General features: G+C 60.9%; 53 protein-coding genes, 2 pseudogenes and 1 riboswitch (1 of these 56 running past the window's edge). Of the genes and pseudogenes, 23 read left to right on the top strand and 32 right to left on the bottom strand.

Annotated features, from left to right (window positions below):
* Nucleotides 1-342 precede the first annotated feature (342 nt).
* From OC445_RS22955 to cobO, 6 genes are read right to left on the bottom strand one after another with little or no spacing between them, the layout of a single operon-like run.
* Nucleotides 343-1,794: a cobyric acid synthase gene (locus OC445_RS22955; RefSeq protein WP_198790852.1), complete on the bottom strand. Its 1,452-nt coding sequence runs from the start codon at nt 1,792-1,794 to the stop codon at nt 343-345.
* The gene (gene cobD, locus OC445_RS22960; RefSeq protein WP_054899033.1) at nt 1,791-2,780 is read right to left on the bottom strand and encodes a threonine-phosphate decarboxylase CobD; all 990 of its coding nucleotides are present in this window, start codon (nt 2,778-2,780) and stop codon (nt 1,791-1,793) included. Before cobD ends, OC445_RS22955 begins: the two co-directional genes overlap by 4 nt.
* Nucleotides 2,773-3,681: an adenosylcobinamide-phosphate synthase CbiB gene (gene cbiB, locus OC445_RS22965; RefSeq protein ID WP_034128329.1), complete on the bottom strand. Its 909-nt coding sequence runs from the start codon at nt 3,679-3,681 to the stop codon at nt 2,773-2,775. The genes cobD and cbiB overlap by 8 nt, the downstream gene beginning before the upstream one ends.
* Nucleotides 3,678-4,328 (bottom strand): 5,6-dimethylbenzimidazole synthase, encoded by a 651-nt coding sequence (gene bluB, locus OC445_RS22970; protein WP_034128328.1) that lies wholly within the window; start codon nt 4,326-4,328, stop codon nt 3,678-3,680. The genes cbiB and bluB overlap by 4 nt, the downstream gene beginning before the upstream one ends.
* On the bottom strand, nt 4,325-5,707 hold the full coding sequence (locus tag OC445_RS22975) for a cobyrinate a,c-diamide synthase (RefSeq protein ID WP_054920197.1): 1,383 nt from the start codon (nt 5,705-5,707) through the stop codon (nt 4,325-4,327). Before OC445_RS22975 ends, bluB begins: the two co-directional genes overlap by 4 nt.
* Complete coding sequence (gene cobO / locus OC445_RS22980; RefSeq protein ID WP_034128326.1) at nt 5,704-6,315, bottom strand: cob(I)yrinic acid a,c-diamide adenosyltransferase; 612 nt, start codon at nt 6,313-6,315, stop codon at nt 5,704-5,706. The genes OC445_RS22975 and cobO overlap by 4 nt, the downstream gene beginning before the upstream one ends.
* 78 nt (nt 6,316-6,393) lie before the next feature.
* Nucleotides 6,394-6,641: riboswitch (cobalamin riboswitch) on the bottom strand.
* Nucleotides 6,642-6,740: 99 nt separating this feature from the next.
* On the opposite strand from cobO, the gene OC445_RS22985 reads away from it, so the two are divergent.
* Complete coding sequence (locus OC445_RS22985) at nt 6,741-8,054, top strand: PQQ-dependent sugar dehydrogenase (RefSeq protein ID WP_054920198.1); 1,314 nt, start codon at nt 6,741-6,743, stop codon at nt 8,052-8,054.
* A gap of 123 nt (nt 8,055-8,177) precedes the next feature.
* On the opposite strand, the gene OC445_RS22990 is transcribed toward OC445_RS22985, so the two are convergent.
* From OC445_RS22990 to OC445_RS23010, 5 genes are all read right to left on the bottom strand, one after another.
* A complete protein-coding gene (locus OC445_RS22990) occupies nt 8,178-8,717 on the bottom strand; it encodes a C40 family peptidase (protein ID WP_003193049.1) in 540 nt (179 codons plus the stop codon).
* 144 nt (nt 8,718-8,861) lie between these two features.
* The gene (locus OC445_RS22995; protein ID WP_003193051.1) at nt 8,862-9,491 is read right to left on the bottom strand and encodes a C40 family peptidase; all 630 of its coding nucleotides are present in this window, start codon (nt 9,489-9,491) and stop codon (nt 8,862-8,864) included.
* A gap of 209 nt (nt 9,492-9,700) precedes the next feature.
* A complete protein-coding gene (hda, locus tag OC445_RS23000) occupies nt 9,701-10,405 on the bottom strand; it encodes a DnaA regulatory inactivator Hda (protein WP_014719395.1) in 705 nt (234 codons plus the stop codon).
* Between the two features lie 205 nt (nt 10,406-10,610).
* Nucleotides 10,611-11,684 (bottom strand): AI-2E family transporter, encoded by a 1,074-nt coding sequence (locus OC445_RS23005; protein WP_014719396.1) that lies wholly within the window; start codon nt 11,682-11,684, stop codon nt 10,611-10,613.
* 55 nt (nt 11,685-11,739) lie between these two features.
* On the bottom strand, nt 11,740-12,780 hold the full coding sequence (locus OC445_RS23010) for a DUF2066 domain-containing protein (protein ID WP_127881094.1): 1,041 nt from the start codon (nt 12,778-12,780) through the stop codon (nt 11,740-11,742).
* A gap of 341 nt (nt 12,781-13,121) precedes the next feature.
* On the opposite strand from OC445_RS23010, the gene purM reads away from it, so the two are divergent.
* The 7 genes from purM (at nt 13,122) to OC445_RS23045 (ending at nt 21,558) form a co-directional block, all read left to right on the top strand.
* Entirely contained in the window at nt 13,122-14,180 is a 1,059-nt protein-coding gene (purM, locus tag OC445_RS23015; protein ID WP_014719398.1) for a phosphoribosylformylglycinamidine cyclo-ligase, read from the top strand.
* The gene (gene purN / locus OC445_RS23020; RefSeq protein WP_003193061.1) at nt 14,180-14,830 is read left to right on the top strand and encodes a phosphoribosylglycinamide formyltransferase; all 651 of its coding nucleotides are present in this window, start codon (nt 14,180-14,182) and stop codon (nt 14,828-14,830) included. The genes purM and purN overlap by 1 nt, the downstream gene beginning before the upstream one ends.
* Before the next feature lie 8 nt (nt 14,831-14,838).
* Nucleotides 14,839-15,552, top strand: coding sequence for a DUF3108 domain-containing protein (locus tag OC445_RS23025; RefSeq protein ID WP_014719399.1), 714 nt, complete (start codon nt 14,839-14,841; stop codon nt 15,550-15,552).
* A 372-nt stretch (nt 15,553-15,924) separates the two neighbouring features.
* Nucleotides 15,925-16,113 carry a hypothetical protein gene (locus OC445_RS23030; protein WP_003193064.1) on the top strand — a complete coding sequence of 63 codons (189 nt, stop codon included), beginning with the start codon at nt 15,925-15,927 and terminating at the stop codon, nt 16,111-16,113.
* Nucleotides 16,114-16,299: 186 nt separating this feature from the next.
* Nucleotides 16,300-18,225, top strand: coding sequence for an IucA/IucC family protein (locus tag OC445_RS23035; RefSeq protein ID WP_054920200.1), 1,926 nt, complete (start codon nt 16,300-16,302; stop codon nt 18,223-18,225).
* Complete coding sequence (locus OC445_RS23040) at nt 18,215-19,435, top strand: MFS transporter (protein ID WP_198791458.1); 1,221 nt, start codon at nt 18,215-18,217, stop codon at nt 19,433-19,435. The genes OC445_RS23035 and OC445_RS23040 overlap by 11 nt, the downstream gene beginning before the upstream one ends.
* A gap of 2 nt (nt 19,436-19,437) precedes the next feature.
* Entirely contained in the window at nt 19,438-21,558 is a 2,121-nt protein-coding gene (locus OC445_RS23045) for a TonB-dependent receptor (protein ID WP_054897824.1), read from the top strand.
* A 66-nt stretch (nt 21,559-21,624) separates the two neighbouring features.
* Here the strand turns inward: OC445_RS23045 and OC445_RS23050 are convergent, their stop codons facing one another.
* From OC445_RS23050 to OC445_RS23085, 8 genes and pseudogenes are all read right to left on the bottom strand, one after another.
* Complete coding sequence (locus OC445_RS23050) at nt 21,625-22,170, bottom strand: DUF2058 domain-containing protein (RefSeq protein ID WP_014719402.1); 546 nt, start codon at nt 22,168-22,170, stop codon at nt 21,625-21,627.
* 25 nt (nt 22,171-22,195) lie between these two features.
* The gene (mazG, locus tag OC445_RS23055; RefSeq protein WP_034128320.1) at nt 22,196-23,029 is read right to left on the bottom strand and encodes a nucleoside triphosphate pyrophosphohydrolase; all 834 of its coding nucleotides are present in this window, start codon (nt 23,027-23,029) and stop codon (nt 22,196-22,198) included.
* A 153-nt stretch (nt 23,030-23,182) separates the two neighbouring features.
* Entirely contained in the window at nt 23,183-25,426 is a 2,244-nt protein-coding gene (gene relA / locus OC445_RS23060) for a GTP diphosphokinase (RefSeq protein ID WP_003193076.1), read from the bottom strand.
* Between the two features lie 120 nt (nt 25,427-25,546).
* Entirely contained in the window at nt 25,547-26,899 is a 1,353-nt protein-coding gene (gene rlmD, locus OC445_RS23065; protein ID WP_198791457.1) for a 23S rRNA (uracil(1939)-C(5))-methyltransferase RlmD, read from the bottom strand.
* Complete coding sequence (cysM, locus tag OC445_RS23070) at nt 26,899-27,801, bottom strand: cysteine synthase CysM (protein WP_198791456.1); 903 nt, start codon at nt 27,799-27,801, stop codon at nt 26,899-26,901. Before cysM ends, rlmD begins: the two co-directional genes overlap by 1 nt.
* Nucleotides 27,802-27,906: 105 nt before the next feature.
* On the bottom strand, nt 27,907-28,506 hold the full coding sequence (locus tag OC445_RS23075; protein WP_220382808.1) for a tRNA-uridine aminocarboxypropyltransferase: 600 nt from the start codon (nt 28,504-28,506) through the stop codon (nt 27,907-27,909).
* A 7-nt stretch (nt 28,507-28,513) separates the two neighbouring features.
* A complete protein-coding gene (locus tag OC445_RS23080; protein WP_034128316.1) occupies nt 28,514-29,407 on the bottom strand; it encodes a LysR family transcriptional regulator in 894 nt (297 codons plus the stop codon).
* Between the two features lie 68 nt (nt 29,408-29,475).
* Nucleotides 29,476-29,586, bottom strand: a pseudogene (locus OC445_RS23085) (outer membrane lipoprotein carrier protein LolA); the annotation flags it as partial.
* A gap of 124 nt (nt 29,587-29,710) precedes the next feature.
* Between OC445_RS23085 and speB the strand changes: the two are divergent.
* Nucleotides 29,711-30,661 carry an agmatinase gene (gene speB, locus OC445_RS23090; RefSeq protein ID WP_034128315.1) on the top strand — a complete coding sequence of 317 codons (951 nt, stop codon included), beginning with the start codon at nt 29,711-29,713 and terminating at the stop codon, nt 30,659-30,661.
* Nucleotides 30,662-30,823: 162 nt separating this feature from the next.
* A complete protein-coding gene (locus tag OC445_RS23095) occupies nt 30,824-32,206 on the top strand; it encodes a sodium:solute symporter (protein ID WP_057976190.1) in 1,383 nt (460 codons plus the stop codon).
* Between the two features lie 190 nt (nt 32,207-32,396).
* Here the strand turns inward: OC445_RS23095 and OC445_RS23100 are convergent, their stop codons facing one another.
* Nucleotides 32,397-32,519: a PA1414 family protein gene (locus tag OC445_RS23100; RefSeq protein WP_003193089.1), complete on the bottom strand. Its 123-nt coding sequence runs from the start codon at nt 32,517-32,519 to the stop codon at nt 32,397-32,399.
* A gap of 141 nt (nt 32,520-32,660) precedes the next feature.
* Nucleotides 32,661-33,554: a putrescine utilization regulator PtrR gene (gene ptrR / locus OC445_RS23105; protein WP_069557109.1), complete on the bottom strand. Its 894-nt coding sequence runs from the start codon at nt 33,552-33,554 to the stop codon at nt 32,661-32,663.
* A gap of 104 nt (nt 33,555-33,658) precedes the next feature.
* Between ptrR and OC445_RS23110 the strand changes: the two are divergent.
* Nucleotides 33,659-34,838 (top strand): annotated as a pseudogene (locus OC445_RS23110) (MFS transporter).
* Here OC445_RS23110 and OC445_RS23115 read toward each other — a convergent pair.
* Together OC445_RS23115 and OC445_RS23120 are read right to left on the bottom strand one after the other, a co-directional pair.
* Nucleotides 34,782-35,180 carry a DUF2177 family protein gene (locus OC445_RS23115; RefSeq protein WP_072447469.1) on the bottom strand — a complete coding sequence of 133 codons (399 nt, stop codon included), beginning with the start codon at nt 35,178-35,180 and terminating at the stop codon, nt 34,782-34,784. The pseudogene OC445_RS23110 and the gene OC445_RS23115 overlap by 57 nt on opposite strands.
* Before the next feature lie 159 nt (nt 35,181-35,339).
* Nucleotides 35,340-36,176 (bottom strand): S1 RNA-binding domain-containing protein, encoded by an 837-nt coding sequence (locus tag OC445_RS23120; RefSeq protein ID WP_054897831.1) that lies wholly within the window; start codon nt 36,174-36,176, stop codon nt 35,340-35,342.
* A 324-nt stretch (nt 36,177-36,500) separates the two neighbouring features.
* Between OC445_RS23120 and OC445_RS23125 the strand changes: the two genes are divergently transcribed.
* From OC445_RS23125 to OC445_RS23135, 3 genes are all read left to right on the top strand, one after another.
* Entirely contained in the window at nt 36,501-36,680 is a 180-nt protein-coding gene (locus OC445_RS23125; RefSeq protein ID WP_003193095.1) for a hypothetical protein, read from the top strand.
* 212 nt (nt 36,681-36,892) lie between these two features.
* Nucleotides 36,893-37,615, top strand: coding sequence for a TorF family putative porin (locus tag OC445_RS23130; protein WP_057976196.1), 723 nt, complete (start codon nt 36,893-36,895; stop codon nt 37,613-37,615).
* Nucleotides 37,616-37,681: 66 nt separating this feature from the next.
* Nucleotides 37,682-38,548, top strand: coding sequence for a DUF6279 family lipoprotein (locus tag OC445_RS23135; RefSeq protein ID WP_198791454.1), 867 nt, complete (start codon nt 37,682-37,684; stop codon nt 38,546-38,548).
* A gap of 13 nt (nt 38,549-38,561) precedes the next feature.
* Here OC445_RS23135 and OC445_RS23140 read toward each other — a convergent pair whose 3' ends face one another.
* From OC445_RS23140 to OC445_RS23150, 3 genes are all read right to left on the bottom strand, one after another.
* On the bottom strand, nt 38,562-39,389 hold the full coding sequence (locus OC445_RS23140) for a copper resistance protein B (protein ID WP_054920222.1): 828 nt from the start codon (nt 39,387-39,389) through the stop codon (nt 38,562-38,564).
* A gap of 10 nt (nt 39,390-39,399) precedes the next feature.
* Entirely contained in the window at nt 39,400-41,115 is a 1,716-nt protein-coding gene (locus OC445_RS23145; protein ID WP_198791453.1) for a copper resistance system multicopper oxidase, read from the bottom strand.
* A gap of 126 nt (nt 41,116-41,241) precedes the next feature.
* Nucleotides 41,242-41,631 (bottom strand): hypothetical protein, encoded by a 390-nt coding sequence (locus tag OC445_RS23150; protein WP_034128303.1) that lies wholly within the window; start codon nt 41,629-41,631, stop codon nt 41,242-41,244.
* A 153-nt stretch (nt 41,632-41,784) separates the two neighbouring features.
* Between OC445_RS23150 and OC445_RS23155 the strand changes: the two genes are divergently transcribed.
* Nucleotides 41,785-42,054: a hypothetical protein gene (locus OC445_RS23155; RefSeq protein WP_072447464.1), complete on the top strand. Its 270-nt coding sequence runs from the start codon at nt 41,785-41,787 to the stop codon at nt 42,052-42,054.
* Between the two features lie 106 nt (nt 42,055-42,160).
* Here the strand turns inward: OC445_RS23155 and OC445_RS23160 are convergent, their stop codons facing one another.
* The gene (locus tag OC445_RS23160; protein WP_003193110.1) at nt 42,161-43,507 is read right to left on the bottom strand and encodes a DEAD/DEAH box helicase; all 1,347 of its coding nucleotides are present in this window, start codon (nt 43,505-43,507) and stop codon (nt 42,161-42,163) included.
* 192 nt (nt 43,508-43,699) lie between these two features.
* On the opposite strand from OC445_RS23160, the gene OC445_RS23165 reads away from it, so the two are divergent.
* Nucleotides 43,700-44,992 (top strand): mechanosensitive ion channel family protein, encoded by a 1,293-nt coding sequence (locus OC445_RS23165; protein WP_034128301.1) that lies wholly within the window; start codon nt 43,700-43,702, stop codon nt 44,990-44,992.
* Between the two features lie 16 nt (nt 44,993-45,008).
* Here OC445_RS23165 and OC445_RS23170 read toward each other — a convergent pair whose 3' ends face one another.
* Nucleotides 45,009-45,575: a TetR/AcrR family transcriptional regulator gene (locus tag OC445_RS23170; protein ID WP_034128300.1), complete on the bottom strand. Its 567-nt coding sequence runs from the start codon at nt 45,573-45,575 to the stop codon at nt 45,009-45,011.
* Nucleotides 45,576-45,700: 125 nt separating this feature from the next.
* Between OC445_RS23170 and OC445_RS23175 the strand changes: the two genes are divergently transcribed.
* Complete coding sequence (locus tag OC445_RS23175) at nt 45,701-46,489, top strand: SDR family NAD(P)-dependent oxidoreductase (protein WP_034128299.1); 789 nt, start codon at nt 45,701-45,703, stop codon at nt 46,487-46,489.
* A 61-nt stretch (nt 46,490-46,550) separates the two neighbouring features.
* Nucleotides 46,551-47,579 carry an NADP-dependent oxidoreductase gene (locus tag OC445_RS23180; protein ID WP_262020375.1) on the top strand — a complete coding sequence of 343 codons (1,029 nt, stop codon included), beginning with the start codon at nt 46,551-46,553 and terminating at the stop codon, nt 47,577-47,579.
* Here OC445_RS23180 and OC445_RS23185 read toward each other — a convergent pair.
* The 3 genes from OC445_RS23185 to OC445_RS23195 form a co-directional block, all read right to left on the bottom strand.
* Nucleotides 47,536-48,405, bottom strand: coding sequence for a carboxylate/amino acid/amine transporter (locus tag OC445_RS23185; protein WP_034128297.1), 870 nt, complete (start codon nt 48,403-48,405; stop codon nt 47,536-47,538). The genes OC445_RS23180 and OC445_RS23185 overlap by 44 nt on opposite strands.
* Nucleotides 48,406-48,608: 203 nt before the next feature.
* Nucleotides 48,609-49,208: an FMN-dependent NADH-azoreductase gene (locus tag OC445_RS23190; RefSeq protein ID WP_044275035.1), complete on the bottom strand. Its 600-nt coding sequence runs from the start codon at nt 49,206-49,208 to the stop codon at nt 48,609-48,611.
* Nucleotides 49,209-49,359: 151 nt separating this feature from the next.
* The gene (locus tag OC445_RS23195) at nt 49,360-49,674 is read right to left on the bottom strand and encodes a 3-phosphoglycerate kinase (protein WP_034128295.1); all 315 of its coding nucleotides are present in this window, start codon (nt 49,672-49,674) and stop codon (nt 49,360-49,362) included.
* Nucleotides 49,675-49,723: 49 nt separating this feature from the next.
* Between OC445_RS23195 and OC445_RS23200 the strand changes: the two genes are divergently transcribed.
* From OC445_RS23200 to aqpZ, 5 genes are all read left to right on the top strand, one after another.
* Nucleotides 49,724-50,647, top strand: coding sequence for a LysR family transcriptional regulator (locus OC445_RS23200; RefSeq protein ID WP_003193120.1), 924 nt, complete (start codon nt 49,724-49,726; stop codon nt 50,645-50,647).
* Between the two features lie 14 nt (nt 50,648-50,661).
* The gene (locus OC445_RS23205) at nt 50,662-51,465 is read left to right on the top strand and encodes an alpha/beta fold hydrolase (protein WP_054920239.1); all 804 of its coding nucleotides are present in this window, start codon (nt 50,662-50,664) and stop codon (nt 51,463-51,465) included.
* Nucleotides 51,466-51,468: 3 nt separating this feature from the next.
* Complete coding sequence (locus tag OC445_RS23210) at nt 51,469-52,032, top strand: peptidylprolyl isomerase (protein ID WP_034128293.1); 564 nt, start codon at nt 51,469-51,471, stop codon at nt 52,030-52,032.
* 82 nt (nt 52,033-52,114) lie between these two features.
* Nucleotides 52,115-53,947 carry an ABC transporter ATP-binding protein gene (locus tag OC445_RS23215; RefSeq protein WP_054897840.1) on the top strand — a complete coding sequence of 611 codons (1,833 nt, stop codon included), beginning with the start codon at nt 52,115-52,117 and terminating at the stop codon, nt 53,945-53,947.
* A gap of 175 nt (nt 53,948-54,122) precedes the next feature.
* The gene (gene aqpZ / locus OC445_RS23220; protein ID WP_054897841.1) at nt 54,123-54,824 is read left to right on the top strand and encodes an aquaporin Z; all 702 of its coding nucleotides are present in this window, start codon (nt 54,123-54,125) and stop codon (nt 54,822-54,824) included.
* Nucleotides 54,825-54,944: 120 nt separating this feature from the next.
* On the opposite strand, the gene OC445_RS23225 is transcribed toward aqpZ, so the two are convergent.
* Nucleotides 54,945-55,874, bottom strand: the 3' portion of a protein-coding gene (locus OC445_RS23225) for a GNAT family N-acetyltransferase (RefSeq protein ID WP_060772935.1). Its footprint extends 204 nt past the window's final position; 930 of the gene's 1,134 nt are visible here — the last part of the coding sequence; its start codon lies beyond the right edge, outside the window; its stop codon occupies nt 54,945-54,947.

Below are 55,874 nucleotides of genomic sequence, written 5' to 3' on the forward strand. Positions count from 1 at the left end.
TTGAAAAGCGCAAAAGTAAGCAAAACGCTCTTGCCCCACCACTCGGCACCTCGCCCAGGCTCGGTGTGCCCGTAATCCGCCAGTGATTTGGGGGGCCGCCGCCACGCGCCATCCATGGCGCGGGGCGGCTAAACCGGCATCCCTGCCGGTTTACCCCCCAAATCACTGTGGAATTCCGGCCAGCGTGGTTTAACGGGGCGCCTAAGATCAAGATCAAAAGCAGATCAAGATCAAGGGCGGCTCGCTTCGCATCGTGGTTACCGTTGAGCACTACAGCGTTGTGTAGATACACATGGCTATCGCAGGCAAGCCAGCTCCCACAGTTAGATGGTGTGAACACCGTCAGATCCCACATAGCTTGCGCAACAAATCGGTGTCCAAGTGGTGCTCCACCAAGTCCGCCAACCGCTCGATATCGCGCTCGCGCAAGCCGTGATAATCCACCTCTTGCACATCCTGCAACCCGGCCCAACGCAGCAACGCGCTGCACGCAGCCGGGGTCTCGAACAGGCCGTGCAGGTAGGTGCCTAGAATTTGCCCATCAGGGCTCTGCGCGCCATCGCTGCGGCCATCGTCCAGCAGTACCGCAGCGCTTGCCAAGGCAGCGCCGCAAGTCACCCCCGCATGGATTTCATAACCGCTGACGTCGGCATCTTCCAATACCAGACGCCCACGCACATTGCGCAGTTGTTTCTCTTGTTCCAGGGTTGTGCTGAACGCCAGCAACCCAAGGCCGGCACTGGAGCCCGCAAGCCCCTCCAGGCCCAATGGGTCATGGACTTGCTCGCCGAGCATCTGCAAGCCGCCGCAGATCCCCAGTACCTTGCCGCCATAACGCAGATGCCGCGCCACGGCAGTATCCCAGCCGTTGGCACGCAGATAGGCCAGGTCACTGCGCACGCTTTTCGAGCCCGGCAGGATGATCAGGTCAGCAGCAGGTATCGCCTGGCCCGGCCCGACGAACTGCAAGTCCACCTGGGGGTGCAAGCGCAGCGGGTCGAAGTCGGTATGGTTGCTGATGCGCGGCAGCACCGGCACCACCACCTTGAGCACCTGGGCGGCCTTGTCGATCTGGCGCTGGTCGATGCCGTCTTCCGCCTCTAGGTGCAGGTCCATCACGTAGGGCAGCACGCCGACGACCGGTTTGCCGGTGCGCGCTTCGAGCCAGTCCAGGCCTGGTTGCAGCAACGCGATATCGCCGCGAAAACGGTTGATGATGAAGCCCTTGACCCGCGCCTGCTCACTGGGCGACAGCAGCTCCAGGGTGCCGACCAGATGGGCGAACACGCCGCCGCGGTTGATGTCCGAGATCAACAGCACCGGGCAGTCCACCGCTTCGGCGAAGCCCATGTTGGCAATGTCATTGGCACGCAGGTTGATCTCGGCCGGTGAGCCCGCGCCTTCGACGATCACCACCGGGTAGGCCTGGCTCAAACGCGTGTGGGAGGCCAGCACCGCTTGCATCGCAATGGCTTTGTAGTCGTGATAGGCCACAGCATTCATGCTGGTGACAGCACGGCCATGGATGATCACTTGGGAGCCAGTGTCGCTGTTGGGCTTGAGCAACACCGGGTTCATGTCGGTGTGGGGTGCCAGGTTGGCAGCCTGGGCCTGCACCGCCTGGGCACGGCCGATCTCGCCGCCTTCGGCGGTCACCGCGCTGTTGAGCGCCATGTTCTGCGGCTTGAACGGCGCCACCGAGACGCCCTGGCGTACCAGCCAGCGACACAGCGCAGTCACCAGGGTGCTTTTACCGGCGTCGGAGGTGGTGCCCTGCACCATCAACGTGGTCATGTGGCGTCCTTGTAGGCGGCCAGGGCTTCGTCAAGGCGCAGCCAGTCGGCGTCGGTGCCGGGCAGGCCCAAGCGCACGCTGCTGTTGTGCACAAACAAGCGCAGCAGGATGCCGCGTTGGGCCATGAACTCGTACAGCCGTTCAGCGTGGGGGGTAATCAACCACTGGAACAATGCGCAGCCACCGTGAGGTTGAAGGCCGCGGCGCTCAAGCAACTCGAACAGACGCTGGCCGGCTGCGATGCAACGACTGCGCTGGCGCGCATGCCCGTCGGTGTCGCGCAGGCACACTTGGCCCAGCACCCGCGTCGGACCACTGACAGCCCAGGGCCCGACCTGTTCGGCCAACAGCTTGAGCAACTTGCGCTCGGCCAGCACAAAGCCCAGGCGCACGCCGGCCAGGCCGAAGAACTTGCCGAATGAGCGCAGCACGATCAAGCCGACCTGATCGGCATGGCTGGCCAGGCTCAAGTCCGGGGTCACGTCAATGAATGCCTCGTCCACCACCAGCCAGCCACCGCGCTGGGCCAGCCGCGCATGCCAGTCCAGCAGGCGTTGCGGGCTCAGGCTCAAGCCGGTGGGGTTGTTGGGGTTGACCACGACCAGCACGTCGAGGCTGTCGAGAAAGAAGTCGACTTCCTGCTCCTGCACTTCACGCACCACATAACCGGCACGGCGCCAGGCTTCGGCGTGCTCGGCGTAACAGGGCGAAAGCACGCCGACCTTACCGGAACGACGCAGTCGCGGCAGCAGTTGGATCGCTGCCTGGGAACCCGGCACCGGCAGCAACGGGCCGGCACCGTAATACTCGCTGGCAGCCTTCTCCAAGCCGTCATCGGTTTCCGGCAAGCGCGCCCAGGCACGCAAGGGAATCTCGGGAATCGGCCACGGCCAGGGCGCCAGGCCGCTGGACAGGTCGAGCCAATCCGCTTCGGCAATGCCGTACTCAATCGCGGCCTTACGCAGCCGACCACCATGTTCAAGCATAGATTTGCGCCCCCACGCACAGGACCAGCAGCCACAGCCATACGCCGCGCTGCACCAGTTGCCAGCCGCGATCAATGGAATCGGCGTCGGCCGGCGGGCCTTCGCCCAATGGCGGGCGCTGATGCACCTCGCCGTGATAAATCGCCGCGCCGCCGAGCTCCACACCCAAGGCACCGGCCCCTGCCGCCATCACCGGGCCGGCGTTGGGGCTGTCCCAGGTCGGCCCCTGGGTGCGCCAGCATTTGAGCGCCAGGCGGGTTTTACCCAATAGCGCGTAGGTTAAAGCCACCAAGCGCGCAGGAATATAGTTGAGCACATCATCGATCCTGGCGGCTGCCCAACCGAAGCGCTCAAAGCGCTCATTGCGATAGCCCCACATGGCGTCCAGGGTGTTGCTCAGACGATAGAGCACCACGCCCGGCACACCGGCCACCACGAACCAGAACAACGCGGCGAATACCGCATCGCTGCCGTTCTCCAGCACCGATTCGGTGGCTGCGCGCGCGACTTCAGTGCGGTCCAGTTCGCTGGTCTGGCGGCTGACCAGGTAACTCACACGCGTGCGCGCTTCGTCCAGGTCATCACGGCGCAGGGCCTGGGCCACCGGCGTCACATGCTCGCCCAGGCTGCGCATGCCCAAGGCGCAGTACAGCGCCAGGATCTCCAGCAGCCAGCCAATATAAGGCGCCCACGACAACGCCGTGGCCAACAGGGTCAGCGGCACCACCGCGATAAACCACGCGGTCACACCATGGCTGCGCCAGCCACGCCCGCCAGTATTGAAACGTTGCTCGATGCGCCCGGCGAAATTGCCGAACGCCACCAGCGGATGCCAGCGCCTGGGCTCACCCAGCAGCGCATCCAGCGCCACCGCAGCCACACACAGCAAGGCCACACTCATTGACTCACTCCCCACTTGTTTTCATACAGCATGTCACTTAGCGGTCGCGGCTCGGCCCAGCCCTCGAGCTGCAACATCGGTGCCGGGTAAAACTCTGCCACCGGGCCCAGGCACAACACTGCCAGGGGCTTTGCACCGGGTGGCAAACCCAGCAACTCGGCCAGGGCCTGGGGGTCGAACAGCGAAACCCAGCCCATGCCCAACCCTTCCACGCGCGCCGCCAGCCACAGGTTCTGGATGGCGCAGGAGAGCGAGGCCATGTCCATTTCCGGCAAGGTGCGGCGCCCGAAAATGTGGCGCTCACGATCGTCCATCAAGGCGGCGACCAGTACCTCGGCGCAGTCGCTGATGCCTTCGACCTTGAGCTTCATGAACGCATCGGAGCGCTCGCCCAAAGCTTCGGCGGTGCGCACGCGCTCTTCTTCCACCAACTGTTGAATCTGGCTGCGCAACGAACGGTCGCTGATGCGGATAAAACGCCACGGCTGCATCAGGCCGACACTGGGCGCCTGGTGCGCGGCGTGGAGCAGGCGTTGCAGCAGTTCAGGCGCGACGCTGCCACCGCGGAAGTGGCGCATGTCGCGGCGTTCGGCGATGGCGCGATAGACGGCCTCGCGATCGGCTTGGGGGAAAGCGTTGTCAGTCATGGCCTCATCGGGGGCAAGCCCCCTCCCACATTTGGAATGCATTCCCCTGTGGGAGCTGGCTTGCCTGCGATAGCTGTCTCAAGGTCTGGCGCGAACAACGCGGCCACCGCGCCAGGATTCGACGGAAAATAAAAGTGCACATAGGACGCCGTCATCCGCCCCTGTCGATAGACCGCCTCGGCACCGCGCCCGCCGTTAGGGCTAAGCCCACGGGCAATCGGCGCCCATTCGGTACTGGTCAGAGAATGATGATAGGTATGCCCACGCAAGGTCCCCTCCGGCAGCTCGACACTTTGCAGCGCCAGGGCCGCGAGTTTCTTCTGCATCACCGCATCGCCTTGCAACAAGCCAACCAGTTCGGCGCGTGTACCGTCCACATCGGTCAAGGAGTCGAGCAGATAGAGCATGCCGCCACATTCAGCGAGCAGTGGCTTGCCAGCGGCGTGATGAGCACGAACTGCGCCCAGCATCGAGGTATTGGCCGACAATGCCTGGTGGTGCAGTTCCGGATAGCCGCCGGGCAGATAGAGGCTGTCAGCTTGAGGCAATTGGCGATCATGGATCGGTGAAAAGAACTTCAACTCGGCGCCCATCGCCCGCAGCAAATCCAGGCTGGCGCCGTAGGTAAAGGCAAAGGCTTCGTCACGGGCCACGGCAATCCGCACACCGGCCAGCAAGGGCTCGGCCTCGACCACTTGCGGCGCGGCAAAGGTCACCGGCGGCGGCAGGGCCACTTCGCAACTGCTTCCCAACGCCTGGGCGGCAGCATCCAAGCGTATGTCAAGGTCATTCAGTTCGCTGGCTTGCACCAGGCCCAGGTGGCGGCTGGGCAGTTCGATGCCGGTCTCACGGGATAACGCGCCGTACCAACGCAAGCCCTCGGTGAGGCTGCCTTCAAGCAATTGCGCATGGCGCAGGGTGCCGACGCGATTGGCCAGCACGCCGGCGAACGGCAGGTCGGGCTGATAGCGCGCCAGCCCCAGGGCCAAAGCGCCGAACGTCTGGGCCATGGCGGTGCCATCGATCACGCCCAGCACCGGTACACCGAAGTGCCGCGCCAAGTCAGCGCTGGAAGGCGTGCCGTCGAACAGGCCCATCACGCCTTCGATGAGGATCAGGTCAGCCTCCCCCGCTGCCTCCCAGAGCAGGCGGCGGCTTTCCTGCTCGCCCACCATCCACATGTCCAACTGGTACACCGGCGCGCCACTGGCACGCTCGTGGATCATCGGGTCGAGAAAGTCCGGCCCGCATTTGAACACGCGCACCTTGCGTCCCAGGTTGCGGTGCAAACGGGCGAGCGCGGCGGTGACCGTGGTTTTGCCCTGGCCGGACGCCGGAGCGGCGATCAATACGGCCGGGCAATGACGGGGCTGATTCAAAGTTCGACGCCTTTCTGTGCCTTGATACCGGCCTGGAACGCGTGCTTGAGCATGCCCATTTCGGTGACGGTGTCGCCCATTTCGATCAGCTCAGGCTTGGCGCCACGGCCGGTGACCACCACATGCTGCATGGGCGGGCGGGCTTGCAGGTCGCTGAGTACCTGGTCCAGGTCAAGGTAACCGTGCTTGAGGGCGATGTTCAGTTCATCCAGCACCACCAAGCCGATAGAGGGGTCATTCAACATGGCCCGGGACACCGCCCAAGCCGCTTCGGCAGCGGCGATATCGCGCTGGCGATCCTGGGTTTCCCAGGTGAAGCCTTCGCCCATCACATGAAAGTGCACCTGCTCGGGGAAGCGGCGGAAAAACAATTCTTCGCCGGTGCTGTTACGCCCCTTGATGAACTGCACCACACCGCATTGCATGCCATGCCCCATGGCCCGGGCCAACATGCCGAACGCCGAACTGCTCTTGCCTTTGCCATTGCCGGTCAGCACCAGCAGCAGGCCGCACTCATTGGGGGAATTGGCGATGCGCTCGTCAATCACGGCTTTTTTGCGCAGCATGCGCGCCAAGTGGCGTTCGTCGCGGTCGGGGGAATCAGTCATGGCAGCTCTCCGTTGGGGCTGGACAAAAACGGCGGGCAGGAAAAAGAAAAAACAGACAGCCAAGCATCGCCCACCGTGATGCTGTTGGATGATCCAGGCCGGTCTCCGGGCTCATGAGTGGCGCTTTTGATAGCAAGCAGCCGAGGGTGCGCCTTCCCATATCGCACGCGATACAGTGGCAAACAGCACCGTCTTGACTCATTTACCGTTGCGGGGGCAGCGCCGGAATCGCGGCGGCACTGTGTACAAGTGCGCTCACTCACCGGCTTCCCTGTTTCACTCTGTCGACGCGCGCGCCACAGAGCACCTGGAACAAGCCGCGAAGGTTAGTGGGTTGGGGGTGGAGCGTCAATTAAAGCTGGCCTTGTACTTGAACCATCTGCCGTTCGTGCTTCTCTACCCCTACAGGTATCAAGGAGAAAACCATGCCTAAAACCCGACTCGCCCTACTGATCATGCTTGCAGGCAGCCTCGCCGCGTGCGGCGAAAGCTCGACCCTGCAGGTCGCCGATGGCACCGGTCCCTCGCCCAAGTTGCCGGAGCCGAACAAGACGCTGATCCCCACCGTCAATATCGCCCCGGCCATCGGCTGGCCCGAAGGCGCCAAGCCCATCGCCGCCGCCGGTACCCAAGTGGCCGCGTTCGCCGAAGGCCTGGATCATCCGCGCTGGCTCTACGTGCTGCCCAACGGCGACGTGCTGGTGGCCGAGACCAATGCACCGCCCAAGCCGGACGATGCCAAAGGCGTACGTGGCTGGGTGATGGAAAAGGTCATGGATCGCGCTGGCGCCGGGGTGCCGAGCCCGAACCGTATTACCTTGCTGCGCGATGCCGACCATGACGGTGTGGCAGAAACTCGCACGGTGTTCCTGGAGAACCTCAATTCTCCGTTTGGCATGACCTTGGTAGGCAACGACCTGTATGTGGCCGATTCGGATAAGTTGCTGCGCTTCCCCTATCAGCCGGGTGAAACCGCAATCACAGCCCCAGGCGCCAAGGTAGTGGACTTACCGGGCGGCCCCTTGAACCACCACTGGACCAAAAATGTGGTGGCCAGCCAGGACGGCAGCAAGCTGTACGTGAGCGTCGGCTCCAACAGCAACGTCGGCGAAAACGGCCTGGAAGCCGAACAGGGCCGCGCCGCCATTTGGGAAGTCGACCGCGCCAGCGGCCAACACCGCATTTTTGCCTCCGGCCTGCGCAACCCCAACGGCATGGCGTGGGAGCCACAGAGCGGCAAGCTGTGGACGGCGGTCAACGAACGCGATGAGATCGGCAGTGACCTGGTGCCGGATTACATCACCTCGGTCAAGGATGGCGGCTTCTACGGCTGGCCCTTCAGTTATTACGGCCAGCATGTGGATGTGCGTGTCACCCCGCAGAACCTGGACATGGTCGCCAAGGCCATCGCTCCCGACTATGCGGTAGGCCCTCATACTGCGTCGCTGGGGCTGACCTTCGCCGAGGGCAGCAAACTGCCCGCTCCCTTCAGTAATGGCGCATTTATCGGCCAGCATGGTTCCTGGAACCGCAAGCCGCACAGTGGCTACAAGGTGATTTTCGTGCCCTTCGAAGGGGGCCAGCCGAAAGGGCAACCGGTGGATGTGCTGACGGGGTTTCTTGATAGCGATGAGAAAGCCATGGGCCGGCCGGTCGGCGTGGTGATAGATCAGCAGGGGGATTTGCTGGTGGCCGATGATGTGGGCAATAAGGTTTGGCGAGTGTCGGCTGTTAAGTAAATCGCCACACACCAATGTGGGAGCGGGCTTGCCCGCGATTACGGTGGCCCAGCCAACCAATCCGTTGACTGACACACTGCATTCGCGGGCAAGCCCGCTCCCACATTTTGGAGTTTTATTGATTCAGGGGTTACGCGCCAGATTTCCTGGCAACACGCGCTTGGCGCTCAGGTAGGCATTCTGCCAATACGCTTTGGATAGCGTATCCAGCTTCACCGTACCGCCGGTTTGAGGCGCGTGTACGAAGCGGCCCTCCCCCACATAGATGCCCGCATGGCTGACCCGCGAACCACCACCGGTGGCGAAGAACAGCAGGTCGCCGGTTTGCAGGTTTTGTTCGCTGACGTCCTGGGCACGCATCACGATCAATTCACGGGTGGTGCGCGGCAATGAGATGCCGGCAGCGTCGCGGAATACAAAGCCGATCAGGCCACTGCAATCAAACCCCGAGTCCGGTGTGTTGCCGCCCCAGCGGTAAGGTGTGCCGACCAGGCCCAGCGCACGAAAGAGCACGTCTTCGGCAGCAGGCGAGAAATTCTGGGTGGCATAGTTGAACACCGGCTTAGGCTTGACCGCGACGGGCGCGGGCGGCGGTGTACGGCTGGCGCAGGCGCTGAGCAGCGCGGCGCAAACAATAAGCATCAGGCGGGCCGAGGTCGACATGTGCAGAACAATCCTGGTCTGGATGCGGCTTTCGCTGCCGAACGTTGAAAACCAGAACGCGCAAGCAAAGCTCGCGCGAACGGATGACAACAATGTCCAGGGATTCTAGCGCTTACACGTCAAACTTCAAGTATCACTTTAACTTTACTTACTAGCGGTAACCGTAGTCGGAGCCATGGCGAGTGCACGCTTGGCTTCGATGAAGGTTTTGCTCCAGTAGCTGTCACCCAGGTTATCGACCCGAACACCACCACTGCGGCGGCTGCTGGAGTGGATAAATTGGTTATCGCCCAGGTAGATACCGGCGTGACTGACACGACCGCGGCCACTGGTACTAAAGAAAAGCAGATCACCGGGCTTGAGGTTGTTGCGCGCGACCAACGGTGCATTCACGTTGATCATCTCGCGTGTAGAGCGCGGCAGATTCATGCCGGCTTCTTCACGAAACAGGTAGCCAATGAACCCACTGCAATCAAAACCGGCTTCAGAGGTCCCGCCGAAACGGTAACGGGTACCGATCAAGGACATGCCGCGCTCAAGGATACTATCGGCCAGAAGAGGCAGTTGGTAAGGCTTGCTGTCAGAGAACTCGGCGAGTTCTTTTTCGGTTGCCACCTCTTCTTCATAAACAGAAGCAGACTGTGCAGCAACGAACTTTGCCTGATTTTGAACCTGTGGTTTTTGCTGTTCTGCCACCTGCTGAGGGTGGGAGGCGCAACCAAACAACAGGGTAACGAGTGCGAGAGGCACGAGGGGTGCGAAGCGATTTAGCATGGGCACGGCCGTGGCTGATGTGTAAAGAAGCCGAGACTATGCCCTCTATCACATCGATTTGCAAATTCAATCGCGATCTATGTGACTTATCGTTTCGACTATGCCATCTAAGCCGTGATTCCATTTTTCGGTTCAGTTGCGTAGCCCCTCGGGCTCAAACGCAGGTTTTCTGACGCCTTGAAAATGCCGACACACGGGAAATCAAGACCTTACCAGCCCAAAGTTTCTTTCAGGAAAGGGATCGTCAATTTTCTTTGTGCCTGCAAGGAAGCCTGGTCGAGTTGCTCAAGCAAATCGAACAGCGCGCTCATGCTGCGGGTGCCACGGGTGAGGATAAAGTGCCCGACTTCGTCAGTCAGGTGCAGGCCACGACGGGAAGCGCGCAGTTGCAACGCACGCAGCTTGTCCTCATCGGATAACGGGCGCATCTGGAAGATCAACGCCAGGGTCAGGCGCGACTTGAGGTCAGCCAGCTTCACCGGCAGTTCACGCGGCGAGGTGGACGCAGCGATCAGCAAGCGCCGGCCGCTATCGCGCAAGCGGTTGAACAGATGAAACAGCGCCTCTTCCCACTCCGGCTTGCCGGCCACTGCCTGCAGGTCGTCGAGACACACCAGTTCATATTGCTCAAGGTTATCGAAGATGCCGATCCCGCGGTCCATCAACTCGGCCAAGGGCAGGTAGACCGCCGGCTCGCCCGTCTGCTCGAAACGCAGGCATGCGGCCTGCAGCAGGTGGGTACGCCCTACGCCATGCTTGCCCCACAGATAGATCAGGCTTTCAGTCCACCCGGCGTCGGCTTCGCAAAGCCGCTCCACATAGCCGAGTGCAGCGGCATTGGCGCCTGGGTAGTAGTTGATAAAGGTAGCGTCATCACGCAGACGCACACCTAGGGGCAGCTGAATCGGTTTCATGCTGACTGAACGGCTCCCATCGAACCGTTAGTGGCCTCTATGTAAAGTTTGCAAAGTTTATACCCGTGACGCCGGGCGCACAATGCAGCAGACCACAAGCAAAATCAAAGGTTTGCGTTAACCCGGCGGTTTTACGCAGTTTGTTTGACGCACCCCGGGGCCAGAAACAACAAACCCGGCCAGGGCCGGGTTTGTGACACCGCGATTACAACTCGGGCTCATCCACCCCGGTATACACGTCCGAATCCTTGTACAGGTCGTGCACATGGCGCACCAGCACCATGATCACCGCCGCCACCGGCAGCGCCAACAGGATGCCGGTGAAGCCGAACAGCTCGCCACCCGCCAAAATCGCAAAGATCACTGCCACAGGGTGCAGGCCGATCCGATCGCCCACCAGCAGCGGCGTCAGCACCATGCCTTCCAAGGCCTGGCCCACCATGAACACTGCGACAATCCCCAGCATCGGGTACAGGTCGCCGCCGAACTGGAACAGCCCGGCCACCAGCGCCGCGCCGATACCGATCACAAAGCCCATGTAGGGCACGATGGCCGCCAGGCCCGCGATCAAGCCGATCAACAGCCCCAGCTCCAAGCCGATCGCCATCAGGCCGGCAGCGTAAATCACCCCCAGGGCCAGCATCACCAGCAACTGGCCACGCACGAACGCACCCAATACCTCATGACACTCCGCTGCCAGGGAAACAACACGCTCTTCCCGGTCGCGGGGGAGCAGGCTGCGGATCTTGGCCATCATGATGTCCCAGTCTCGCAGCAGGTAGAACGCCACCACCGGGATCAGCACCAGGTTGGTCAACCAGCCGATCAGCGCCAGGCTCGACGCAGTCGCCTGGCTGAGCACCACCGTGACGATATCGGTGGTCTTGTCCATGTGCTCGCTGATAGCTGCCTTGACCTTGTCGAACTTCCAGAAGCCATCCGCCAGCCCGAACTTGGACTGGGCCCACGGCATCGCCGTGTGCTGCAACCAGTCGAGCATCTGCGGCGCCAGTTCATAGAGGCGGAACAGCTGCTTGGCCAACATCGGCACCAATATCAACACCAGCGCCGTGATGATCAACGTGAACAGCGCAAACACCGTGATCACGCCCCAGGTGCGCGACATGCCGACTTTTTCCAGGCGATCCACCACGGGATCGAACAGATAGGCGAGCAGTAGCGCCACCAGGAACGGCGTCAGGATCGAATGCAGCAAGAACACAAAACCGCACAGCAGGACAATCCCGCCAAGCCACACCCAACGACGCGTATCCGCCATAAACCACTCCATCTGTTTTTTACGCCCTTCTTCTATATAGAAGGAGGACCACTAGTTACCAACGAAAACGCAGTTGCGCCTGGGGCTCAGGTGCAACAGCCGGTTGCGTGCCACCGATCACGGCTGGCTGGGCCGGGGCTTCGCCAGCAGGAATTTCCTGCAGCTTGGCCAGGCTCAATTGGGTGCGCAATTGTTCGGCGCTGCCATTGACGCGATACACAATCCGGTTGCCATCCACCCACTGCGGCTGGCCGCCAAAGGGCTCCAGCAAACGACCCAGGGCGGCGTAGCGCTCAAGGTTCATGCCTTGTACCTCAAGCAGTTGCTCAGTGCTCACGCCCGGCTTGACCGCAAAGCGTGGCGCCAGCTTTTGGCTGACCGCCAGCAATACCGCATCGGCGAGCGCAGCCGTGTCAGCGCCTTGGGCGGTGCCCTCCTCAGCCTTGTCGCCCAGCCACAGGCGCCATTTGGCCTGCCATTGACTGCCTTCCTGGCGCGCATGCACCGCCAGCAAAGCATCGGCACCGTAACGCTCGGAGGCTGCGCGCAAAGGCGTGGCGTCGGGGCTTTCAAGATTCGGCGCGGTGGCGACTACCTGTTCATCCAGGTCTCCCAACGGCAAGCGCAGCGGCAGCCCCCTGTGTTGCGCGGCTCGGCGCAGGGCCTGGGCAACGGCCTGGCCATCGCCGACCAGGCTGCTGCCTTCAGTTGAATCGTTCAGCCACCAACCCAGGATCGACGGCCGGTTGCTGCCCCAGATCGACAGGCCGGCATCACGCAATGCGCGGTCGGTGCTGACCGGGTCGAAGTCTACTTGCAGGCTTTCCGGCGGGCCGGCGTCGTAGCCGTACTGGCTGATGATTTGTTGCGGGTCTTTGCGGATCGCTGCCAGGCCCGGGCCATCGGCGGCCTTGGCGTCGCCGGTCAGGCGGATCACCAGGGTCTGCACGGCACGCTGGGTGGCCTGGTCGCGCTCTTGGGGCGACTGGCTGCTGACCGGTTCAAGTACTTGATAGAGGCCATTGAGGGTTTCGGCATGACTCGCCAGGCTGACCAACGACAAACAGCCCACAAAGAAGAATTTACACAGACGCATGGAAGATTCCCGAACGACAAATTTAGCGGTTGGAACAGACCGCGTGATCTCGGTTTGGCAAGGCTGTGACACAGCGACCGGTAAAACATTCACAGGGTCCCGGTAAGTTTTCATACTGTCATAACGCTAGCGAGCTCAAGGCTATACCTTAATACGCACGATTACCGGCCCGATTTGCATTTTTTTGAGCTCATATGCCCTGCCCGTCGGCCCGAGGATGGCCGCTGCCCCTCAAGCCTGATAAAATCGCGCGCCTTCGCAGGCCGTCAACGGCAGGGCCCTTTCCAAAAGCCCCCGCCCGCCCGGTCGTTACCCAGAAATCCCCCCTAAAGGCCTGGATCATGAGCAAGCAACCCTCCCTGAGCTACAAGGACGCCGGTGTAGACATCGACGCCGGTGAAGCATTGGTCGAACGCATCAAGAGCGTCGCCAAGCGCACTGCGCGCCCTGAAGTCATGGGTGGCCTGGGCGGTTTTGGCGCCCTCTGCGAAATCCCGGCCGGCTACAAGCAGCCTGTACTGGTGTCCGGCACCGACGGCGTAGGCACCAAGCTGCGCCTGGCCCTGAACCTGAACAAGCACGACAGCATTGGCATCGACCTGGTCGCCATGTGCGTCAACGACCTGGTGGTGTGCGGCGCCGAGCCGCTGTTCTTCCTCGACTACTACGCCACCGGCAAGCTCAATGTCGAGACCGCGACCCAGGTCGTGACCGGCATCGGCGCCGGCTGCGAATTGTCGGGTTGCTCCCTGGTCGGCGGTGAAACCGCTGAAATGCCAGGCATGTACGAAGGCGAAGACTACGACCTGGCCGGCTTCTGTGTCGGTGTGGTGGAAAAAGCCGAGATCATCGACGGCTCCAAAGTAGCTGCTGGTGACGCCCTGCTCGCCCTGCCATCGTCCGGCCCGCACTCCAACGGCTACTCGCTGATCCGCAAGATCATCGAAGTGTCCGGCGCCGACATCGAGAACATCCAGCTCGACGGCAAGCCACTGACCGACCTGCTGATGGCGCCGACCCGCATCTACGTCAAGCCACTGCTCAAGCTGATCAAGGACACCGGCGCCGTCAAGGCCATGGCCCACATTACCGGTGGCGGCCTGCTGGACAACATCCCGCGCGTACTGCCAAAAGGCGCCCAGGCGATTGTCGACGTGGCCAGCTGGCAGCGCCCGGCTGTCTTCGATTGGCTGCAGGAAAAAGGCAACGTCAACGAAACCGAAATGCACCGCGTGCTGAACTGCGGCGTAGGCATGGTGATATGCGTTGCGCAGGAACACGTTGAAACCGCACTGAACGTGCTGCGTGAAGCCGGCGAGCAACCTTGGGTCATTGGCCAGATCGCCACTGCTGCCGAAGGCGCAGCCCAGGTTGAACTGAAGAACCTCAAGGCTCACTGATGCCCCAGACCTGTGATGTCGTGGTGCTGCTTTCCGGCACCGGCAGTAACTTGCAGGCCCTGATCGACAGCACGCGCACCGGCGACAGCCCGGTGCGCATCGCTGCGGTGATTTCCAACCGCAGCGACGCCTACGGTCTGCAACGCGCCCGTGACGCGGGTATCGATACTCGCTCCCTGGATCATAAGGCGTTCGACGGTCGCGAGGCCTTCGACAGCGCCTTGATCGAACTGATCGACGCCTTCAACCCCAAACTCGTGGTCCTTGCGGGTTTCATGCGCATCCTCAGCGCAGATTTCGTCCGGCACTACGAAGGGCGCCTGCTCAATATCCACCCTTCCCTGCTGCCCAAGTACAAAGGCATGCACACCCACCAGCGCGCCCTCGACGCCGGCGACAGTGAGCATGGCTGCAGCGTGCACTTTGTGACCGAGGAACTCGATGGCGGGCCTCTGGTCGTACAGGCAGTGGTTCCGGTAGAGTCAGGCGACTCGGCGCAGACGCTTGCGCAACGGGTTCATACCCAGGAACACAGGATTTACCCGCTGGCTGTTCGCTGGTTTGCCGAAGGACGGTTGATTCTTGGCGACCAGGGTGCATTATTGGACGGCCAGTTACTCGCGGCCAGCGGCCACTTGATTCGAACCTAGGAGATTTTATGCGTCGCGCCCTGCTTTTCGCTTTTGCGCTGTTCGCTTTGCCTGCCGTACAAGCGGCAGACCTTCACCCCTTCTCCGTCAGCTACACCGCCGACTGGAAACAACTGCCCATGAGCGGTTCGGCTGAACGCAGCCTGAGCAAGAATGGCGACGGTACCTGGACCTTGAATTTCAAGGCCTCGATGATGATTGCCAGCCTGACCGAAACCAGTGTGATCCTGTTCGACAAGGACACCCTGCAACCCAAGAGCTACAGCTTCGAACGCGGCGGCCTGGGCAAGGCGAAGAAGATCAACCTGGACTTCGACCAGAGCGCCAAGAAAGTCACCGGCTTTGAAAACAAAGACCCGGTCAATGTCACGCTCGAAAGCGGCATGCTCGACAAGTCCACCTACCAACTTGCTCTGCAACGCGATGTTGCCGCGGGCAAGAAGAGCATGAGCTACCGCGTGGTTGAGGGTACTGATACCGATACCTACGACTTCCGCGTGATCGGCTCGGAAAAGGTCCAGACCAAGGTCGGTTCGATCGACGCGATCAAGGTCGAGCGCGTGCGCGACCCGTCGCAGAGCAAGCGCATCACGCAGATGTGGTTTGCCAAGGACCAGGGCGGCATTCTGGTTGCCCTGCGTCAGGTCGAGACTGACGGCAAGGAATACAACATCATGCTGCAGGATGGCACCGTTGACGGTAAGGCCGTCAAAGGCAGCTGATTGCGCTGACGTGCTGGAAAAGAGCCTCGCTGAATGCGGGGCTTTTTTTTGCCTGGGATTTCAGGGGGAGCCACTACCACTCGCAGGTAGGCCAGCTCCCACATTGGAATGCATTTCCCGGTGGGAGCTGGCTTGCCTGCGATAGCGGCGGCAGGGTCAACCCCGATAAACAGGCCGATCCCAACATGAAACTTTTGTCATAAATCCCTTGCAGCTGCGGCGCAATGTCACAGTTTACAAGGCCTGCAGCATTGTTGCGTTCCCCGCAATGAATTATTGCGCGCAAAATCAGTTTACTTAGCAAGCTAACAAATCATATAACAGAGGCCTGCGACGACTTGCCGCAGATCAACCAGAGATTGGAGCAAGCAGATGACTGTAAAAGTAACTGAACGCGACGATGAACATATGTCCCATGAAGCAGTAGGCCACGGGATTCACATCTGGGATGTCCATCAGCAAGACGTATTGGTCGGCATGTTTCACAACGAGAGCGACGCCCACAACTATAAAAACGAGCTCGAAACTCTCGAACTGCAACGCCAGGCAAAAAGCTCCTGAAGCTCTGAAATCATGTGGACGCCCGGCCCACGCAGCCGGGCCGTTTACGAGAAACCGCGCCTTTGGGGCGCGGTTTTTTTGTCAATAATCGCCATAAATTAATGTAACAAAAACACACACAAATAATGATTCTCGATATCATTCGTTCGCTTTTCATTCAGGCTCACGAATCAGGGAATCAATTAGATGCATGGAAATAGCAGCAAGCCAGAAAACGCGTTACTGGAACGCTGGAGCGAAGCACTTGCCACTGCGCAATTTAAGGCCAGCCACGTCAGCCTCGAAGCCCTGATCAATACGCTGGCACCTGCCGCCGAACGTAGCTTCCAACGCCTGATCCAAGCATTGTTTCGTGAAAGCCTGCTGGACCCCAGCACTCTCCTTTATGACGAACATGGCCATTGCTCGCTGACACTGGCTTGCCAGGCCCGATTGCGTTTCGAACATTTGCACCCTGGCCGCATGGCAAGCTGGGACCTGCGTGGCGAAGTCATCCTGTTGCGCGAAGGCCAGCCCGAACAGAAAATCCAGTTCCCCTCACAGTTGTTGACGTTGCTTAACGCCAGCCTCGAGTCGCCTGCCGACCGGGAAGTGCTCAACCGCCTCAACGTAGAGATCGACGACAGCTTCATCAACGACACCTTGTGCCTCGCCTTCCATGAGCAATGGACGCTCAAGCTGCATGCGTCAATGGACCCGGTGCATCAAGACAACCTGCTGAGTCATCTCAAGAACAGCCCGAGCGTTATCAACCCGACTTCCGTGCTTGAACAGTGGGGAACATTGGGTCACCCATGGCACCCCAACTACAAGACCAAGCTGGGCCTGAATACCGCACAAGTCATCAACTATTCGCCGGAGTTCGAAGCACGCTTCCCGGTGCTGCTGTGCGCGCTGCATCGCCAGTTTGCCCATGTCGAAAAGTTGGCCGGTACCGCCGACTACTGGCAGTGGTGGAGCGAGCACTTCCCGCAGGCAGCACGGCAATTGACCGCAGCCCTGCAAGCGCAGGGCCTTCAGGCAGACGATTATCTGCCGTTGCCTGCCCACCCTTGGCAGGCACGCCAGGAGTTGCCTCAACTGTTCGCCAACGAAATCGGCGACAAACTGCTGGTGCTGACCGATATCGTCGCGTTTACTGCCCACCCCACCATGTCATTCAGAACCGTGTTGCCTGAAGGCCGTCGCGATGCACCGATGGTCAAACTGCCCGTGTCACTGCGCCTGACCAGCGTACAGCGCACCGTATCGCCGCGTTCAGCGCGCATGGGCCCACGGATCAGCCATCTGCTGCTGAGCATCCTGGAACGCGAGCCTGCGATTCAAAAATGCCTGAACATCGTTCCCGAGCGGATCGGTGTGCATTTCCAGCCACAACCGGCCAATGACGAGCACTCCCGCCACTTGGCGGTGCTCTATCGCGACAATCCCCAGAGCCAGCTCCAGCCGGACGAAATGGCCGTGCCGGTGGGCAGCCTGTTTGCCATTGATCAACACGGCCAGCCGCTGCTGCGCCAATGGGTGCGCCTGAGCCAAGGCAAGGATGACGCGGCGGCCATGCTCGCCTTCTTCCATGATTACGCGGCGATCAGTGTGCCGGCGCTGCTGGGCATGTATTTACGCTACGGCATCGCTTTTGAGGCCCATCAACAGAACTCCTTCATGGTGATGGCCGCAGACGGACAATTGAGCCGTCTTCTGTTGCGCGACTTCGGCGATATCCGAATCGACCGCAAAACCTTGCACGCCCACGGCCTGGACATTGAACTGCACGACCCGAAGATGACGCTGTACGACGACGCAGGTTTCGTACGGGACAAGCTGCTGCACACCGTTTTCATGTGCCATCTGGGCGAGCTCATCCTGCTTGCCGCGCGCCACTTCGACATCCCCCAGGCGCTGCTCTGGAATGAACTGTCAGCTCAGGTCAGCCAGTGTTTTGACGACATGCGCTCGCAGGTTGATCCGCAGCGCTGGGCCACCGAGCGCGAAGCACTGCTGGAGCAAGCATGGCCGGCCAAGTCGTTCATGCGCATGCGCCTGCTGGAGAGTCATGCCGATATCGTCGGGCGGTTGCCTAACCCGTTGAGCGCGGCCGCCAATGCCGACTAACAACACAGCGCTGCGGCTGCTGGTGGTGATTCAGTTGGTGTCGATGGGGGCGATGGAAATGAGCGGCCCGTTCTGGCCGCTGCAAATCCAGAAGTTGCTGGGCACTGCAAATGCCCAGTACACCGGCCTGCTGTCTTCGCTGGTGTATGCCGGGCCGATGATGGCAGCGATGATTCTCACACCCATGTGGGGGAAGCTGGGCGACCGTACCGGCCATAAGCCCATGATCATCCGCGCATTGCTGGCACTGGCGGTGTGCCAGGCGCTGGCTGCGATAACGCCTGATCCGTGGTGGCTGGTGGTCATCCGCGTGGTGCAAGGTGCGTTGGCCGGCTTCATTGCAGCGGCCCAAGCCTACGCACTGGCCTGCTGCGGCGAGGGTGGGCGCGGGCACATTCTTGCCAGGCTGCAATCAGCCACCGCTGTAGGCTCCCTGGCCGGACCGGTATTGGGCGGCTGGCTCATGGACATATCCGGTTTCGCATTGCTGTGCTACAGCGCCACCGTCGTCTGCCTGTTGTGCGCGATAATCAGCGCGTTTTTACCCAGCGACTCACCACGATCGAGACCTGCCCGCACGTCCAAGCCTGCCGCACTCCCAAGAGGCTGGATTGGCGCGATGCTGGGGATCATCGTATTAATTCAGGCAGCCAGGATGATGCCGCAACCGTTTTACGCCTTATATGTCGCCCAGGTTTTGCACGCGCCCGCGTGGCTGATCGGCGCCAGCTATGGCGCCAGTGCCTTGACCCTGGCACTGTCCGCGCCGTTGTGGGGCCGCCTGTTCGATCGACATCAGCCAGCCCATACGCTGCGCATCATCGAGTGGGTCACCTGGGCCTGCGCGCTCACGCTGGCCTGCACGGCGCTGGCCAGTGAGTGGTTGGGGTTCATCGCCAGCAGGCTGCTGTGGGGCGTGTGGCAGGGGGCTTTGTTGCCCGTGGCCTACACACTGATCGCCACTACCGTAGCGCACAGACAGCAGGGTTTTGCCCTGGGCATGGGCAACAGCGCCGCGAAAGCTGGTGCGCTGTGCGGCGCATTGTTGGGCGGTATCGGCATGGGGTGGGTAGGCCTGGCACACAGCTTCTGGCTGGTCGCACTGACCTATGCCTTGGCCGCCGTGAGTATCCGCGCCATCCGTTCGTTTGCGCGAGCGCCTGAGACATCCGATTTTTCTGTCAATACTTCTAATAACTCTGAGACATGATCATGAACACATCGCAATGGGCAGTACTGCTGCCACTTCTTGGGTCAATAAGTGCCCCTGCCTGGGCCGATCAGACAGAGCAGACACAGGCAGCCCCGACCAGTCTGCAACTGCAGGCGACAGTGGTATCGGCCACGCGCAGCGAAACCAGCATTGCGCAGATTCCAGGCTCAGTGCAGGTGATCAATGAAGCGCAAATCCGCCAGCAGACCGGGGCAGGACGTCGGGTTGCAGATATCCTCGGCCAACTGGTGCCTGGCATTGCCCCTTCCAGCGGCGGCATGAGCAACTTCGGCCAGACGCTTCGCGGGCGCAATACCCTGATCCTGATCGACGGGGTTTCGCAAAACGCCACGCGCGATAACTTCCGCCAGCTCAACAGCGTGGCACCGGAAAGCATCGAGCGTATCGAAGTGATCTCCGGCGCCAGCAGTGTCTACGGCGCAGGCGCATCGGGCGGCATCATCAACATCATCACCAAACGCAACCAAGGTGAAGACCTGGCGTTCAGCAGCAAGATCGGCATGACCGCCGGCAACAACCTCAGCCACAAGGGGTTCGCTTACCAGGCGTTCCAAAGCGCCACCGGGCGCAAAGGCCCGGTGGACTGGTACCTCTCGGGCAACACCGTGCAGCGCAACGATCAGTTCGACGGTAATGGCAAGCGCATTCCCCAGGACACGTCCCAGGGCAGCAACATGGACACCGATACCTACGACCTGCAAGGTCGCTTCGGCTATGAGCTTGATGACGACAAGAAGATCAGCCTGTCGCTGCAAGACTACAAGGACGAACAAGACACCCGCTACACCAAGAACCCCCGCATCACCAGCAACGCAGTCGCCGTAAAAGGCCTGGACCTGGGCGACCAACCCTACACCCACAACCAGGCGGTCAACCTCAACTACGCCGACAAGGATTTCTACGGCCAGGGCCTGCAGATCGAAAGCTACTGGCGGCGGGCCGACGCCCTGTTCTTTCCAGACCTGTCCCGAGGCCGGGCAGGCGTGTCAGATAACAACAGCGTGCAGGACGTCTACGGCCTGCGTGCAGCGGTCGATACCCAGATGCCGGACATCGGCCCGGCAACGGGCAACCTGGTATGGGGCGCGGACTACGACCATGAAACCTCACGCCAGCGTGGCGACCAATACCGGGTCAATGGCCTGACCTACACGAAAACCGGTACCACGTTCGAACTGGGTCCAGATATCGAGACCACCACCAAAGCCATCTTTGGCCAGCTCTCCTACGACATCGACAACTGGACCTTGCGCGGTGGCGTACGTCGCGAATGGATTGAAAGCAAGGTCTCCGACAGCATCGCATACGGCGAAATCGTCCAGACCGGCAACCGCGCGACACTGCCCGGCGGCACGCTCAAATACGATGACACGCTCTATAACCTCGGTGCGGTGTACCACCTGACCGACAACCAGGATGTGTTCGTCAACTTCAGCCAGGGCTTTTCCCTGCCGGATATCCAGCGCTTCCTGCGTGACGTGAACAGCAAATACGATATCCAGGACCTCAATGCCCAGGCCTTGAAGGTCGACAGTTACGAGCTGGGCTGGCGTGGCGACTGGGACAAGTGGCAGGCCAGTGTCACCGCGTACGAAAACACCTCGGATGTCACGCAGTTCTATGATGCCAATGATCGTGTGCTGCGCCTGATCAATCAGAAAGAACGCGTGCGTGGCGTCGAAACCGGCCTGACCTATAACATCACCGACCAATGGTCCGTCGGTGGTACTTACGCTTACGCCAAAGGCGAGACCCAGCAGAACGGCAAGTGGATCGACCTGCCTGCCACCCGCATCTCCCCCGCCAAGACCACAGCGTTTGTCGGCTACGAGCGTGACGACTACAGCCTGCGCTTGCAGGGGATGCGCCTGGCCAATTATGACGCTGCGGCAAAGGACAACAACGGTCGCGATATCCAGGGCTACACCCTGGTCGACCTGCTGGGCTCGGTAAGGCTACCGGTAGGCCGCCTCGAAGGTGCGGTGTACAACCTCACCAACCGCAACTACCAGAACATGTTCGCCCAGGCCAACGCCCGCGCACCGTACCCGAATGCCGAGGGTCGTACCTTCAGCCTGAGTTACGCAGTGGATTGGTAACCGGTTGGTGCTGCACGCTTAAAACACAAACCCCGCCTTTTGGCGGGGTTTGTCATTTCCAGCGGCTTACCACATCAGATCATCAGGGATCTGGTAAGCGGCGTACGGATCATCCTCGTCCGGCACCTGGCTTTCGGTGAGGATGTTGAGCTGCACGATACGCTCCGGAGCGCGCTCCTGGATTTTAAGCGCCGCTTCCCGCGGGATCACCTCGTAGCCGCCGCCGTGGTGCACGATAGCCAGGGAGCCGTTGCTCAGCTTGTTGCGCATCAGCGTGTTGACCGACAGGCGCTTGACCTTCTTGTCATCCACGAAGTTGTAGTAGTCCTCGGTGGTCAGCTTGGGCAGGCGCGAGGTCTCGATCAGTTGCTTGACCTGGGCGGTACGCGCCTTGGCTTCGGCTTTTTCCTGCTGCTGACGGTTCAGCTCCTGGTCACGCTTGACCTTCTCGGCGTGTGCCTCAGCAGCCAGGCGCGCCTGGGTATCATCGACTTCGGCCTGGCCCTTGTGGACCAGGCGCTGCTGTTTCTGTTTCTCTTTGCCGACCTGCTTGGCCTGCTTTTGGTTGACCAGACCTGCTTTGAGCAACTGGTCGCGAAGGGAAAGGCTCATGGTGCTTACTCACTTAGGCAACTGCTCAACCGCAGCTGGACACATTCTTTTCCTGACGTTTGGCTTCACCCCAGAGGGCGTCCAACTCTTCGAGGGTGCAATCTTCTATGGGTTGGTGTGTATCGCGCAATGCCTGTTCGATAAATCGGAAACGTCGTTCGAACTTGGCATTGGCACCGCGCAAGGCAGTTTCCGGGTCGACCTTGAGGTGACGGGCCAGGTTGACCGCGGCAAACAGCAGGTCGCCGACTTCATCGGCGATGGCCGCCGCATCGTTATCGGCCATGGCTTCGAGCACTTCGTCCAACTCTTCGCGCACGTTGTCCACCACCGGCAACGCGGAAGGCCAGTCGAAACCAACCTGGCTGGCGCGCTTTTGCAATTTGGCCGCACGGGACAACGAGGGTAAGGCGGTGGGCACATCATCGAGTAGGGAGAGTTGCTCGGGAACGTCGGACTTTTCTGCGCGCTCCTCAGCTTTGATCTGCTCCCAGCGCTCCTTGACCTGTTCTTCGCTCAACTGCGGGATATCCAGCGGTGCGTACAGGTCGCCGGTTGGGAACACGTGAGGATGCCGGCGAATCAACTTACGAGTGATGCTGTCGATCACGCCGGCAAATTCGAAGCGCCCTTCTTCCCGGGCCAGTTGGCTGTAATACACCACCTGGAACAGCAGATCGCCCAGTTCGCCTTGCAGATGGTCAAAGTCGCCGCGCTCGATGGCGTCGGCCACTTCATAGGCCTCCTCCAGCGTGTGCGGGACGATGGTCGCGTAGGTTTGCTTGATGTCCCACGGGCAGCCGTACTGCGGGTCGCGCAGGCGGCTCATCAGGTGCAGCAGGTCTTCGAGTGAATACATCGTATCTCTTTCCGCTGAAAATCCAATGTGGGAGCTGGCTTGCCTGCGATGCTTGCGACTCGGTGCTTCAGTTAAACCGAGGTGATGCTATCGCAGGCAAGCCAGTTCCCACAGAAAACAACTCCACATGTCAGTCGGCTGTCATCCTGCTAATCATGGGGTGCGGTTGCGCCGGGTTTCGATGATGTTCGGCAACTGGGAAATCCGCCCCAGCAACCGTCCCAGTGCGTCCAGCCCCGGAATCTCGATGGTCAGGGACATCAATGCAGTGTTGTCTTCCTTGTTCGAACGGGTGTTGACCGCCAGCACGTTGATCCGCTCGTTGAGCAGCACTTGCGAGACGTCACGCAGCAAGCCGGAACGGTCGTAGGCACGGATGATGATGTCGACAGGGTAAGTGAGCACCGGCACCGGACCCCAGCTGACCTGGATGATCCGCTCCGGTTCGCGCCCGCCCAGTTGCAGCACCGAGGCGCAATCCTGGCGGTGAATGCTCACGCCACGGCCCTGGGTGATGTAGCCGACAATGGCGTCGCCCGGCAACGGCTGGCAGCAGCCGGCCATTTGCGTCATCAGGTTGCCCACGCCCTGGATCTGGATATCGCCACGCTTGCCCGGCTTGTAGCCAGTGGCTTTGCGCGGGATCAGCTCCAGCTGTTCGTTGCCGCGCTCCGGCTCGACCAGTTGCTGGGCCAGGTTGACCAGTTGCGCCAGGCGCAGGTCGCCCGCGCCGAGGGCGGCGAACATGTCTTCGGCGATCTTCATGTTGGCCTTTTCGGCCAGCTTGTCGAAGTCCACCTGAGGCAGGCCCAGGCGCGCCAGTTCGCGTTCAAGCAAGGTCTTGCCAGCGGCGACGTTCTGGTCACGTGCCTGCAGCTTGAACCAGTGGACGATCTTCGCCCGCGCCCGCGAGGTGGTGATGTAGCCCAGGTTCGGGTTCAGCCAGTCGCGGCTCGGCGTGCCGTGCTTGCTGGTGATGATCTCGACCTGTTCACCGGTTTGCAGGCTGTAGTTGAGCGGCACGATGCGCCCGTTGATCTTGGCGCCGCGGCAGTTATGCCCGATTTCGGTGTGCACGCGGTAGGCGAAGTCCAGCGGCGTGGCGCCCTTGGGCAAGTCGATGGCGTGGCCGTCAGGCGTGAAGATATAGACCCGGTCCGGCTCGATATCCACCCGCAGTTGTTCGGCCAGGCCGCCGATGTCGCCGAGCTCCTCGTGCCATTCCAGCACTTGGCGCAGCCAGGAAATTTTCTCTTCGTACTGGTTGGACCCGGCCTTGACGTCGGTGCCCTTGTAGCGCCAGTGCGCACACACCCCCAGCTCGGCTTCTTCGTGCATGGCGTGGGTGCGGATCTGCACTTCCAGCACCTTGCCTTCAGGGCCGATTACCGCCGTGTGCAGCGAGCGATAGCCGTTTTCCTTGGGGTTGGCGATGTAGTCGTCGAATTCCTTGGGAATGTGCCGCCACAGCGTGTGGACGATACCCAGCGCGGTGTAGCAGTCGCGCATTTCCGGCACCAGCACGCGCACCGCACGCACGTCGTAGATCTGGCTGAAGGCCAAGCCCTTGCGCTGCATTTTGCGCCAGATGGAATAGATGTGCTTGGCGCGGCCGCTGATATCGGCGTCCACGCCGGTAGCCTGCAACTCCGAACGCAACTGGCCCATCACGTCGCTGATAAAGCGCTCGCGATCCAGGCGCCGCTCGTGCAGCAACGTGGCGATCTGTTTGTATTGGTCGGGCTCAAGGTAGCGAAAGGACAAATCCTCCAGCTCCCACTTGATATGGCCGATGCCCAGGCGATGGGCCAGTGGCGCGTAGATGTCGAAGACTTCGCGGGCCACACGGTTGCGCTTTTCATCATCGGCGGTCTTCACCGCACGGATCGCGCAGGTACGCTCGGCCAGCTTGATCAGCGCGACGCGCACATCGTCGACCATCGCTACCAGCATTTTGCGCAGGTTTTCTACCTGGCCCTGGGTGCCCAGCACCATGGACTGACGCGGGCTGAGGCTGGCACTGATGGCGGCCATGCGCAGCACGCCGTCGATCAGCTTGGCCACCACCGCGCCGAAACGCTGGCTGACCAGAGGCAACGCAATGTGCCCTTCGCGCACGCCGCGATAGAGCACGGCGGCGATCAGCGAATCCTGGTCCAACTTGAGATCGGCGAGGATCTCGGCGATTTCCAGGCCAGTGCGAAAACTTGAAGTGCCTTCGGCCCACAGGTTCTTGGCCGCATTGTCTTGCTGTTCAGACTCACGAGCGAACTCGCAGGCTGCTTTCAAGGCTTCACGGTCCAGTGCCGGGTCGACACTGACGGCATGATCCAGCCATGCCTCGAGATTGATACTGCCGTCGGTGTTGATCGGCTGGTGTGCTCTCACCTGTACCATCTTGCTTACCTTCCCTACGACGCACCTTCGATGCGCCAAAATCATCGCCGACTTTACTGCGAGCTCCGTGGCAGTGTTCAGGCCCTGGAGAACGCAGGCCAGTCGGATTAAACGGGCATCCTAGCCCGCTTCAAATAACGCCATGGCCTCGACATGCGCGGTCTGCGGAAACATGTCGAGGATCCCGGCACGCTTTAGCCGGTAGCCTTGCTTGACCAACTCAACCGTGTCCCGCGCCAGCGTGGCTGGGTTGCAGGACACATACACCAGGCGCTTGGCCCCCAAGGCGGCAAGTTTGCGCACAACCTCCAGGGCACCATCGCGGGGTGGGTCCAAGAGTACCGCAGAAAAGCCCTGTTTGGCCCATTCTGCGTCGGTCAAAGGCTGGGACAAATCGGCCTGAAAAAACTGTGCGTTATGCAAATGGTTGCTGACGGCATTGAGGGCCGCACGGTCCACCATGGCCTGTACGCCCTCCACCGCCACCACTTCGCGTACGTGGCGAGCCAGTGGCAGGGCGAAGTTGCCCAAGCCGCAAAACAGGTCCAGTACCCGTTCGTCGGCTTGTGGCGCCAGCCATTGCAGCGCTTGGGCGACCATCGCCTGATTGACCCCGGCGTTGACCTGCACAAAGTCGCCCGGACGGTACGCCAGCTCCAGATCCCACGCCTCCAAACGGAAGCCCAGGGCCTGACCCGGCTCGACGGGCTCCGGCTGCCCTTCCCCGTGCAGCCACAATTGGGCGTCATGGAAGGTGCAGAATTCCTTGAGGATCCGCAGGTCAGTCTCGGACAACGGCGCCATATGCCGCAGCAACACGGCGATGGACGAGCCGCTGAACAACTCGACATGCCCCAACGCCTGCGGTTTGCTCAAGCGACGCAGCATCGTTGGCAAACGCTGCATGATCGGTTGCAAGGCCTGTACCAGCACCGGGCAATCATCGATAGCGACGATGTCCTGACTGGCCACGGCGCGAAAACCCACTTCGAGTTGCTTCGCCTTGGCGTCCCAACGCACGGCTACGCGGGCGCGGCGCCGATAACCGAACTCCGGCCCGCTCAACGGCGCGGCCCACTCTTGCGGTTCGACACCTGCCACCCGCGACAGTTGCTCGGCGAGCATGCGCTGTTTCAGGGCAAGTTGCTGGTCGTGAGGCAGATGCTGCACGCTGCAGCCGCCACAGCGGCCAACATGAGCGCAGGGCGCAGGGCGCCGCAGCTCACTCGCCTGGAACACCCGCTCGGTGCGCGCCTCGACCACTTTGCCATGGGCGCCCAACACCCGTGCTTCCACCTCTTCGCCGGCCAACGCACCATTCACAAACCAGGTGCGGCCTTCAAAGAACGCGATGCCCCGGCCGTCATTGGCCAGGCGCTCGATGGTCAGGCGCTGTTTCTTGCCCACGGGTATCTGTGGTGCCCGGCTGCCGCCCGTCGGCTGAAAGCGCAGGCCTCTCTCGTGCTTGGCCATCAGTTGGGTTCGTCGAAAATGCCGGTCGACAGGTAACGGTCGCCTCGGTCACAGATGATCGCGACGATCACCGCGTTTTCCACTTCTTTGGACAAGCGCAACATACCGGCCACGGCGCCACCGGAGGACACGCCGCAGAAGATGCCTTCTTCACGGGCCAGGCGGCGCGTGGTGTCTTCGGCTTCGCGCTGGGCCATGTCGATGATGCGGTCTATCCGCGTGGCGTTGTAGATCTTCGGCAAATACTCTTCGGGCCAACGGCGAATACCCGGGATGGCCGCGCCTTCCATCGGTTGCAGGCCGACGATCTGAATCGCTGGGTTCTGCTCCTTGAGGTAGCGCGAGTTGCCCATGATGGTACCGGTGGTGCCCATGGAGCTGACGAAGTGGGTGATGGTGCCCTGGGTCTGGCGCCAGATCTCCGGGCCGGTGCTGGTGTAGTGCGCCTCGGGGTTGTCGCCGTTGGCGAACTGATCGAGCACCACGCCACGGCCTTCGGCGGCCATGCGCTCGGCAAGATCGCGGGCGCCTTCCATGCCTTCTTCCTGGGTCACCAGAATCAGCTGGGCGCCATAGGCGGTCATCGCCGCCTTGCGCTCGGCGCTGCCGTTGTCGGGCATGATCAGCACCATCTTGTAACCCTTGATCGCTGCGGCCATGGCCAGGGCGATCCCGGTGTTACCCGAGGTGGCTTCGATCAGGGTATCACCGGGTTGGATCTGCCCACGCAACTCGGCGCGGGCGATCATCGACAGCGCCGGGCGGTCTTTGACCGAGCCGGCCGGGTTGTTGCCCTCGAGTTTGAGCAACAGGGTATTGCTGGTATCACCCGCCATGCGTTGCAAGCGGACCAGGGGCGTGTTGCCGACGCAATCGGCGATTGTTGGGTACTGCAAGGTCATGGCGTATTCGCAATCCAGACTGCGGGGCGCACATCATACCGGGAAAGGCCGGCGGGCCATATCACGCAAAGTGTGGTGCTTATGGCTTAAAGGCATAAGCCGGGTTTATGTCGGGTCGCCATGGTTGCGCCGGAATACTTCATCGCCCATCGCAGCAATCTGCCCTTCGATCAGCGCTTCAAAGGGTTTGAGCAGTGGCTCAAACGACGTCGGCGCTTCCAATACCTGCAACGCTTGCGTGATCGCTTCGACCGTCGACAAGGCGCCAGGCCCCGGCGCCTTGCGCAAGCGATAGCGGGAAACGCCGCCTTCAGCCAATGTCACCCGGGGCAACGCCGCCAGCAAGGGGTTGAGGTGCAGCAGTTTGCGCGCCTTGCGCCAGGTGCCATCGGGAACCACCAACAGCAGTGGCTGATCGTCAGGTGCGTAGGCGTGCAGCGGCTCGGCATCATCCGCCGGAAACAACAGGCGAGCCCGATAGCCAGGCGGGTTCAATAGCGTCGCAAGGTCATCAAACACCTCCCCCACCACCAACTGCGCGTTGTTCAGGCCCAACGCCGCCAACCGCGCAGTATTGAGCGCATGGCCGACCTCGCTCGGGTGCTGCAACAGCAACACGCGGGTGCGGCTGTCGAGGTGGGGGATCAGCGCACAGAGGCAGTGCGTGGTCGGGCGCAGGCAGCGCGGGCAATGGGGTCGGGACATGGTGTTTTCAGGCCTGGTTGAGCTGGGTCTTGAGCAAATCGCGGAAGGTCTGGATCAGGGGCTCGCGGCTACGACCACGGCGCATGATCAGCGAAAACGGCGCCTGGTAGCCGAAGGTGGCCGGCAGCAAAACGCGCAGGTCGCCCTTGTCAGCCCAGGCCTGGGCGTAGTGTTCGGGCAGGTAGCCAATATAAGCGCCCGACAGCACCAGAATCAGTTGCGCCTCCATACTTTCCACCGTGGCAGCGCTGTGCTTGAAGCCGTGGCGCGCCAACTCCGCCTGGCTCCAGTAACCCCGCCCGACCATGCGTTGCTGGGTGATCACTTGTTCCGGGATGCGCCGCTCGTTGAACAATGGGTGCCGGGTGCTGCAATACAACCAGTGCTGTTCGCGGTACAGCGGCATGTAGACCAGCCCGCTCATGCGGTTGGAAAACGCACCGATGGCCAGGTCCAGGCGGTTGTCCTGCACCCCCAGTTGCAATTCGTAGGGGCTCATCACCGACAGGTGCAAATGCACTGCCGGGTGCTCCAGGCTGTAGGCGCCAATCACTTCGGCGAACGGCAAGGCCTTGTCGCTGACGGTGGAGTCGAGCACTCCGAGCTTGAGGGTGCCGCGCAATTCGCCTTTCAACGCAGCGGCGTATTGCTCGAAACCTTCGAGTTCGCCCAACAGGCGCAGGGTTTCCTGATGAAACAGCTCACCCTTGCTGGTCAGGCTGAAGCCGCCACGGCCACGATGGCACAGCACCAGGCCCAAGGCTGACTCGAGTTGGCTCATGTAGGTGCTGATGGCCGACGTCGACAGGTTGAGCTCATGCTGGGCGTTGGCAAACCCTTGGTGGCGCACGACGCTGACGAAGATGCGCAGGAGTTTCAGGTCGGGCAAGGCGTTGGCCATGGGGGCTCCAGTGAAGCGTGACGCAGAGCATCACAGGATGCATCCCCACGCAGAGCGTGGGAACGATCAACTGTAGGAGCGAGCTTGCTCGCGAAAAACCTGAGGACGCCGCGTACATTCTGGGGCTGCGCATCATCGTTGACGTTTTTCGCGAGCAAGCTCGCTCCTACAGGGATCAGGGAGTTTAACTCAGGCTTTAGTTTAGAAAAATCTGAACTAAGTATTTGCCTCTGCCGATTCTTCCTAAGCCAGGCTTTTCGCAGAATCGGCCATCAATAAACAAAACAACGATGAGGCAATCCCGTGGACAAGATTTTCCACCAACCACTGGGCGGCAACGAAATGCCGCGCTTCGCCGGCATCGCCACCATGATGCGTCTTCCCCACCTGCAAACCGCCAAGGGCCTGGACGCCGCCTTCGTCGGCGTGCCTCTGGATATCGGCACCTCGCTGCGCGCCGGTACGCGCTTCGGCCCACGGGAAATCCGCGCCGAGTCGGTGATGATCCGTCCCTACAACATGGCCACCGGCGCCGCACCGTTCGACTCACTGTCGGTGGCCGATATCGGCGACGTGGCGATCAATACCTTTAACCTGCTCGACGCGGTGCGCATCATCGAAGAGGCCTACGACGAGATCCTCGAGCACGACGCCATCCCCCTGACCCTGGGTGGCGACCACACCATCACCCTGCCGATCCTGCGGGCGATCCACAAAAAACATGGCAAGGTCGGGCTGGTGCACATCGATGCCCACGCCGACGTCAACGACCATATGTTCGGCGAGAAAATTGCCCACGGCACCACCTTCCGCCGCGCCGTGGAAGAAGGCTTGCTCGATTGCGACCGCGTGGTGCAGATCGGCCTGCGCGCCCAGGGATATACCGCCGAAGACTTCAACTGGAGCCGCAAGCAAGGCTTCCGCGTGGTCCAGGCCGAAGAATGCTGGCATCACTCCCTCGCGCCGCTGATGGCCGAAGTGCGAGAAAAAGTCGGCGGCGGCCCGGTGTACCTGAGCTTCGACATCGACGGCATCGACCCCGCCTGGGCACCCGGCACCGGCACCCCGGAAATCGGCGGGCTGACTACCATCCAGGCCATCGAAATCATCCGTGGCTGCCAGGGCCTCGATCTGATTGGTTGCGACCTGGTAGAAGTTTCGCCGCCTTACGACACCACCGGCAATACCTCGTTGCTGGGCGCCAACTTGCTGTACGAGATGCTCTGCGTACTGCCTGGCGTCGCGCATCGCTGATAAGGCGAACGCGCTGCGAACGATAAAAACCGCGTCTTCACACTCACAACCAAGGGGGTCGCACAGATCCCCGACAACGATGTACCTGACTTTCGCTCGCGTGTTTACCGAGCCAGCTGCCGCCTGATCGCCCATAAAAAATATAATCGGAGAACCGCCGTCATGGCTTTGGATTTATTCGTCGTACTCATCTACGCCGCCGGCATGCTGGTGCTCGGCTACTACGGCATGCGTCGCGCCAAGACCCACGAAGACTACCTGGTCGCCGGCCGCAACCTCGGCCCATCGCTGTACATGGGCACCATGGCCGCCACGGTGCTGGGCGGTGCCTCCACCGTCGGCACCGTGCGCCTGGGGTATGTGCATGGTATTTCGGGTTTCTGGCTGTGCGCCGCGCTCGGCGCGGGCATCATTGCCCTGAACCTGTTCCTGGCCAAGCCCCTGTTGAAGCTGAAAATCTTCACCGTCACCCAGGTCCTGGAAAAACGCTACAACCCCATGGCCCGCCAGGCCAGCGCGGTGATCATGCTGGCCTATGCGCTCATGATCGGCGTGACCTCGATCCTGGCCATCGGCACCGTGCTGCAAGTGCTGTTCGACCTGCCGTTCTGGATGTCGGTACTGGTGGGCGGCGGCGTGGTGGTGGTGTATTCGACCATCGGTGGCATGTGGTCGCTGACCCTCACCGATATTGTGCAATTCGTGATCAAGACCGTCGGCCTGATGTTCATCCTGTTGCCGATCTGCCTGTACCGCGTCGGCGGCTGGGATGAACTGGTGGCCAAGCTACCAGCGTCAAACTTCAGCTTCACCGCGATCGGCTGGGACACGATCATCACCTACTTCATGATCTACTTCTTCGGCATCCTGATCGGCCAGGATATCTGGCAACGGGTCTTCACCGCCCGTGACGAAAAGGTCGCCCAGTACGCAGGCACTTTTGCCGGCTTCTATTGCATCCTGTACGGCCTGGCCTGTGCGCTGATCGGCATGGCTGCCCATGTGCTGATCCCGGACCTGGACAACGTCAACAATGCCTTCGCCGCGATCGTCAAAGCTTCGCTGCCGGACGGCATTCGCGGCCTGGTCATCGCCGCCGCGCTGGCCGCCATGATGTCCACCGCCAGCGCCGGCCTGCTCGCCGCCTCCACCGTATTGACCGAAGACCTGCTGCCCCGCCTGCGCGGCGGCAAGGCGTCGAGCCTGCGCATCAACCGCCTGTTCACCCTGTTGACCGGCGTTGCCGTGCTGGGTATCGCATTGGTGGTGAACGATGTGATCAGCGCCCTGACCCTGGCCTATAACCTGTTGGTGGGCGGTATGTTGGTGCCCTTGATCGGCGCGATCTTCTGGAAGCGCGCGACCACCTCGGGCGCAATCACGTCCATGAGCCTGGGCTTTGTGACCGCGCTGGTATTTATGTTCAAGGATGGGTTGGATGCAAATACGCCGATCTACTACAGCCTGGCGGTGGCGCTGGTGAGCTTTGTACTGGTGAGTTTGCTGTCGCGTCGGCCGGCCAAGGTGGCGGCTGCGGTGGTTTGAGCTATAACAGGGACGGGGATATTTTCTTCAGCGGGCGCGACGTCGGAGGTCGCGCCCGTTTTTTTTCGCCTGGTGCAAAACAACTGTGGGAGCGGGCTTGCTCGCGAAAGCGGTGTGTCATTCAACCTTATTTTGGCTGATACACCCTATTCGCGAGCAAGCCCGCTCCCACATTTTTTAGACCGCGTGATTAGCGGCGACGTGGCCGACGTTGCTCGTCATCCGTGCGAATCGGCACCGGTTGCAGCGGAGGCTCGATCAAGCCCAATGCAACGCCGAGGTCGTGGAGCCAGTTCTGGATTTTCTCTTTCATGATTGCCCCTTTGAGGGTAGTGCTGGCCGGCGTGAGTTCTGTCGCCGTTTCCTACAGTGATAGTAGCCCTAAGTCCTAGGTAATGCTTGAAGGAAACCACAACGAACTATTACTGAATTGATCCGAATCCTGACGGATCGTTCAAGCAATGGCACGTGTGTCTTGCACGCATCGCGGGTTGCCGTCTTGCTGCAGGTCGATCCATGCATTGAGGTTAGCGCCGAGCATGCCCTTTCGCCACATCAGCCAGGTGGTCGCAGTGGCAAAAGGCCCAGTCAGCGGATGAACGGACACGCTGTCCTTGCCGGGCAGGCTTGCGAGCATGGACTCAGACATCAACGCCACGCCGGAACCTGCGATCACGCAGGCGAGCATGCCTTGGTAGGACTCGATCTCGATCGCCCGCCCCATCGCCACACGCTCATGGGAAAACCAGGTTTCCAGGCGCGTGCGGTAGGCGCAACTGCGCCGGAACGTGAACACTGCACGGCCCGCCACATCCTGGGGGCCACGCACCGGCGGATGATCGGCCTCGCAAATCAGCACCAGGCGCTCTTCGCACAGCGGTACGCCATCCAGGGTGGCGATGGTCAGAGGGCCGTCGACGAAGGCTGCGTCCAGGCGCCCGGTAATCAGCCCTTCCAGCAACTCCCCGCTGGGCGCCGACTGCACCTGCAGATTCACCATGGGGTAAGTCTTGTGATAGCGCGCCAGCAGCTTCGGCAAATGAACCGCGGCGGTGCTGTACATGCTGCCCAATACGAAATCACCAGCCGGTTGCCCGCCTTGTACGGCGCCGTGGGCTTCATCGTGCAGCGCCAGCAGGCGGGTGCTGTAGTCCAGTAGTACCTTGCCTGCCGGAGAAAGCTGCAAACGCTGGCGCTCGCGCACGAACAGATCGACACCCAGTTGCTCTTCCATTTGTTTAAGCCGGGTCGACAGATTTGAGGGAACGCGGTGCAGGCGCTCAGCGGCGCGGGTGATGGAGCCCTCTTCCGCCACGGCCTGGAAAATGCGCAATTGACTGAACTCCATTACTTTCTCCAAAACTGAACAAGTTACTCACTATTATTCAATTTTACAGAAAGTCAATCCGTCTTAGCCTGCAAGGCATTCGCTTCTTTGCAGGAAACCTGACCATGTCCCCGCTGATTCGTTTACTCGCCAGCTTCGTCGCCCTGATGATGGCCATGGGCATTGGCCGCTTCGCCCTGACTCCGCAAATGCCGCATTTGCTCAGTGAAGGCCAGATCGACCTGACCGGCGCCGGCCTGATCGCAGCCGCCAATTACCTGGGCTATTTTGTCGGCGCGGTGGACTCGATCTTTGCCCGCAGCCATCAGCATGTGCGCGGGCGCCTCTACGGCGGGCTGTGGTTGTGCGTATTGCTGACCCTGGCGTCCTACTGGGCTAACGGGTTCTGGCCGCATTTGTTGCTGCGTTTCGGCACCGGGGTCGCCAGTGCCTGGGCCCTGGTGATGATTACCAGCCTGAGCCAGCCACTGGCGATTGCCGCCGGCCGCCCGCGCCTGGGTGCGCTGGTGTTTGCTGGGCCGGGGTTGGGGATTGTGCTGACGGGGCTGCTGGCGCTGGTGTCGAACCTATCAGGGCAAAGCTCTGCCGCGCTGTGGTTGATCTACGGGACGGTGGCGCTGGTGATGTTGCTGGCGATCCTGCCGTTTCTACCCAAGCCGACCCTCACCGTGACACAGCCCACCAGCGCGGGGAGCAACGGCAGCATCGCGCACTTGTGCTGTATCTATTTCTTGTACGGCCTGGGCTACATCATCCCGGCGACCTTTCTGTCGCAAATGGCCAGCGCACAATTCCACGGGGCCTGGCAGGCCGACTTGTTCTGGCCCTGCTTTGGCCTGGCGGCCGCGCTGGGGAGTGGGGGTGGCCAGCCTGCGCCGCAAGCACCCGAACACCACCCGTCGCTGGCTGATGGCGACTTTATGGCTGCAAGCGGCAGGGGTGTTCGCCTGCCTATTCGGCAATGGCTGGGGCTTGGCGTTGGGCGTTTTACTGTGCGGTGCGCCATTTCTGGCCTGCATGCAGTTGGTGATGGCGCGATTAAGGGAGGTCGCGCCCCATGGCTACCAACGCAGCACGGGGTTGTTGACCGCCAGCTTCGCCGTCGGCCAATTGAGCGGCCCCCTGTTGGCATCGGTCAGCAGCCATCTCAGTGGCGGCCTGCAACCGGCGTTGGTCGTTGCCGGTACCGGGTTGTTATTAGCCGGTTCAGTACTGATCAACCACCCTCTACCGCCACGGCCGATTTGCACACAAATGGCCAACAGTGCAGCAAATGGCGGTTAGGCACGTGCCCCACGCCATGTCCATCAGCGCCAACCCAGCGGACCAGCCTTGAAGCGTGGCCCAGTTGCTCAGGTCATAGGTGCCGTAGGCCACCAGGCCAAGCAAGGCGCCCAAACGCGCAGCGCGCTGCCAACTGGCGCTGGGCAAGATAACCAGCACCACGCAACCGAGGACGTACAGGAGATAGAACAATACGGCAGGCAACAGGCGTGGCTGATCAAGCATCAGCGCGCCAAGCAGGGATTTGTAGGTGGGCCCCATGAGCACACCGAGCCAAAGGCCGTCGAGGACCAGGAAGGCGAGCAAGGTACCGAGGTAGGCATACAACGACTTTCTTGACATGAGCAAGCCCTACTGTGAAGGCAAGCTTGTTGTGGCGAGCAAGCTTGCTTGCGTTGGGGTGCGAAGCGCCCCCAAAAAAGCTTGCGACTGCTACGCAGTCGAGCGGGAGCAAGCTCCCTCGCCACAACAAGCTCGCTCCTACAGGAGAGCGAAGCGTACTCAGCTTAGTTCAATGCGATCCGCATGAATCACGATCTGGCCCTGCTTGTAGAGCGCACCAATGGCCTTCTTGAAGTTGCCCTTGCTCACGCCGAACAAGTTACTGATCACCGCCGGGTCGCTTTTGTCGCTGACCGGCAGGCTGCCATTGTTGTCGCGCAACTTGGCGAGGATCTTCGAGTTCAGGCTGGAGGCCGCTTCCTGGCCCACCGGCTGCAGGCTCAGGCTGATGTTGCCATCGGCGCGGATCTCTTTGATAAAGCCCTTCTCTTCCTTGCCCGGGCGCAGGAACTTGAACACTTCGTTCTTGTGGATCAAGCCCCAGTGCTTGTTGTTGATGATCGCCTTGAAGCCCATGTCAGTGGCTTCGGCCACCAGCAGGTCGACTTCCTGGCCCACCTGATAGTTCGCCGGCGTCTTGTCCAGGTAACGGTCAAGGCGAGCGGTGGCGGTGATGCGCTTGGTGTGCTTGTCGAGGTAGACGTGCACCACGCAATATTCACCCGCGGTCATCTGGCGTTTTTCTTCCGAATAAGGCAGCAGCAGATCCTTGGGCAAACCCCAATCAAGGAAGACGCCAATGCTGTTGACTTCCACAACTTTCAAACTGGCGAATTCACCGACTTGAACTTTGGGCTTTTCGGTGGTGGCGATAAGTTTGTCATCGCTGTCCAGATAAATGAAAACGTTGAGCCAGTCTTCATCTTCACTGGGAATATCTTTAGGGATATACCGATTAGGCAAGAGGATTTCCCCATCTTGCGCACCATCGAGGTACAAACCAAAGTTAGTGTGCTTGACCACTTGCAAGCTGTTGTAGCGCCCGACTAAAGCCATTTCCAATACCCTCATTGCGTGGGCGGCATTCTACCCGAGTTGTGCCCTGCACGCGCACACGCCTGAAAAATCGCGGGCTGGCATGGCGTTCCAGTGGCATCGCCCCACTCGTCTGATCGTTCGGTTCACTTTGAGCAGGCCATCAGCGTGTCCACAAGCCTTGGGTTTCCAGCTAAAACAGTAAGTTAGCGCTTTATTTCAGCGCTGAACTTCGGCTATTTCCAGCCGCGAGCACTTATTCTCGAGGGATATTTGCCAAGCAATTGTCAAGTATTTCCTGTACGATAGCTGGCCAAGTTAATTTTCTACAGGTTAGTGGCCGCCATGCGTGTAAAAGCATCCAACAGCAAAGCAAAGCCAGCTCCCGCCGTTGAAACCAGCGAATCGATCAATAGCCAGATTGCTGCGTTCCTCAAGTCCGGCGGCGAAATCCAGCAAATTGCCAAGGGCGTGAGCGGCCAGACTTTCGGCCCGTCCAAGCAGATCAGCCTGGGCAAGAAGTAATAGTCATACCCGCGCACTGCATCTGGTCCCTAAGCGTCTTGCCTTCGAGGCGCTAGGACTAGAGTTGCCACCCCCTCCCGACACCCTCAATACGCAGCTAATCGACGAACGGGCCTCAATGCCTGGCATTCGCCGGTATCCTTGCACACGTCTAGCACGGGCATCTGCCTGAATCTTTCCGTTACTGCTCCTCGCTTTTCATGGAGTGAAGCATGCTTAAACGCTGTATTTTCGTGGTCAGCATCCTGGTCGCCAGCCCTTTGGCCGAAGCGCATATCTTCCAGCGCGAATTGGGTGACTTCGACCTGAAATTAGGTACAACCCCCAGCCGCACCATGGCCCAGGGCCTGGTCAAGCCGACCGCCCCTGGCAGCGACTCGTTCCACGGAGGCCTGGACCTTACCCACGACAGCGGCCTGTATTTCGGCCAGTTTTCCCCGAACATGGGCCTGTCGTCGGCCAATAACCTTGAAGTCGACTCCTACATGGGCTTCAAGCGTCCGTTCGACCAGACCCTGGGCTATGAAGTCGGCTTGATCCACTACAGCTACCCCAAGCTCAGCCCCCTCGACAGCCAGGAGTTCTACGGCGGGCTGAACCTGTTGGGCAACCGCTTTGGCGTGTCTTTCAGCAACGACCCCGACCGCCAGGACAGTACCCTGTTTGCAGACCTGGGCGGCACCCAGCCTTTCGGCATCGGCGTCAGCATGAAATACACCACCCATCAACTGGGCACACCGGTCTCGGTAGAGAACGGCGCCATCAGCAGTTTCAGCGATTGGTCGGTGCAGTTTTCCCGGGCCTGGAAAGGCATTGACCTGGACCTGATCTACAGCGGCTCCAGCCTCAGCGGCAGTGACTGCTCGGCCTACTCCGGACACAATTCGCAATGTGATGGGCTGTTGACCTTGAAGGCCGCGCGGTCGTTTTATTGATGGGCTGAACTGTCGCACCCCGCGCAGGTTCACATGTATTAACGCCCTCCATGCAAGGACCTGCCCATGTTGCGCCGGCTCAAACTCCTGATGCTACTGCTGACCCTGAGCCTGGTGCTCGCCGGCTGCAATCGCGTGGGCCTGGCCTACCGTAACCTCGACGTGATCATCCCCTGGACCCTCAACGACTACCTGGACATGAATGCCGGGCAAAAGAGCTGGTTCAACGACACCCTCAAGGAACACCTGGCCTGGCACTGCACCACGCAATTGCCTGGCTACCTGGACTGGCTCGACCGCCTGCAACAGATGGTCGACAGCAACCAGGTCACCGACGCCGCATTGCAAACCCGTACAGTCGAAGCCAAACAGGCAATTGCCGAGATTGCGCGGGAAATCACGCCCTCAGCCGTGCAATTGCTGCAAGGCCTGGACGATCAGCAGGTCAAGGACATGAGCGATGCCCTGGCCAAGGACCTGCGCAAACGCCAGGACGAATACCTCAAGCCGCCGCTGACCCAGCAGATCAAGGAACGCGCCCAGCGCATGAGCAAGCGCCTGGACGCCTGGATCGGCCCGTTGAGCCCAGGCCAGCAAAACCGCGTCACGGCCTGGTCGGCCGAGTTGGGCGCGCAAAACCAAGCGTGGATCGGCAACCGCGCCCATTGGCAGGCGCAATTTATCGAGGCGCTGCAACAACGCCACAATGCCGATTTCCCGCAGAAAATCCAGCAACTGCTGGTGGATCGCGAAAGCCTGTGGACCCCGCAATACCGCGCCGCCTACGCACAGACCGAAGCCGCCGCGCGCAGTTTGCTCGTGGACGTGATGGCCCAAAGCTCCCCAGCGCAGCGCCTGAAACTCACCCAGAAAATCGACAAGGTCCGCAGCGACTTCCAGGCGCTTAAATGCCTGAAAAGCGCACAGTCTTGATGGATGCTTGCGGTCAGAACCATAGGCGCACGCCAACCACCCAGTGCAGTTGGTTAACGTCTTCGCCTTCGTCCCGTGCGTATTGCGCGGTCTGGCCATAAGTGCGGTTCCAGCTGAGCCCGACATAAGGCGCAAACTCGCGGCGAACTTCGTAGCGCAAACGCAAGCCCAGGTCACTTTCCGCCAAGCCCGAACCAACGCCGCGTTGCGGATCGTTCTGCGCATAAAAATTGAGTTCGGCGGTGGGCTGCAGGATCAGGCGATTGGTGAGCAGAATGTCGTAGTCACCCTCAAGGCGTGCGGCCGTATGCCCCGATTCGCCGACAAACAACGTGGCTTCGGCCTCGAAGTTGTAGAGCGCCATGCCTTGTAGGCCAAAGGCCGCCCAGCTCTGGCTGGCACCGGGCTTGAAGTCCTGACGCACGCCGCCGACCACGTCCCACCACGGGCCGATAGCGTGCCCCCATAACGCTTGGGCTTCGGCGCTTTCAGTGCGGCCGGCGCTGCGTTCGCCTTCACTGCGTAGCCACAGCCGGTCGATGTCACCGCCGACCCAACCCTTGATGTCCCAACTCTGCGCGTTGCCGTCGCCGCCCTGCCATTCCAACTGGTTGACCAGCAGCATCGAGTTCACGCCGCTGTCGTGCACCTGATGCCCTCCCGGCGCGTTGTACACCGCTGCGCGCTCTGCGTCGGTCAGCGCCGGAATCGGCGTACGGCTTTGCGTCAGCGCTGGCGTCGCCGGGCTCATGCCCTGAAATTCATCCTCGGCCGCCAACGCCCATGGGGCGAAACCCAGCGTGGCGAAGGCGATGCACAGGGACGAGACGCAACGGTTCATGCTCGCTTCCTTATTCATGCACGCGCACCTCGCGGAACATGCCCATTTCCATGTGGTACAGCAGGTGGCAGTGATAGGCCCAGCGCCCCAAGGCATCAGCGGTGACGCGGTAACTGCGCCGGGAGCCCGGTGGCATGTCGACCGTATGTTTGCGCACCTGGAACTGGCCGTTTTCGTCCTCCAGGTCGCTCCATAAGCCATGCAGGTGAATCGGGTGGGCCATCATGGTGTCGTTGACCAGCACCACCCGCACACGCTCGCCATAAGTCAGTTGCAAAGGCTCGGCATCGGAAAACTTCACGCCATTGAACGACCAGGCGAACTTTTCCATATGCCCGGTGAGATGCAATTCGACGGTGCGCGAGGGATCGCGGCCATCGGGGTCTTCAAAGGTACTGCGCAGGTCGGCATAGGTGAGCACCCGGCGGCCATTGTTGCGCAGGCCGATTCCAGGGTCGTCCAGCTTGGGCATCGGGTTCATCGCCTGCATGTCTACCAGCGGGTTGTTCTGCTCGCTGGCGGGGTGTTTCTGCATCGCCATCGCGCCCATGGCGCTGTGATCCATGCCTTCCATGCCCGGCATATCGGCCATGGCACCGTGGTCCATGCCGCCCATGCCCATGTCATCCATCGTCAGCCACGGGCGCGGATCAAGCGGCGGTACTGAGGCGGTCGCACCCATCTGCCGGGCGAGGGTGCCACGGGCATAGCCTGTGCGGTCCATGGACTGGGCAAACAGGGTGTAGGCCTCTGCCACAGGCTCGACCAGCACATCGTAGGTTTCCGCCACGGCGATACGGAACTCGTCGACGCTTACCGGCTTTACCGGCTGGCCATCCGCGGCGATGACGGTCATCTTCAACCCTGGAATGCGCACATCAAAATAGGTCATCGCCGAACCATTGATAAAACGCAGGCGAATCGTTTCCCCCGTCTTGAACACTCCGGCCCAGTTCTGCCCAGGCGTCTGGCCGTTGAGCAAGTAGGTGTAGGTCTCACCGCTGACGTCCGCAAGGTCGGTGGGGCTCATCTTCATTTGCGCCCACATCAGCCGGTCGGCAGCCGTGGCCGACCAGCCCTGCTTGCCCACATCCCGGATAAAATCGCCCAGGGTGGGTTTGTGCAGGTTGTAGTAATCAGACTGCTTCTTGAGGGTCTTCATCAGGGCGATGGGGTCTTCGTCGGTCCAGTCCGACAGCATCACCACGTAATCGCGCTGGTAGCTATAAGGCTCGGGTTCCTTGGGATCGATGATCAGCGGGCCGTACACCCCCTGCTGCTCCTGAAGCCCGGCATGGCTGTGGTACCAGTAGGTGCCGTGCTGCTTGACCTTGAATTGGTAAACGTAAAGGCCGCCCGGTTCGATGCCCTTGAAGCTCAGGCCGGGCACGCCGTCCATGGTCGATGGCAACAGGATGCCGTGCCAGTGGATCGAGGTGGGCTCGCCAAGACGGTTTTTCACGCGCAGGGTCACGGTGTCGCCTTCGCGCCAGCGTAACAGCGGGCCGGGCAGGCTGCCGTTGACGGTCAACGCGGTGCGCGCACGGCCGGTCAGGTTGACGGGAGTCTGGTCAATAAACAGGTCAAATTCGCTGCCGGCGAGCACCGTGGGCTGGCCGGGGCTGGTCAGTGCCCACACAGGTGGGCGCCAAAGCCCGAGCCCACCCAGCAGGCCGCCTGCGGCCAGGCCTTTGACGAATGTGCGTCTGGAGGTTGTGGAGTGCATGCCGATTCAAGTCCGTGAGTTGAATGGCAGCAGATTAGGCGTCGCCGGCTGTCAGCAACCTTAGCGACAGATTACCGATTCGACAGGTTCACCCGGCTCCCTCGGGGGCGCCGGGGCACAAGAAGATCAGGCGATCTGCGCTTTGGAGGCCACTTCAGCGAACGTTGCCGGATCAAGCGCGTCCTCCTGCTCATCCAACACCTGACGTGGATGATCATTGCCCGGAATCGAACTGTCGATCAGCGCCAGCAATTGCGCACCCAGCGCCGTCAGAATGAAATTCTCGCCATTGCCGCCCTCTTCCTCAGGCCGCGACTCGATAAAGCCACGCTTGAACAGCAGCGCCTCGTAATCGGCAGCGGTCTTCTTGAGTGCGTCCAGGTTGCCAGTGTCCTCGCCGGCCGTCGCCTTCTCGGCCGCTTCTTGTTCGGCGTATTTGCGCGGGGCAAAGCTGCCTTCGCCGTTCTGCACTTCATGCAGCAGACGTTCGATCAGATCCCAATTGTAAGTCGTCATCCTGATTCCTCCTGCAGGCCGATGGAGTTAGCCCGTCTAAGGGAGTGACACGTTCCGGCACTGGCCGTTCAACCGAACGGACGGGCGTCATTTCTCTGAACTTTCCAGAGGTTCGCCGCCTCAACTGCACATCACTGCCAAGGAAGTCCGACCATGAAAACCTTGATGAAGCTGACCCTCGCCGCCACGCTGTTGAGCACCCTGCCCGCCTGGGCCTGCACGCCTGAGGAGGCCACGGCCAAGCGCGAGGAGCTGGCCAAGGAAGTGACCAAGCTCACCGAGCAGAGCCCGAACAAGGCCAAGGAGATGAATGACGAGTTGCAGAAGATGGACCTGGATACTGAAAGCGCCAAGTTTCCCGACAAGTGCCAGTTGATCGATGCGCGGCTCAAGGAGCTCAGAGAGGCTGCGCGGAAGCATTGAGCACAACGCGACGCAGAGCGTCTCTGGAGGCATTCCCACGCGGAGCGTGGGAACGATCATGGCGAAAAAAAACCGGACATTGTCCGGTTTTTTTATGCCCAACTGCTTATTCGGCAGCCGGAGCTTCTGGCTTGCGGCGCTTGAGCGGCGCCATGCCGTCCTTGCTGACGAGCGACAGGTTGTCGGTCTTCGGCCGGTTGGCGATCTTGCGCTTGGTCGGCGACTTGGCGCCGGTTTTCTTCTTGTCGCCCTTGGCGTCGGTCTTTTTCTTCTTCACGCCAACGGCCTTGCCCGACGCCTTGACCTTCTTCGGCCCGGTGTACGTGCCTTTGACTTCCTTGATGGTGCGGCGCTCGAACGACTGCTTCAGGTAGCGTTCGATGCTCGACATCAGGTTCCAGTCGCCGTGGCAGATCAGCGAGATAGCCAGGCCATCGTTGCCGGCCCGTCCGGTACGGCCGATACGGTGCACGTATTCGTCGCCGCTGCGGGGCATGTCGAAGTTGATCACCAGGTCCAGGCCGTCCACGTCGAGACCGCGTGCGGCAACATCGGTGGCCACCAGGATCTTCACGCCGCCCGCCTTGAGACGGTCGATGGCCAGCTTGCGGTCCTTCTGGTCTTTCTCGCCGTGCAGCACGAACGCCTTGTATTCCTGCGCAACCAGGCGCCCGTAGATACGGTCGGCGGCGGCACGGGTGTTGGTGAACACGATGGCCTTCTGGTAGGTCTCGTTGGCCAACAACCAGTTCAGGATCTGTTCTTTGTGCACGTTATGGTCAGCGGTGACGATCTGCTGACGCGTGGTGGCGTTCAGGTCGCTGACGTTGTTGACCTGCAAGTGCTCAGGGTTGTTCAGCACCTTGGCGACCATATCGCGCAGGGTCGAACCACCGGTGGTGGCGGAGAACAGCATGGTCTGCTGGCGGTTGACGCACTCACCGACCAGACGTTGCACATCATCGGCAAAGCCCATGTCGAGCATGCGGTCGGCTTCGTCGAGCACCAGCACTTCGACTTCCTTGAGGTCGAGGTTGCCAGCGTTGAGCTGCTCGATCATGCGCCCTGGGGTGCCGATCAGGATGTCCGGTACCTTGCGCAACATCGCGGCCTGGACCTTGAAGTCTTCGCCACCGGTAATGATGCCGGACTTGATGAAGGTGAACTGCGAGAAGCGCTCGACTTCCTTCAGGGTCTGCTGGGCCAGCTCGCGGGTCGGCAGCAGGATCAGGGTCTTGATGCTGACGCGCACTTTGGCCGGGCCGATCAGGCGGTTAAGTACCGGAAGGACGAAAGCGGCGGTCTTGCCGCTGCCGGTTTGCGCCGTCACCCGCAGGTCACGCCCTTGCAGCGCGAGCGGGATGGCCGCTGCTTGCACAGGCGTAGGCTCGACAAATTTAAGCTCGGCCACGGCTTTAAGCAGGCGTTCGTGCAGGGCGAATTGGGAAAACACGGGTGCTACCTCGAAGAAATACAAAATATCAGCTGCATAGGTTACCGGTTTCGGGCGCCCAAACCGAGTTTCTTTACGCGAACGGGGCTAATCAGCTGCTTTTTTGTCAGCGATTTTGTCCAGAGCGTCAACTTTGTTGCACTTAAATGCTCTAATCGCCCCGTGTTGTCTTACAGAAGAATCGGTTCACTCATGGATATCAAACAGCTCTGGCTCAACGTCCAAGACCTTTGGGGCGCCCTCGATGAACACCCGGTCCTGCATTCCAGCCTAGGCTTGCTGGTGTTGCTGGTGGTGGCATTGGTGGTGGGAAGGGTCGCCCGTTACCTCATCCTGCACGCGGTCAAATTGCTCGGCCGGCAGCCGGCCCTGCACTGGCTGAACGACCTGCGGCATAACAAAGTCTTCCATCGCCTGGCGCAGATGACGCCATCGCTGGTGGTCCAGTTCGGCCTGTACCTGGTGCCGGACCTGAGCAAGACCGCCATTCTGTTTATCGGCAACGTCGCCCTGGCGATCACCATTCTGTTCATGGTTTTGGCCATGAGTGCCCTGCTCAACGCGCTGCTGGATATCTACGCACGCACCGAACACGCACGCACCCGCTCGATCAAGGGCTATGTGCAACTGGCGAAAATGGTGCTGTTCGTGTTCGGCGCGATCATCATCGTCGCCACCCTGATCGACCGCTCGCCGCTGTTGCTGCTGTCGGGCCTGGGTGCGATGTCGGCGGTGATTCTGTTGGTGTACAAGGACACGCTGCTGTCGTTCGTCGCCAGTGTGCAATTGACCAGCAACGACATGCTGCGCGTCGGTGACTGGATCGAAATGCCCCAGGTGGGTGCCGATGGCGATGTGGTGGACATCACCCTGCACACGGTGAAGGTGCAGAACTTCGACAAGACCATCGTTTCCATCCCCACCTGGCGCCTGATGTCCGAGTCGTTCAAGAACTGGCGTGGCATGCAGGCCTCCGGTGGGCGCCGTATCAAGCGCAGCCTGTACATCGACGCCAGCGGCGTACGCTTCCTGAACGACGAGGAGGAAGTGCGCATGACCCAGGTGCACTTGCTCAGCGGCTATATCAGCCGCAAGCAGGCCGAACTCAAGGCCTGGAACGAGGCTCAGGGCCACAGCGCGCAACTGTCGGCCAACCGTCGGCGCATGACCAACCTCGGCACCTTCCGCGCCTACGCACTGGCATACCTGCAAAGCCACCCGGACATCCAGCCGAACATGACCTGCATGGTGCGCCAGATGCAAACCACCGCCCAGGGCGTGCCGCTGGAGATCTACTGCTTTACCCGCACCACGGCGTGGGGCGATTACGAGCGGATCCAGGGCGATATCTTCGATTATCTGTTGGCGGTGTTGCCGGAGTTCGGGCTGAGCCTGTATCAGCAGCCGAGCGGCAACGACCTGCGCGCCGGCGTGCTGCCGGCATTGGCCGGGGCCACGCAGGTACCCGTCGCCGAAACGGCATGAGGTGATGCAAACGGGATTACGGCAGTGACGCCGTAATCTCCTTGCGGCAAACCTCAAGCACTTCATCGGCCAGTGCGGAATCATCCGGGCACGCCCGCGACAGCATGATTGCGCCGATGGCATGGGCCATGCTGTCGAGCATTTTCGCGCGCACGCCTTCTTGTGGCGTCTCATGAGCTGCGTTGTACTTTGCTTCCAGGGCCTGCAGGGTATTTTCCAAACCGTCGGCAAAGGTCGCCTTCAGCGTGTCCGATTGACGGGCGGCATCGGCACACAACGCCGCCAATGTGCATCCGCCGCCGCGATGGTCGCGGTGCTGCCTGGACAGGTAAACCTCGAAAAACTGCTCCACCTCCATCTCCGCGCTGTCGGCCAGTGACTGCGCCAGACTGTTGGCGGCTGCTTCCGCCATCAAGTCCGCCTTGGAACCGAAGTGCTTGTAAAAGCCGCCTTGGGTAAAACCGGCCGCAGCCATCAACTCGGCCACGCCCACCCCATCGAAACCCCGCTCGCGGAACAGCTCGGAAGCTGTCGCGACGATATGGGCCCGATTGCTCTGTGACTGCGCCTTGGTGATCTTCATGTGTATGGTCCTGCCAGCTTGCGAGATAGGCATATTACTATGATGTCGATCATAATCAAAACCGTTGACAGCTTTGATTATGATCGACATCATAAAACCTCCTCGCACTCACAGAGCATCACACCATGAGCACTTCCACTACCGTTCTGATCACTGGCGCTTCGACCGGCATTGGCGCCGCCTACGCCGAACGCTTTGCCGCACGCGGCCACGACCTCGTACTGGTCGCCCGTGACATAGCGCGCCTGGAAGCGCTCGCCGCCAGGCTGCGTGAGCACCACGCCGTCAGCGTTGATATCCTCCCGGCCGACCTGACCCAAAGCGCTGACTTGGCCGCAGTTGAAGCGCGCCTGCGCGATGACGCCAGCATTGGCACGCTAGTCAATAATGCAGGCGCCGCGCAGTCCGGCAGTTTTATTGAACAGTCCACCGAAAGCGTCGTGCAGTTGGTCGCCCTCAACACCACGGCGCTGGTACGCCTGGCCAGTGCCATCGCCCCGCGCCTGGCGGCAGCCGGCAACGGCGCTATCATCAACATTGGCTCGGTAGTGGGCCTGGCCCCGGAATTCGGCATGACGGTGTACGGCGCGACCAAGGCGTTCGTGCTGTTCCTGTCCCAAGGCATGAGCCTGGAACTGGCGCCCAAAGGCGTGTACGTGCAAGCCGTGCTGCCCGCTGCCACGCGTACCGAGATCTGGGAGCGTGCGGGCATTGATATCAACACCCTCACGGACGTGATGGAAGTGGGTGATCTGGTGGACGCAGCGCTGGTCGGTTTCGACCGCCGCGAGCCGGTGACCATTCCGCCGTTGCAGGACGGCGCCCGTTGGGACGCGTTGCAGGCTGCGCGGCAAGGCTTGCTGGCGCAGATCAAGCAGTCCCAGGTTGCCGAGCGTTACCTGGCCAACGCCTGATCAACCGGTAGCAGGCGTGCTCCGCGCCTGCCCTTCTCACCGAAGCAACGAGCGTTGAACCATGAAGGCATTTTCCATCGAACGGTACGGCAAGCAGCCCGGCCGCCTCATCGAAACCCCCGCGCCTGTTGTGGGTGAACATGACGTGCTGGTCCAGGTGCGGGCCAGCAGCGTCAATGTGCTGGATGCAAAGATCGCCAAGGGCGAATTCAAACTGATCCTGCCCTATGCATTGCCGTTGACACTGGGCAACGACCTGGCCGGCGTGGTGCTCAGCGTCGGCGCTGCGGTACGACGCTTCAAGCCGGGGGACGAAGTCTACGCTCGTCCGCCCCAGCAACGTATCGGCACCTTCGCCGAGCGGATTGCCGTGCACGAAGACGCACTGGCGCGCAAACCCGACAACATCACCATGGAGCAAGCCGCGTCCCTGCCCCTGGTCGCGCTCACGGCGTGGCAGGTGCTGGTGGAAACCGCGAAGCTGAAGAAAGGCCAGAAGGTGTTCATTCATGCGGGCTCAGGCGGGGTGGGCAGTATCGCCATCCAGCTGGCCAAGCATTTGGGCGCTTTTGTCGCCACCACCACCAGCACCGCCAATGTGGAGTGGGTCAAGGCGTTGGGCGCGGATGTAGTGATCGACTACAAACAGCAAGCCTTCGAGGCCGTGCTGCGGGATTACGATGTGGTGCTGAACAGCCTGGGCCCGGATGCGCTGGCCAAGTCACTGAAGACTCTCAAGCCCGGCGGTCAGCTCATCTCCATCTCCGGGCCGCTGACGCCCGCCTTCGCCCGCGCCCAGAACCTGCCATGGGTATTAGGCCTGGTCATGGGCCTGTTGAGCAGCGGTATCCGCAGGAAAGCACGCAAGCAAGGCGTGAGCTATGAGTTTGTCTTCATGCGTGCCAGTGGCGCACAACTGGATGAAATCACCGCGCTGGTCGAGTCCGGCAGTATCCGGCCGGTTATCGACCGTACCTTTCCGTTCGAATCCACAGCGGCGGCCCTGGACTATGTCGAACAAGGCCGCGCCAAAGGCAAGGTAGTGATCACGATGGAGACGACACCGCCCGACGTACACCCAGCCGGCTGATCCAAACCGCCCCCAGAATCACCAGACCGCCCAGGGCCAAACGGCCCAGCGGTTCGTGCTGGTTCCAGATCAGCAGGTTCAGCAGCAACCCCACCGGCACATGCAGGTTGTTCATCACCGCCAGGGTACCGCCATTGACCAGGCAAGCACCCTTGTTCCACCAGTACATGCCCAGCGCGGTGCTGACCAAACCGAGGAACACCAGCACACCCCATTGCAGCGGCGCTTGCGGCAGGAAGTCAGCCTTGCCGAACAGCAGGAACGCCGGCAACACCACCAACAAGGCACCCAGGTAGAAATAACCGAAACGCCGGAAGTGCGGCTGGTCACTGGGATAACGCGCCACCAGGTGTTTGTACATGACTTGCCCGGCGGCGTAGGTGAAGTTGGCCAATTGCAGCAGCAAGAACCCCATCAGGAAGTGCGGGGTGATCTGATCGAAACGAATCACCGCCGCACCGCCCACCGCCACCAGGGCCGCCACCAGCGCCCAGGGATTGAAGCGGCGATTAAGCGCGTCCTCGATCAGGGTCACATGCAGCGGCGTGAGGATGGTGAATAGCAGCACTTCCGGCACCGTCAGCACGCGAAAGCTCAGGTACAGGCAGACGTAGGTCACGCCGAACTGCAATGCACCGATCACCAACATGCCGCGCATGAACGCGGGCTCCACCGAGCGCCAGCGCGTCAGCGGGATAAAGATCAGCCCGGCCAGCACCACGCGCACCAGCACCGCAAAGTAGCTGTCGACGTGACCGGCGAGGTATTCGCCAATCAAGCTGAAGGAAAATGCCTGAATCAGGGTGACAACCAGTAAATAGCCCATGCGCGCCTCGTTTCGAATGGGCGCGACATTAAAGCTTTTTGGAGGTTGAAGAAACTCGGCGCAAAAAAAACCCGACCTCGCTAAAGCGGCAGTCGGGCAGGAGCACTCAGGAGCAAAAAGTGCAAAGGGAGGTTCGATACGCGTACTTGAAGGGTTTGCGTGGGGCTATATAAGCAGCACGGGATTATCTGACGATTAACGCCTCAGGCCACCTGGGCCAGCAGTGCCTTGGCGTGATTGACGCCCTTCTCCTGGAAGTCGCCGCCCAGGTTGACGCCTTCGGCGTGAATGAAGGTGACGTCATGAATGCCAATAAATGCCATGACCTGGCGCAGGTACGGTTCCTGGTGATCCGAGGTAGCACCCGTGTGAATACCGCCGCGTGCGGTGAGCACGATGGCGCGCTTGCCGGTCAACAGGCCCTGGGGCCCAGTGGCGGTGTATTTGAAAGTCACACCGGCCCGCAACACGTGATCCAGCCAGGCTTTGAGGGTGCTGGGGATAGCGAAGTTGTACATCGGCGCGGCCATCACCAACACGTCGGCGGCCAGTAGTTCGTCAGTCAACTCGTTGGAGCGGTCCAGGGACACCTGTTCGTCGTCGTTACGCTGCTCCGCCGGTTTCATCCAACCGCCCAGCAGGTTGGCATCCAAATGGGGTACCGGATTGAGCGCGACGTCGCGCACGGTGATGTGGTCTGCCGGATGGGCGACTTGCCATTGGCTGATGAACTGTTGGGTGAGCTGGCGGGAAATGGAATCCTGCTGGCGCGCACTGCTTTCGATGATCAGGACATTGGACATGGCTTCGTAGGCTCCATCGGTAATTGCTGTAAGTCGATGGAGAGAAGGTTAACCAGGGCCCATTCGATAAAAAAGCGCAAAAAACTGCTACAACCCATCTAGAAATTCGTTTATAAGCGGAGTATTCCTGTGGGCATGCCCCGCTACCGCTTTATTTTGGGGCGCAGTCCAAGGCAATGCGCATCTTGATGATGGCGCGGTTGAACTTGACCGTGGTGTTGGTGCTTTTGCCTGCCGGCACAGTCACGGTGCGACGGCGTGGCGATTCCGGGCCGTTGGTGAAGGTAACCTTGCACACAGCGTCCTGGGTACCGTAGTTGTTCAGCTGGATCGAACTGATGTCGCCGTCCACATCGGAGGCGGTGTAATCAATGCTCACGCCATCGATCTTTTTCGTCACGTCGATAGGGTAGGCAAACGCGCTCATCGGCAGCAGCGCCAGCAACACACAACACAATTTTCTCATTCGGCAGTCTCCAATAAGGACCGCCAGCTTAGGACAAGAGGAGCTCATCTTGAAAGCGCCCCGCGTTACCCTCGATCAATGGCGCACCTTGCAAGCCGTGGTCGATCATGGCGGCTTTGCCCAAGCCGCCGAAGCGCTGCACCGTTCGCAATCTTCAGTGAGCTACACCGTAGCGCGCATGCAGGACCAACTCGGTGTCCCCTTGCTGCGTATCGACGGGCGCAAGGCGGTGCTGACCGAAGCCGGTGAAGTGCTGCTGCGCCGCTCCCGCCAACTGGTGAAAAACGCCAGCCAACTGGAAGACCTCGCCCATCACATGGAGCAGGGCTGGGAAGCCGAAGTGCGCCTGGTGGTGGATGCCGCCTACCCCAGCGCACGCCTCGTTCGCGCGCTGACCGCCTTTATGCCCCAAAGCCGTGGCTGCCGGGTGCGCCTGCGCGAAGAAGTGCTGTCCGGCGTCGAAGAGTTGCTGCTCGACGGCATGGCGGACCTGGCCATTTGCGGGTTTATCATCCCGGGCTACCTGGGCACGGAAATGAGCGATGTGGAGTTCGTCGCCGTGGCCCACCCCGATCACTCGCTGCATCGCCTCAACCGTGAGCTGAGTTTCCACGACCTGGAGAGCCAGATGCAGGTTGTGATCCGTGACTCGGGCCGCCAACAACCGCGCGACGTCGGCTGGCTAGGCGCCGAACAGCGCTGGACCGTCGGCAGCCTCGCTACCGCCGCCACCTTCGTCGGCAGCGGCCTGGGCTTTGCCTGGCTGCCCCGGCACATGATCGAGCGCGAACTCAAGGAAGGCGTGCTCAAGCAGCTTCCCCTGGAAAAAGGTGGCAGTCGCAACCCGACGTTTTACCTGTACTCCAACAAAGACAAACCCTTGGGGCCCGCCACGCAGATCCTCGTGGAATTGCTGCGCACCTTTGACACCGCTCCCCTGGACGCGCCTTTCGCCGCTCCCCAACAAGCCTGAAACGGAGTTCATCCATGGCCTGGTTCGATCATGAAGGCTGCAGCCTGCATTACGAGGAATACGGCCATGGCAACCCCCTGATCCTGATCCACGGCCTGGGCTCCAGCAGCCAGGATTGGGAACTGCAAATACCGGTACTCGCCCGGCACTACCGCCTGATCGTGGTTGACGTGCGCGGCCATGGTCGCTCGGACAAACCCCGGGAGCGCTACAGCATCAAAGGGTTTACCTTCGACCTGGTCGCCCTGATCGAACACCTGGACCTGCCAGCGGCCCACGTGGTGGGTTTATCCATGGGCGGCATGATCGCCTTCCAACTGGCGGTGGATGAACCCCTGCGGGTCAAAAGCCTGTGCATCGTCAACAGCGCGCCTGAGGTCAAGGTGCGCAGTGCCGACGACTATTGGCAGTGGGCCAAACGCTGGACCCTGGCCCGCGTGCTCAGCCTGGGCACCATCGGCAAGGCCTTGGGCGATCGGCTGTTCCCAAAACCTGAGCAGGCCGACCTGCGCCGCAAGATGGCCGAACGCTGGGCAAGCAACGACAAACGTGCTTATCTCGCCAGCTTCGACGCCATTGTGGGCTGGGGCGTGCAGGAACAACTGTCGAGAATTGCCTGTCCAACCCTGGTCATCAGCGCCGACCATGACTACACCCCCGTGGCGCAGAAAGAAATCTATGTAAAACTGCTGCCCGATGCGCGGCTGGTGGTCATCGAAGATTCCCGCCATGCCACGCCCTTGGATCAACCCGAGGTCTTTAACGCGACCTTGCTCGAGTTTCTAAAGACCGTCGAAACCACTACCCAGGATCACTGACCCATGCTGAAAAAAATCGCCTTCTTTGCCGGTTCCGCCCTGTTCGCTGCCAACCTGATGGCGGCCGAGCCGGCCAAGGCGCCACACGTGTTGCTCGACACCACCAACGGCCAGATTGAAATCGAACTGGACCCGGTCAAGGCGCCGATCAGCACCAAGAACTTCCTGGCCTATGTCGACAAGGGCTTCTACACCAACACGATCTTTCACCGCGTGATCCCCGGCTTCATGGTCCAGGGCGGCGGGTTCACCCAGCAAATGGCGCAAAAGCCGACCGAAGCACCGATCAAGAACGAAGCCAGCAATGGCCTGCATAACGTGCGTGGCACCTTGTCCATGGCTCGCACCAATGACCCGAACTCGGCCACCAGCCAATTCTTCATCAACGTGGCCGACAATGCCTTCCTCGACCCGGGCCGCGATGCCGGTTATGCCGTGTTCGCCAAAGTGGTCAAGGGCATGGACGTGGTCGACATCATCGTCAACTCCCAGACCACCACCAAGCAAGGCATGCAGAACGTGCCTATCGATCCTGTGATCATCAAGTCGGCCAAGCGCATCGACTGAGGTCCGCAGGCAGCTTTGCACGGTGCCCGCATGGCACCGTGCACCTTTGAAAGGAGAGCCCGCCCGGCGGGCGTCAAACCTAATGCTCTATCGTCGTTTTGAACAACTGATCGATATTTTCCGCGACGCCCCCAGCGCGGCCCCTCCCGAAAAAGTCCTGCCCTTCTATCTCTATTACCTGCGCCAGGTGTGGCCGTGCTTCGCCGCGCTGCTGGTGGTGGGGCTGGTCGGCGCCCTGATCGAAGTTGCGTTGTTCAGCTACCTGAGCCGCATCATCGACCTGGCCCAGGGCACGCCACCGGCGAATTTTTTCCAGATCCACAGCGCCGAGCTGATCTGGATGGCCGTGGTCGCCCTGTTGTTGCGCCCGCTTTTCAACGGCCTGCATGACTTGCTGGTGCACCAGACCATCAACCCTGGCATGACCAGCCTGATTCGCTGGCAGAATCACAGCTACGTGCTCAAGCAGAGCCTGAATTTCTTTCAAAACGATTTCGCCGGGCGCATCGCCCAGCGGATCATGCAAACCGGCAACTCCTTGCGTGACTCGGCGGTGGCGACCGCGGAGGCTATCTGGCACGTGTCGATCTACGCCATCAGTGCCCTGGTGTTGTTTGCCGAGGCCGACTGGCGGCTGATGATTCCGCTGATCACCTGGATCGTTTGCTACAGCCTGGCCCTGCGTTACTTCGTACCTCGGGTGAAAGAACGCTCGGTGATTTCCTCCGAGGCGCGCTCCAAACTGATGGGCCGAATCGTCGACGGCTACACCAATATCACCACTTTGAAGCTGTTCGCCCATACGCAGAACGAACAGGAATACGCCAAGCAAGCGATCATCGAGCAGACCGAAAAAACCCAACTGGCCGCCCGCGTGCTCACCAGCATGGACACCGTGATCTGTATTCTGAACGGCCTGCTGATCGTCACCACTACTGGCCTGGCCCTGTGGCTGTGGACCCAGTCGCTGATTTCCGTGGGCGCGATTGCCCTGGCCACCGGCCTGGTGATCCGCATCGTCAACATGTCCGGCTGGATCATGTGGGTGGTCAACGGCATTTTCGAAAACATCGGCATTGTGCAAGACGGCCTGAAGACCATCGCCCAGCCACTGGCCGTTATCGATCGTGAAAACGCTCCGCGCCTGACGGTACCCCACGGCCAGGTACGCTTTGAGCAAGTGGACTTCCACTACGGCAAGAAGAGCGGAATCATTGGCGGCCTCAACCTTGAGATCAAGGCCGGGGAAAAGATCGGCTTGATCGGCCCATCCGGCGCGGGCAAGTCGACGCTGGTCAACCTGCTGCTGCGCCTGTACGACCTGCAGGGCGGGCGCATCCTCATCGACGGCCAGGACATCGCCGAGGTCGCCCAGGAGAGCCTGCGTGCACAAATCGGCATGATCACCCAAGACACCTCGTTGCTGCACCGCTCGATCCGCGACAACCTGTTGTATGGCAAGCCCGACGCGACTGACGAAGAACTGTGGGCGGCGGTGCACAAGGCCCGCGCCGATGAATTCATCCCGCTGCTGTCGGATTCCGAGGGCCGCACCGGGCTGGATGCCCATGTGGGTGAACGTGGGGTGAAACTCTCCGGCGGGCAACGCCAGCGTATCGCTATCGCCCGCGTGCTGCTCAAGGACGCGCCGATCCTGATCATGGACGAAGCCACCTCTGCGCTGGACTCTGAAGTGGAAGCGGCGATCCAGGAGAGCCTGGAAACCTTGATGCAGGGCAAGACGGTGATCGCAATTGCACACCGGTTGTCGACCATCGCACGAATGGACCGCCTGGTGGTGCTGGAAAAAGGCCAGATTGCCGAAAGCGGCAGCCATTCCGAGTTGTTGGCATACGGCGGGCTTTATTCGCGGTTATGGCAGCATCAGACCGGGGGTTTTGTCGGAATAGACTGATTTTGCTGAGTAAAGCCCCGCTCAATTCCGAACAATTCTGACAGCTTTCTCTATCTGGCTGGTCTTGCGACACAATCCTGCTGTACTGCAATCAGGCCCCAGGAGGGCCCTGATTTAAGGCAGCAGGGAAGCCACACAGACCGTTAATCAGATAGAGCAATCTAAGGAAGTGTTCATGTCACTGTTCAAACGTTCCGTAACGGAAGGACTGGGTACGTTTTGGCTGGTGTTGGGTGGCTGCGGGAGTGCGGTGTTGGCCGCAGCGTTCCCCAACGTCGGCATCGGCCTGCTCGGGGTGTCCCTGGCTTTTGGGCTCACGGTGCTGACCATGGCATTTGCCATCGGGCATATCAGCGGCTGTCACCTTAACCCAGCCGTCTCGGTGGGGTTGGTGGTCGGCGGCAGATTCCCGGCCAGGGAGCTGCCGGCCTACATTGTGTCGCAAGTGATCGGTGGCGCCATCGCCGCCGCACTGCTGTACTTCATCGCCAGCGGCAAACCCGGGTTCGAACTGGCCTCCGGGCTGGCAAGCAATGGTTATGGCGAGCATTCACCCGGTGGTTATTCAATGGCGGCAGGCTTTGTCTGTGAGCTGGTGATGACGGCGATGTTCGTGCTGATCATCCTTGGCGCCACCGACCGTCGAGCCCCGGCAGGCTTCGCGCCCATCGCCATTGGCCTGGGGCTGACGCTGATCCACCTTATCTCCATCCCGGTGACCAACACCTCGGTCAACCCGGCCCGCAGCACAGGGCCTGCGTTGATTGTCGGCGGCTGGGCGCTGCAGCAATTGTGGCTGTTCTGGCTCGCGCCCATCCTCGGCGCGGTGATCGGCGGCATTACGTACCGATGGGTGGGTGCAGAAAAAACAGCTTGACCCAATCCCTGCAGGAGCGAGCTTGCTCGCGAAAAACGCCAACGATGACGCGGTGCATACAGCTGTAATCCCGCGTCGTCTGCACGTTCTTCGCGAGCAAGCTCGCTCCTACAGGGTGTTTCACGTGCCGTCAGAGTGCCGATAAGGCAGGGCCGCCCTCGCCTCTTCGGCATACGCCAGAACCCCCACCCGTTCGCGCTCAAGAAAATCTTCCACAGCGTTCTTCAACCCCGGGTGGCGCAGGTAGTGCCATGACCGCGTAATCACCGGCTCAAACCCGCGAATCAATTTGTGCTCGCCCTGGGCACCCGCATCGAAGCGTTGCAGGCCGTGGGCGATGGCGTAGTCCATGCCTTGGTAGAAACAGGTCTCGAAATGCAGGCGGTCGAATTCCGCCAGGCAACCCCAGTAGCGGCCGTAGAAGCTGTCGCCACCGATCAGGCTGAAGGCCATCGCCACCGGGCGCGTGCCTTGTTTGGCCAAGACTACGCGTATGGCTGTGGGCATGCGCTCAGCCAACAGGCTGAAAAATGCGCGGGTCAGGTAGGGCGATTGCCGACGCACCGCGTAGGTGTTGGCGTAGCAGGCGTAAACAAAATCCCACTGGGATTCGCTCAGCTCATGGCCTTGCAACCACTCGAACTCGATACCCTGCCCTGCCACTTGTTCGCGCTCTTTGCGCATCTGTTTGCGCTTGCGTGAACTCAGGGCGTCGAGGAAATCCTGGAAGTCGCGGTAACCACGGTTCTGCCAATGAAACTGACAACCCAGGCGTTGCAACCAGCCGGGGTGTTGGGCCATGGCTTCATCGGCGAGGGCATCGGTAAAGTTGATATGGGCGCTCGACAGGCCCTCGATCTCCAGATACCCCGGCAGGCTATTAAGCAATTCGAAAGCGTCTGCGGCACTGGCAGCCAATACGCGCGGCCCACCGACCGGGCTGAACGGCACGGCCGTCAGCAACTTGGGGTAATAGTCGATGCCGGCGCGCTCGCAAGCGTCGGCCCAGCCGTGATCGAACACGTACTCGCCATAAGAATGCCACTTGCG

This window comes from Pseudomonas sp. Pse35 (assembly GCF_024519715.1).
GTDB classification, from domain to species: Bacteria; Pseudomonadota; Gammaproteobacteria; order Pseudomonadales; family Pseudomonadaceae; genus Aquipseudomonas; species Aquipseudomonas paracarnis.

Excerpts from the sequence above, each read along its gene's own strand:
- OC445_RS22955 (WP_198790852.1), bottom strand. The coding sequence starts at position 1,794 with ATGACCACGTTGATGGTGCAGGGCACCACCTCCGACGCCGGTAAAAGC.
- cobD (WP_054899033.1), bottom strand. The coding sequence starts at position 2,780 with ATGCTTGAACATGGTGGTCGGCTGCGTAAGGCCGCGATTGAGTACGGC.
- cbiB (WP_034128329.1), bottom strand. The coding sequence starts at position 3,681 with ATGAGTGTGGCCTTGCTGTGTGTGGCTGCGGTGGCGCTGGATGCGCTG.
- bluB (WP_034128328.1), bottom strand. The coding sequence starts at position 4,328 with ATGACTGACAACGCTTTCCCCCAAGCCGATCGCGAGGCCGTCTATCGC.
- cobO (WP_034128326.1), bottom strand. The coding sequence starts at position 6,315 with ATGACTGATTCCCCCGACCGCGACGAACGCCACTTGGCGCGCATGCTG.
- OC445_RS22985 (WP_054920198.1), top strand. The coding sequence starts at position 6,741 with ATGCCTAAAACCCGACTCGCCCTACTGATCATGCTTGCAGGCAGCCTC.
- OC445_RS22990 (WP_003193049.1), bottom strand. The coding sequence starts at position 8,717 with ATGTCGACCTCGGCCCGCCTGATGCTTATTGTTTGCGCCGCGCTGCTC.
- OC445_RS22995 (WP_003193051.1), bottom strand. The coding sequence starts at position 9,491 with ATGCTAAATCGCTTCGCACCCCTCGTGCCTCTCGCACTCGTTACCCTG.
- hda (WP_014719395.1), bottom strand. The coding sequence starts at position 10,405 with ATGAAACCGATTCAGCTGCCCCTAGGTGTGCGTCTGCGTGATGACGCT.
- OC445_RS23005 (WP_014719396.1), bottom strand. The coding sequence starts at position 11,684 with ATGGCGGATACGCGTCGTTGGGTGTGGCTTGGCGGGATTGTCCTGCTG.
- OC445_RS23010 (WP_127881094.1), bottom strand. The coding sequence starts at position 12,780 with ATGCGTCTGTGTAAATTCTTCTTTGTGGGCTGTTTGTCGTTGGTCAGC.
- purM (WP_014719398.1), top strand. The coding sequence starts at position 13,122 with ATGAGCAAGCAACCCTCCCTGAGCTACAAGGACGCCGGTGTAGACATC.
- purN (WP_003193061.1), top strand. The coding sequence starts at position 14,180 with ATGCCCCAGACCTGTGATGTCGTGGTGCTGCTTTCCGGCACCGGCAGT.
- OC445_RS23025 (WP_014719399.1), top strand. The coding sequence starts at position 14,839 with ATGCGTCGCGCCCTGCTTTTCGCTTTTGCGCTGTTCGCTTTGCCTGCC.
- OC445_RS23030 (WP_003193064.1), top strand. The coding sequence starts at position 15,925 with ATGACTGTAAAAGTAACTGAACGCGACGATGAACATATGTCCCATGAA.
- OC445_RS23035 (WP_054920200.1), top strand. The coding sequence starts at position 16,300 with ATGCATGGAAATAGCAGCAAGCCAGAAAACGCGTTACTGGAACGCTGG.
- OC445_RS23040 (WP_198791458.1), top strand. The coding sequence starts at position 18,215 with ATGCCGACTAACAACACAGCGCTGCGGCTGCTGGTGGTGATTCAGTTG.
- OC445_RS23045 (WP_054897824.1), top strand. The coding sequence starts at position 19,438 with ATGAACACATCGCAATGGGCAGTACTGCTGCCACTTCTTGGGTCAATA.
- OC445_RS23050 (WP_014719402.1), bottom strand. The coding sequence starts at position 22,170 with ATGAGCCTTTCCCTTCGCGACCAGTTGCTCAAAGCAGGTCTGGTCAAC.
- mazG (WP_034128320.1), bottom strand. The coding sequence starts at position 23,029 with ATGTATTCACTCGAAGACCTGCTGCACCTGATGAGCCGCCTGCGCGAC.
- relA (WP_003193076.1), bottom strand. The coding sequence starts at position 25,426 with ATGGTACAGGTGAGAGCACACCAGCCGATCAACACCGACGGCAGTATC.
- rlmD (WP_198791457.1), bottom strand. The coding sequence starts at position 26,899 with ATGGCCAAGCACGAGAGAGGCCTGCGCTTTCAGCCGACGGGCGGCAGC.
- cysM (WP_198791456.1), bottom strand. The coding sequence starts at position 27,801 with ATGACCTTGCAGTACCCAACAATCGCCGATTGCGTCGGCAACACGCCC.
- OC445_RS23075 (WP_220382808.1), bottom strand. The coding sequence starts at position 28,506 with ATGTCCCGACCCCATTGCCCGCGCTGCCTGCGCCCGACCACGCACTGC.
- OC445_RS23080 (WP_034128316.1), bottom strand. The coding sequence starts at position 29,407 with ATGGCCAACGCCTTGCCCGACCTGAAACTCCTGCGCATCTTCGTCAGC.
- OC445_RS23095 (WP_057976190.1), top strand. The coding sequence starts at position 30,824 with ATGGCTTTGGATTTATTCGTCGTACTCATCTACGCCGCCGGCATGCTG.
- OC445_RS23100 (WP_003193089.1), bottom strand. The coding sequence starts at position 32,519 with ATGAAAGAGAAAATCCAGAACTGGCTCCACGACCTCGGCGTTGCATTG.
- ptrR (WP_069557109.1), bottom strand. The coding sequence starts at position 33,554 with ATGGAGTTCAGTCAATTGCGCATTTTCCAGGCCGTGGCGGAAGAGGGC.
- OC445_RS23115 (WP_072447469.1), bottom strand. The coding sequence starts at position 35,180 with ATGTCAAGAAAGTCGTTGTATGCCTACCTCGGTACCTTGCTCGCCTTC.
- OC445_RS23120 (WP_054897831.1), bottom strand. The coding sequence starts at position 36,176 with ATGGCTTTAGTCGGGCGCTACAACAGCTTGCAAGTGGTCAAGCACACT.
- OC445_RS23125 (WP_003193095.1), top strand. The coding sequence starts at position 36,501 with ATGCGTGTAAAAGCATCCAACAGCAAAGCAAAGCCAGCTCCCGCCGTT.
- OC445_RS23130 (WP_057976196.1), top strand. The coding sequence starts at position 36,893 with ATGCTTAAACGCTGTATTTTCGTGGTCAGCATCCTGGTCGCCAGCCCT.
- OC445_RS23135 (WP_198791454.1), top strand. The coding sequence starts at position 37,682 with ATGTTGCGCCGGCTCAAACTCCTGATGCTACTGCTGACCCTGAGCCTG.
- OC445_RS23140 (WP_054920222.1), bottom strand. The coding sequence starts at position 39,389 with ATGAACCGTTGCGTCTCGTCCCTGTGCATCGCCTTCGCCACGCTGGGT.
- OC445_RS23145 (WP_198791453.1), bottom strand. The coding sequence starts at position 41,115 with ATGCACTCCACAACCTCCAGACGCACATTCGTCAAAGGCCTGGCCGCA.
- OC445_RS23150 (WP_034128303.1), bottom strand. The coding sequence starts at position 41,631 with ATGACGACTTACAATTGGGATCTGATCGAACGTCTGCTGCATGAAGTG.
- OC445_RS23155 (WP_072447464.1), top strand. The coding sequence starts at position 41,785 with ATGAAAACCTTGATGAAGCTGACCCTCGCCGCCACGCTGTTGAGCACC.
- OC445_RS23165 (WP_034128301.1), top strand. The coding sequence starts at position 43,700 with ATGGATATCAAACAGCTCTGGCTCAACGTCCAAGACCTTTGGGGCGCC.
- OC445_RS23170 (WP_034128300.1), bottom strand. The coding sequence starts at position 45,575 with ATGAAGATCACCAAGGCGCAGTCACAGAGCAATCGGGCCCATATCGTC.
- OC445_RS23175 (WP_034128299.1), top strand. The coding sequence starts at position 45,701 with ATGAGCACTTCCACTACCGTTCTGATCACTGGCGCTTCGACCGGCATT.
- OC445_RS23180 (WP_262020375.1), top strand. The coding sequence starts at position 46,551 with ATGAAGGCATTTTCCATCGAACGGTACGGCAAGCAGCCCGGCCGCCTC.
- OC445_RS23185 (WP_034128297.1), bottom strand. The coding sequence starts at position 48,405 with ATGGGCTATTTACTGGTTGTCACCCTGATTCAGGCATTTTCCTTCAGC.
- OC445_RS23190 (WP_044275035.1), bottom strand. The coding sequence starts at position 49,208 with ATGTCCAATGTCCTGATCATCGAAAGCAGTGCGCGCCAGCAGGATTCC.
- OC445_RS23195 (WP_034128295.1), bottom strand. The coding sequence starts at position 49,674 with ATGAGAAAATTGTGTTGTGTGTTGCTGGCGCTGCTGCCGATGAGCGCG.
- OC445_RS23205 (WP_054920239.1), top strand. The coding sequence starts at position 50,662 with ATGGCCTGGTTCGATCATGAAGGCTGCAGCCTGCATTACGAGGAATAC.
- OC445_RS23210 (WP_034128293.1), top strand. The coding sequence starts at position 51,469 with ATGCTGAAAAAAATCGCCTTCTTTGCCGGTTCCGCCCTGTTCGCTGCC.
- OC445_RS23215 (WP_054897840.1), top strand. The coding sequence starts at position 52,115 with ATGCTCTATCGTCGTTTTGAACAACTGATCGATATTTTCCGCGACGCC.
- aqpZ (WP_054897841.1), top strand. The coding sequence starts at position 54,123 with ATGTCACTGTTCAAACGTTCCGTAACGGAAGGACTGGGTACGTTTTGG.